Genomic DNA, 57,671 nt, shown 5'->3' with positions numbered 1-57,671 from the left:
AAGTACCTCTTGGGCAATTCATTTTAATAAAATCTGTCAGGTTTTTGAGATCAGCGCAGAAGAATTAGTTAAAAAAGAATTAGGTATTGCCACTTATGAAAATTTGATGAATACAGAACGTCAAACGGAAATTGCAATGTTGAGCGTTTACAGAAAAATAATAAAGAAATATGAATTGGAAATTGAAGATTTAAAAACAATTATTAGATATTTGAATAAGGACAAAAGCTAAAAAGGCTTCACAATTAAGTGAAGCCTTTTCAAAACATATCTGAATTTTAATAATTACCTTTTTTATCAAGTATTAATTTAGTTCTTTAGTAACAATCTGCATGGTTTCGCGGCTTACTTGTTTCAATAAAACTTCTTTGTTTTCTTCAACCGTTTGTGCAGCATTTTCTGTAAAGTGACGAATCGTATAAAGTGTTACATTTTCGCTGTAATCTACTTTGAATTTTTTAGAAAGAATCGCATTCAATTCATTGAAGTTTCCGAATTTATCTTCTACACAAACAGAAAAACTAATTGCAGAGTTCTGAATCAGGTTTACTTTGATTTTGAATTCGTGGAATAAACCAAAAATCTCACTAATGTTTTCTTCCATAATAAAAGAGAAATCAATAGATGAAAGCGAAATTAAAAGCTGTTCTCTTTTTACAATAAAACAAGGATATTGCGGCTCTAAATCAACACCTTTTGAAACACAAGTTCCTTTTAATAATGGGTTGATAAATGATTTTACGTATAACGGAATTTCTTTTTTCTGTAACGGCTGTAATGTTTTTGGGTGAATAACCGTTGCTCCGTAAAATGCTAATTCGATTGCTTCACGATACGAAATCTGGTTAAGCAAACTTGCATTTTCAAAATAACGCGGGTCAGCATTCATAACTCCCGGAACGTCTTTCCAGATTGTAACACTTTCTGCATTTAAGCAATAAGCAAAAATTCCCGCAGTATAATCAGAACCTTCACGGCCTAGAGTAGTAGTGAAATTATTTTCATCAGCACCTAAAAATCCCTGTGTAATATTTAGTTGTTTTCTTGGTACATTTTTGCTGATGTTTTGTTGTGTAGTTTCCCAGTCAACTTCAGCATCTCTGTAGTTTGCATTTGTTTTAATGAAATTACGAACATCAAGCCATTGCGTTTGAATTCCTCTAAAATTCATATAATGACTTAGAATATTGGTAGAAATCAATTCTCCAAAACTTACAACCTGATCGTAAACGAAATTATAGTTTGGCGATTTATTATGCGCCAAGAAATACTCTAATTCTAAAAACTGCTCATTAACCGCAGCAAAAACTGCATTTTTTTCATCATCAAATAAATCTAATAATATTTGATTGTGATATTTTTTTATTTCTTGTACAGATGAATTCAACTCTGCCGATTTCTCAAAATAATTCTTGATTACAACCTCAAGAGCATTTGTGGTTTTCCCCATTGCCGAAACGACCAAAATCACATCTTCATAACCCACTTTTTGTAAAACGTCGTATACGTTTTTAATTCCTTCAGCATCTTTTACCGATGCACCACCAAATTTAAATACTCTCATTTTTAATTTTAGATTTTTAATTTTAGATTTCAGATTGAATGAAATCTGGTATTCTTTTATTTTTTTGCCACAGATTATTTCAATTAGAAAGGATTTTTAATCTTTTTAATCCTTTAAACTATGGCTGTTTTTTAAATTTCAATTGGATTAGACGCACTGCAATGCGTCTTTTTTTGCCACGAATTACACGAATTTCCACTAATTAATTCGTGCTAATTCGTGTAATTCGTGGCAACCTTGACACAGATTTGAAAATCCTTTTAATCCTAATAATCTGTGGCAAAATAAATTTTTATAATTTTTCTAAGAACGAATTAATTCCTGTTTCATCCATTTGAACAACCTGCCAGCCATCAAGAATTCGCGCGCCAGAATTCTTATAGAAATTAACAGCCGGAGTATTCCAGTCTAAAACATTCCATTCAACTCTTCTAACATTGTCTCTTTTTCCCTGTTTCATTATTTCGGCATAAAGTGCAGATCCTAAACCGGTACCGCGCATTTTTTCCTTTACAATTAAATCCTCAAGGTGTATTGTTTTTCCTTTCCAGGTCGAGTAGCGGTAATAGAACAAGGCAATTCCCACTATTTCTTTTCCTGTTTCAGTTTCGTTTGAATCAATCTCAGCTACAAAAACCTGAAAAAGCGGTTTTTCTCCAAATCCGTCACGTACTAAATCTTCCTCTGTAATGACTACAGCATCAGGTTCTTTTTCGAATATTGCCAGCTCCTGAATTAACCCCAAAACTGATTTCATGTCCTCAGGATTTCCTTTTCTAATATTCATAATTTACTTATTTGCGCTCCATAAAACTGCCTTGCATTTTAAAACTATTCAAAGCAGACTTTCTTTAGAAGCAATTCATTTATTCTTATTATTAACTGCATATTAGCCAAAAAAAAATGTATTTACTGCATTCTTTTTGTCTTTAATTAGCAAATATACAATAGTAGCAAACTAACAAAATAATTTTTAAATCATTCTCACAAAATAAGCGATATTTGTGACTTAAAATTAAAACTATAACGATATAGCAATGGAAGAACGCAATAAAACACTGGGAGAGTTTATTATTGAGAACCAAAAAGCATTTCAGTATTCGTCGGGAGAGCTTTCCCGGATTATCAACTCAATTCGTTTGGCAGCAAAGGTTGTCAATCACAAAGTAAATCAAGCTGGATTGGTGGATATTATTGGCGCCGCAGGCGAGCAGAATATTCAGGGAGAAGACCAGCAAAAATTAGATGTCTATGCAAACGAAGTATTTATCCAGACGTTAATAAACCGTGAGATTGTCTGTGGTATTGCTTCTGAAGAAAACGACGATTTTATAACTGTTCAGGGGAGCGACAACAGTCATAATAATAAGTACGTGATCTTAATGGATCCGCTTGACGGATCTTCAAACATTGATGTGAATGTTTCGGTAGGAACTATTTTTTCTGTTTTTAGAAGAATTACACCAATAGGAACTCCGGTAACAATCGAAGATTTTTTACAGCCGGGAGTTAATCAGGTTGCGGCAGGTTATGTAATTTACGGAACTTCGACAATGCTGGTTTATACAACCGGTTATGGCGTAAACGGATTTACATTAAATCCTGCAATTGGTACATTTTACCTTTCGCATCCTAATATGAAATTTCCAAAAGACGGAAGTATCTATTCGGTAAACGAAGGAAACTATATCCATTTTCCACAGGGAGTAAAAAACTACATCAAATATTGTCAGCGTGAAGAAGAAGACCGACCTTATACTTCAAGATATATAGGAAGTTTAGTGGCCGATTTTCATCGAAATATGATTAAAGGCGGAATTTATCTTTATCCAACAAGTTCAAAAGCACCAAAAGGGAAATTACGTTTATTATATGAATGTAATCCAATGGCATTTTTGGCAGAACAAGCAGGAGGAAAAGCAACAGACGGTTTTGGAAGAATTATGGAAATCCAGCCGACAGAATTGCACCAAAGAGTTCCGTTTTTCTGCGGAAGCTATAATATGGTAGAAAAAGCGGAGGAGTTTATGGCGACTGCTGAGTAAGTTTTCAGTTTTCAGTCGCAGTTTTCAGATATAGCAAACCCGACAGGTTTTTAAAACCTGTCGGGTTTATAATTTTTCGTATTCTCACATGTCAAACCGGACTAAAGTCCGGCCCTACAATATGGATCGAGCCAAAGGCTCTTTTAAAGTTCCGAAGGACCGAATTATATTGTAGGGCTGGACTTCAGTCCAGTTGAATGAAATAATATATAACATTAATCATTTCGAGATTAAGCAAAACCAAATTTGCATTTACAAGTATGTTTTTGGCTAAAAAAAGCAAACCGACAGATTTTCAAAACCTGTCGGGTTTAAAATTTTTCGCATTCTCACATATCAAACCGGACTAAAGTCCGGCCCTACAATATGGATCGAGCCAAAGGCTCATCTAAAGTTCCGAAGGAACGAATTATATTGTAGGGCTGGACTTCAGTCCAGTTGAATGAAGAAATATATAACATTAATCATTTCGAAATTAAGCAAAACCAAATTTGCATTTACAGGTATGCTTTTGACTAAAAAAGCAAACCCGACAGATTTTCAAAATCTGTCGGGTTTATAATTTGATATAAATTTGAAGTTTCAACAGAAACAGCAAACTAAATACTATTTATGCATGTGCTGCATTTCGTATACAAAAGTATCAGCATCTACTTTTTTATCAACTAAAGACAATGCTTTAGCAATAATATAATTTACGTTACTTGGCGTGAAACCTAAAGCAATTCCTAATTTTCTTAGCATTACTTCTTGTTGATCTTCTAAATGGTGATCTACGTGCACCATCCTCGTTAAATCGTATAAACGCTCTAAACGCTGTACGTGCAAGTAAGGAGGATTGATTGGATATTTTAAAGGATCGTTTAAAATTTCTTCGTACTCTGACTCTGAAATTTCTAAACGCGAAGCTAATTTATCCAAGAAACTTTTTTCTTCAGGGTGAACTATTCCGTCTGCTAATGCTACACGAACAATAGCTGAAAAATGACCTTTGTTTCTTTGCTTGAATTCGCTATCGAATAAATCTGAAAATGACATAATTATAAAGTTTTTTATCACGCAAAGATAAATCTTATTTTAATTTGACAATTTTAAATTTCTCATAAATTTAACTTATTTTTACTTGTTGTTTTAAGAATCCGCATCGTAAATTCTTCAAAATAAATCGTAAGTTTACAACCCCTAATCATTTAATAGTATTACCCGTATGTCGCAATTTTGGATTTATTTTCAAATAGGATTAAAGCATGTATTAGATATCAACGCTTACGATCACGTTCTTTTTTTAATTGCATTAACTGTTCCGTATTCCTTTAAAGACTGGAAACGTATTTTGCTTTTGGTTTCCGTTTTCACAATCGGTCACACTTTAGCCCTTATACTTTCTGTTTTCGGAATAATTGCCATAAAAGTAAATATCGTTGAATTTTTAATCCCAATTACGATTTTAATCACGGCATTGTACCATCTTTTTACTGCAGGAAAAGCAACTAAAAATGACGGCGTAAATGTGGTATTTTTTGTGACTTTGTTCTTTGGAATTATACACGGACTAGGATTCTCAAACTATTTTAAAACAATTTTAGGAGGATCGGCAAGTTCAAAATTATTGCCTTTAGGAGAATTTGCTTTAGGAATTGAAGCCGCGCAGCTGGTAGTTGTTTTTGTAGTTTTGGTAATCTCCTATATTGTACAAACAGTATTTCGTTTTTCAAAACGCGATTGGGCACTGGTAATGTCAGCTTTTATTATTGGAGTTGTAATTCCGATGATTATTGAAAGTCCAATTTGGAACAGATAAAATAAATGGAAGTAAAAAAATTAAATAAATACGATAAAGCTTATTTGCGAATCGCTAAAGAATGGAGTTTATTATCCTACTGCAAGCGTAAACAAGTTGGAGCGATTATCGTAAAAGACAGAATGATCATTTCTGATGGCTACAACGGAACGCCGTCCGGATTTGAAAATTGCTGCGAAGATGAAGAAGGGTTAACACGATGGGATGTTTTGCACGCCGAGGCAAATGCAATCCTAAAAGTAGCCAGATCAACGCAGTCATGCGAAGGTGCAACCTTATATATTACACTTTCGCCTTGCAAAGAATGCAGTAAATTAATACACCAATCCGGAATAAAAAGAGTGGTGTACCAAGATGGATACCGCGATGACTCGGGAATTCAGTTTTTAATAAAAGCAGGTGTCGAAGTCGAACATATTCCTGTTTTAGAAGAATAATGAAATTTAATCCAAAATATCTGCCAATGATTATCGGGGCGACACTTGCCACCGGAATCGTAATCGGAAGTTTAACAAACTCTTCCGCAGATGATCAGCTTTTGGCTAAAAATTACTCGAAAACCAAGCTGAATAAACTGATTGATTTTATCAATACTGAATATGTTGACAGCGTCAACACAGATTCGATTGTAAACCTTACAGTCGATAATATACTCTCAAAATTAGATCCACATTCTGTTTATATTCCGCCAAGCGAACAAGCCGAAGTTGCTGAAAGCATGAAAGGGGATTTCGTGGGAATCGGAATCAATTTCTATATGTACAAAGATTCTGTTGCGATTATAAAACCAGTCGAAAACGGGCCTTCTGCGAAAGCAGGATTAAAATCGGGCGATAGGATTTTATATGCCGGAAAAACCAAATTGTACGGAAGAAGATTGCCATCTGATAGTTTATTTTCTAAATTAAAAGGAATCAAAGGTTCTGAAATCGAATTGACCGTTTTTAGAAAATCAGAACAAAAGAAACTGAAGTTTAAAATCAAAAGAGATGTTATTCCGATAAAAAGTGTCGATGCATCTTTATTAATTGGAAATAATACAGGTTACATCAAAATCAATCGTTTTGCCGAAACTACTTTTAACGAATTCAAAACCGGTTTAACACGTTTAAAACAAAAAGGCATTCAGTCTCTTGTAATTGACCTTCGCGATAATGGCGGCGGTTATATGGAAGAAGCGATTGCAATTGCCGATGAATTTTTAAAAGACAAACAGTTAATTGTTTTTACCAAAAATAAAAACGGAACAACTGAAAAAACATACGCCACAAAAGCCGGAAGTTTTGAAACCGGAAAAGTGTATGTTTTAATTAATGAGAACAGTGCTTCTGCGAGTGAAATTCTGGCCGGAGCAATTCAGGACAGCGACCGCGGAACAATTGTTGGTCGTCGTTCTTTCGGGAAAGGTTTAGTACAGCGTGAAATGGATTTTAACGACGGATCTGCCGTTCGTTTAACCGTTGCGAGATATTACACGCCAACGGGAAGATCAATTCAAAAACCGTATAAAAAAGGAAATGAAGAATATTTTAAAGAATCTGAATCAAGAATAAATTCTGGCGAATTGTATGCAAAAGACAGCATAAAAGTGGCGGATTCTTTAAAATTTAAAACGCCAAAAGGTAAAATCGTTTACGGCGGCGGCGGAATCGTTCCGGATGTTTTTGTTCCGATGGAAGCAGAGCACGGAAACGAAAATGTAGCTTATCTACTTCAAACCGGAATCGTAGGTCATTTTGTTTTTGAAGAATTAGATAAAAACCGAAATGCTTTTGCAGGACTTAAGTTCAATGAGTTTTTGGAGAAAATGAAAAGCTCTGATGCTTATTTTAAAAAGTTTAAAAACTATATTTTACTGACAGGTTTAGATCTTAAATTAGATAAAACCAAAGCATTGGTAAACCGATACATTACGGCTGAATTTGCCCGCCAGTTATATGGCGAAATGTATTATTATGATGTTATTTTAAAAGATGACGCCATGATCAAAACAATTTTGAATCCGAAGAAATAATCTTTAAAATTCTAATTTGATGAAAATAGATCTAATAGTAAATGCCGAAATCGAACTTTTAACCGCAATTAAAAATGCTGATGTTGCTGTTTTAGAACAAATCCTTCACGACGATTTGCTTTTCAATTTACCAACTGGAGAAACTATCACAAAAGAATTTGATTTGAATTCGTATCGTTCGGGTAAAATGAAAATTGATTCTCTCGAAGCTTCAGACCAAATTATAAATATTATAGGCGATTCTGCTGTAGTTGCCGTTTCTATTTCATTAAAAGGGACTTACGATAATAATCCTATTAATGGCGTTTTCAAATATATCAGAGTCTGGAAACAATTTGATGATAATTTAAAAGTTATTGCCGGAAGCTGCGTTCAGCTGGCATAAATTTTGAAAAGAAATTTAATATTAACTTAAAATATTAGTTAGCGAACCTTGCGTAAATCTTAGCGAGCTTTGCGGTTAAAATAAACATATGAAAAATCTAAAAAGAATAAGTTTCCTTGTCGTTTTAATGACTTTTGTAATCTCTTGTACAACTATGAAAAATGATAAAAATAGTGCTGTTTCAGGAAAAGTAGAATCAATAGAATCTGGAAAAGACGGTTACACAGCAAAAATCAATACAGATACAAAAGAAGTATATTTTGCAACCATCAGCATTGTAAACGTTGGCGGCCCGCAAAATTACAAACAATTAAAAATTGGAGATGTAGTATCGCTAAAAGGAGAAATCTGGAAAACAGACGACGAAAACCATATCAAAGTAACACAGATCGTTTCGGTAAAGTAGTCTGAAACATAAAATATTTTTTTAAACCATATAAGTTATATAAGTTCATATTATACTTTGCGTATAGAATTAAATGAACTTATATAACTTATATGGTTTAATAATTTTATCGAATGCTGTCGTGCGAGTGAGTTTGTGTTCCGTTATTCCATAAAGTTAGAATATCTGTGGCAACAGCAGCGCCGCTTCCTGCAGCAATCGCTAGTTGGCTTCTCCAGCCAGCTAAAGTTCCAATAACATAAATGCCGTCAGCAACTTTATGATCTTCATTTTTAAGCTGAATACGCTGTTTTTCCGGAAGTGCCTTTTTATGCGGTTCAATATATTGTGTCAAACCTTCGATATCAAATGTATTGGCAGAACCAATTCCCACAACGATACTTTTTGTTTGATAAGAGTTTTTGTTAGTAATAACGGTAAACGAAGGGAAAGAACCTTCTACTTTAATTACTTTTTCATTTGCAATCTGTTCGATATGCGGATAAGATGCTGCTAAATCCTGTGTACTTTCTTCCAGTAATTCAGAACCTAATTTACCTGGTGTAATGCCATAAGCATTGTAGAAAATTGCCTCTTGTAAAGAAGAATTTTTCTGATGCGTGAAAATTCCGATTTTTTTGTCGGTAGCAAAAGCTTTGTTTTTAGCAGAACCCAAAACTAAGGCACAAGACATGCCCGATACGCCCCCGCCGATAATTAAAACGTCAAACATATATTATCGACCGTTTGTTTTTTCTTCAATTCTTTTTGAAATTCTAAAAATCAAAAGAATCAACACGGCGCAAAATGAAGCTGCGATTCCAATAAAAGCTACCATACTGTCTCCTTGAAAAGGATTTGTAAAGTCTAATAGCGTAATATTAAACACAATTAAAGCTAATGCTAAAAGCACTAAGATTGAAGTGAAGATTTTCATATTGGTTGTTTTGTTTGTATAAAAATATCAAAGTAAAACTCTAATAAAAAATGACTTAAAGTTGTATTTTATAAATTTAATGGGGGTAAAAGTATAAAAATAAATCTTAGACAAACAAACCTTTAACATTAGCAGCGAATAATTTAACAGCAATTGCTAAAAGTATCACCCCAAATGTCTTGCGGACCACGCCAAGTCCGTTTTCTCCTAGTAAATTTTCGATTTTTTTAGAAGATTTCAAAACCACATAAACCAATATAATATTTAGTAAAATCGCAATGATTATATTAATAGTATGAAATTGAGATCGAAGAGAAAGTAAAGTAGTCATAGTTCCCGCTCCGGCGATTAACGGAAAAGCCAAGGGCACAATAGAAGCAGACCCAGGTTCTTCGTCACGATAAATACGGATTCCTAAAATCATCTCTAAAGCAAGGAAAAACAATACAAAAGAACCGGCAACGGCAAATGAATGAACATCAATACCAATTAAGTTCAATAAACCTTCTCCAACAAAAAGAAAAACAATCATAATCATACCCGCAACTATCGAAGCTTTTTCAGATTCAATGTGTCCCACTTTTGCTCTTAAATTTACGATAATTGGAATGGAACCTACAATATCAATTACGGCAAAAAGTACCATGCTTACTGTAATGATTTCTTTAAAGTCTATATCTAACATATCGCTTTGATTTTAAGGGTTTAAAAAACTGCTGCTAAAGTAGTTAATAAAGTTAGGTGTTTTTTCTGTACAATTCACTTTTGTTATAAAAACATGGTTTTGTGGTTAAAAAAGTGATATTTGTAACAATTATTGTTTTTGCCGCAGAGTATCGCAAAGTTTCCTCGCAAAGATTCACAAAGCTAAAATTGCGAAAAGAGTAAAAACTGAATTATTCTTTGCGAATCTTTGTGAAAGCCTTTGTGAATCTTTGCGGTAAATTTTTTATCCGTTTTCTTTGACTATCTTTGCACTTTATAAATTTAGCGTATTTTATTATCATGTTTCAGTTAGGGAAAACTATTGTTTCAGAGGACATTCTGGAAAAAGAATTTGTGTGCAACTTGTCAGCTTGTAAAGGGGCTTGTTGTGTTGATGGAGATGCGGGCGCGCCTTTGAGTGAAGCAGAAACTAAAATCTTAGAAGAAATTTATCCAAAAGTGAAACCTTTTTTAAGAAAAGAAGGAATTGCTGCAATCGAAGCACAGGGAACTTGGGTAAAAGGAACCGACGGCGATCTTGAAACGCCGCTTATCGATAATAAGGATTGTGCGTATGTTATTTTTGATGGAAAAACCGCGCTTTGCGGAATCGAGCAGGCTTATAATCAAGGAATCGTAGATTGGAAAAAACCGGTTTCTTGTCACCTTTATCCAATTCGTGTAAAAGACTTCACAGAATTTGCTGCGGTAAATTATGACAAATGGGATATTTGTGATGATGCCTGCTCTTTAGGAAAAGAATTAGAAGTTCCGGTTTATAAATTTGTGAAAGAAGCCTTGATTCGTCGTTTTGGTGAAGACTGGTATTTAGAACTTGAAAAGGTAGCTCAGGAACTTAAAAATTCTTAAAAATTAAAGTGTAAAAAATACCTTTTTGCGAAGGCTTATTTTGACTCAAAAAAATAAAGTTTTAACTCAAAAAAAAGTTTTTAAAACAATTTAAAATTTCTTGCTTTTTATATTAAAAAGTCTATATTCTACGGGGCTTCAAGGTATAATTGTTGTATTTAATGCGTTCATTTACAGTAAATTAATTATTGTATGAAAAATGTTTCAAATTTTAGCCTTTGTTAAAAACTACATCAAATTGTGAATAAGTTTGACTTTCATTTTTAGCTATAATTGCCAATCTTTGTAGTCTACTGAATTAGTAAAGTTTCAGTATAAAAATTTAACAAAATTTGTCATGTCACAAGTAGAGCCAATCTTACAAGAAAATAAAAATCGTTTCGTTATTTTTCCTATCAAACATCATGATATTTGGGAATGGTATAAAAAAATGGAAGCTAGTTTTTGGACTGCTGAAGAAATCGATTTGCACCAGGACTTGACAGATTGGAATAATAAACTTAATGATGACGAAAGATATTTCATTAAACACATTTTAGCATTCTTTGCTGCTTCTGACGGCATCGTAAATGAAAACCTTGCTGAGAACTTTGTAAATGAAGTTCAATATGCTGAGGCAAAATTTTTCTACGGTTTTCAAATCATGATGGAGAATATTCATAGTGAGACCTATTCACTATTAATAGATACTTATGTGAAAGATGAAGCAGAAAAAGCAGAGTTGTTTAATGCTTTAGAAGTTTTCCCTGCAATTGCTAAAAAAGCAGAATGGGCTTTAAAATGGATCGAGTCTGATTCATTTGCTGAAAGACTTATTGCTTTTGCTGCTGTTGAAGGAATCTTTTTCTCAGGTGCTTTCTGTTCAATTTATTGGTTGAAAAAACGTGGTTTAATGCCAGGTTTAACTTTTTCTAATGAGTTGATTTCTCGTGACGAAGGTGTACATTGTGATTTTGCAGTTCACTTGCATAATCACCATTTGGTAAACAAAGTACCAAAAGACAGAATCAAAGAAATTATTGTTGATGCACTGGATATCGAAAGACAGTTTGTAACAGAATCTCTTCCGGTAAGTTTAATTGGAATGAATGCAGGTTTAATGACACAGTACCTGGAGTTCGTCGCAGATAGACTTTTGGTTGAATTAGGTTGCGAGCGCGTATATGGATCAGCAAATCCATTCGATTTCATGGACATGATTTCTCTTCAGGGAAAAACTAATTTCTTTGAAAAACGTGTTGCCGAGTATCAAAAATCTGGCGTTATGAACACAGACAGCGATGCTCAAAAAATTTCATTTGACGCAGATTTTTAGAACAACAGCATTTTTTTAATTCGGGATAATTTTATCTAAAGCCCGAATTAATTTTTACAGAACATTTTAGGTTAAATCTCTCATCACCCAAATCGGAGATTTAATAGCAATTTTAACGGCTTTTCGGTTTGATATTCAAATTGGGAAAGGACAACTATTGAGAATCCTGTAATTCTCAAAAAATAATTTAAAAACACGCAATGTTTAAGGACTGGAATTCGTTTTCTAGTTACTTTCATTTATTCAATAACTTTAAATAGTAAGCTTATGTATGTAGTAAAAAGAGATGGACACAGAGAGCCTGTAATGTTTGACAAGATTACAGAAAGAATCAAAAAATTGTGTTACGGCCTGAATGAGCTTGTAGATCCTGTTAAGGTAGCGATGAGAGTTATCGAAGGATTGTATGATGGAGTTTCTACTTCTGAATTGGATAATCTTGCGGCAGAAACTGCGGCATCTATGACGATTGCTCATCCAGATTATGCACAATTAGCAGCTCGTGTGGCGATTTCGAATTTACATTCAAATACAAAAAAATCTTTCTCAGAAACGATGAAAGATATGTATCACTACGTAAATCCAAGAAATGGTCAAGATGCACCATTAATTGCTGATGACGTATTTAAAGTGATTCAGGAAAATGCTGCTTTTTTAGATTCTCATATCATTTATACAAGAGATTTTAATTACGATTACTTTGGTTTCAAAACCTTAGAGCGTTCTTACCTTCTTAAAATAAACGGAAAAATCGTAGAAAGACCACAACATATGTTGATGCGTGTTTCTGTTGGTATTCACTTAGATGATTTAAAATCAGTAATTGAAACTTACGATTTAATGTCTAAAAAGTTCTTCACGCACGCAACGCCAACGTTGTTCAACGCTGGAACTCCAAAACCTCAAATGTCTTCTTGTTTCCTTTTGGCAATGCAGGATGATAGTATTGACGGTATTTATGATACATTAAAACAAACAGCAAAAATTTCGCAGTCAGCGGGAGGAATTGGACTTTCTATTCATAACGTTCGTGCAACAGGATCTTATATTCGCGGTACAAACGGAACTTCAAACGGGATTGTTCCGATGTTGAGAGTATTTAACGATACAGCTCGTTACGTAGATCAAGGTGGAGGAAAACGTAAAGGAAGTTTTGCGATTTACATTGAAACTTGGCATGCTGATATCTTTGATTTCTTAGATTTAAAGAAAAATACAGGAAAAGAAGAAATGCGTGCAAGAGATTTATTCTTCGCGATGTGGACTTCAGATTTATTCATGAAACGTGTTCAGGAAGACACAACTTGGACTTTAATGTGTCCAAACGAATGTCCGGGATTATATGATGTTTACGGAGATGAATTCGAAGCATTATATACTGATTATGAATTTAGAGGAAAAGGAAGAAAAACAATCCGTGCTCGTGAATTATGGGAGAAAATCCTTGAATCACAAATCGAAACCGGAACACCATATATGTTGTACAAAGATGCGGCAAACCGTAAATCGAACCACAAGAATTTAGGAACAATTCGTTCTTCTAACTTGTGTACTGAGATTATGGAATTTACATCTAAAGATGAAATTGCAGTTTGTAACTTGGCTTCCATCTCGTTACCAATGTTTATTGAAAACGGAAAATTTGATCATGAAGCGCTTTACAATGTTACAAAACGTGTAACTCGTAACCTGAACAAAGTAATCGACAGAAACTATTACCCAGTTCAGGAAGCAGAAAACTCAAACATGCGTCATCGTCCGGTAGGTTTAGGTGTGCAAGGTTTAGCAGATGCTTTTATTATGTTGCGTTTACCGTTTACAAGCGATGAAGCTAAAAAATTAAACCAAGAGATTTTCGAAACATTATACTTTGCTGCTGTAACCGCTTCTATGGAAATGGCAAAAGAAGAAGGACCATATTCAACATTTGAAGGTTCACCAATGTCAAAAGGAGAATTCCAATACAATATGTGGGGGATGAAAGATGAAGAATTATCAGGTCGTTGGGACTGGGCTTCATTAAGAAAAGAAGTGGTAGAACATGGAGTTCGTAACTCATTGTTAGTGGCGCCAATGCCAACTGCTTCGACTTCTCAAATTCTTGGAAACAACGAAGCTTTCGAACCATATACATCAAACATTTACACACGTCGCGTATTGTCTGGAGAGTTCATCGTAGTAAACAAACATTTACTAGAAGATTTAGTAAAACTAGGTTTGTGGAACGAAACGTTGAAACAAGAAATTATGCGTCATAACGGATCTGTTCAAAATATTGATGTGATTCCACAAGACTTAAAAGAACTATACAAAACAGTTTGGGAAATGTCGATGAAAGATATTATCGATATGTCTCGTCAAAGAGGATATTTCATTGACCAGTCTCAATCGTTGAACTTGTTCATGCAGGATGCAAACTATTCTAAATTGACGTCAATGCACTTCTATGCTTGGCAGTCTGGTTTAAAAACAGGAATGTATTACCTAAGAACAAAAGCGGCTGTAGATGCGATTAAATTCACATTGAACAACGATAAAAAAGAAGAAACAGCTCCATCTTTAGTAGCAGAAACTGAAGAAATCAGTGTTGAGGATTATAAAGCAATGCTTTTAAAAGCACAAGCCGCAGATCCTGAAGATTGTGAAATGTGCGGATCTTAATTTTTTTTAGAAGAAAGAAAATAGAATAAAGAGAAAAAATTTATTCTGTAGTTAATAGAAAGCAGTTATTGTAATGATAACTGCTTTTTTGATATAAAAAAAACATTAATATGGCAAAAGTAATAATGGAAAGTTGGAGATATGGATTGCAGGTGGTGTCTCTGACTAAATTGCAATATGAAAAGCTTGGTTTGTCTTTGCTTGAATCTAAAACAAATGCTGATATGCTTTTAGAAGATCAGATAATAATTTTAGAAATTGAAGATAAAAATGTGGCTCGAGAGTTTCTTGAAGAAGCGGATAGATTTGGTGTGAATTGTAGACTTTTAAGTTAATTAATTTGATTAAATTTGTAACATTATAATACTAGTAATACTGATAATATGCAAATCAAAAACCTATCTAAGTATAGTAATGCTGAAAAAATTGTTTTAGCAGAGCAGTTGTGGGACAGTGTTTCTAAAGAAGATTTGGAAATTTCTGATGACGTAAAAAAGGAATTAGATATTCGTATACAAAATTTAGAAGAAGGAAAAACAGAATTATATTCTTGGGATGAGGTTAAAGCTCATTTAAAATCTTTGCGATAAGTGTATAGACTTCATTTTGTAAAAGAAGCTTTATTTGATATTGAAGATATTGTTCTTTGGTATGAAGAACAAAGAATTGGTCTTTCTTATGATTTTGAACTTTGTCTGGAAGCAGGAATTGATTCTATTTTAAGAAATCCTGATTTATTTCAAAAGAAGTATAAAAATATAAGAATGCATTTTATTTCAAGATTCCCTTACGGAATTCATTATAGAGTAGAAAAAAATCAAATAATTGTAATTGGTATTTTTCATACTTCACGCTCTCCTAAAAATTGGTCTAAAAGATTAGCACTTTAAAAAATCTCAGAACCTTAGCAACTCAGAATCTTAGCATCTCAAATAACTCATTGTAAATATCTCATTTTAAGCCCATATTTTTATATTATCATACAAATCAGCCTAAATTTGTTAAAAAATCCCTTTTTGTTTCATAAAATGCAATATTTTTTTTGGTGCGGTAAAAATAATTTATACATTCGCAGAGAATTTACAAAATAACACAAACAAAATGGCAAGTAACCGTTTTTATTTTAGCAACAGTTTTTATTTCTTCTTTAGTAGAAGTCAGGATTGTGCTATGGTTATTTGAGAAATATTTCTAAGACAAATAAAACTAATATACAATCCTGATGCAAATCAGGATTTTTTTTTGAATATATGACAACGAAAATTGCAATACAAGGTATTAAAGGATCTTTTCATCATCAGGTTGTGAAGGAGTATTTCTCTGAAAATGTGGATATTGATGAATGTTTGTCTTTTGAAGAATTGATCGACAGCCTTATTGCCGGAAAATCAGATCAGGCGGTTATGGCGATCGAAAATTCAATTGCCGGGCCAATTATTCCGAATTATGCTTTGATCGACAAGAATAATTTACACATTATTGGAGAGCATTATTTAAACATTCAGCAGAATTTAATGGCTTTGAAAGGTCAGAAAATTGAAGATATAAAAGAAGTTCATTCACACCCAATGGCACTTTTGCAATGCATGGATTTCCTGAAACAATATCCAAATATCAAATTGGTTGAGGATAAAGATACAGCTGAAACAGCAAGAAGAATTCAGGAAAAACAATTAACTGGAATCGCAGCAATTGCAAGTGAAACGGCTTCTGAAATGTACGATTTAGATATTATTGCGCCGGCGATTCAAACGATAAAAAACAATATGACACGTTTCGTGATCATCAAAAAGCAAAATTCATTTTTGCCGGAAAACGAAATCAACAGAGCATCTGTCAAATTTGAATTAGATCACAAAAGAGGAAGTTTAGCAGCGGTTTTAAATGTAATGAGTGACTGCAAACTGAATTTGACAAAAATTCAATCACTTCCAAAAATCGAAACACCTTGGAAATATTCATTCTTCGTAGACGTAACATTCGAGAAATACGAAGATTTTGCAAAAGCCAAAGCGTTATTAAACATAATGGCAGAATATTTTAAAGTGTTGGGAGAATATAAAAATACAAGGCCTTAAAAGGAAATTCCAATTTTTGAAATTCCAAATTCCAAAAGGGTTGAAATAATAAATTGTCAGGCTGAGCGAAGTCGAAGCCCGCAAAGTTAGAAAGTCAAAAGTTAAAGAATAAAAGAGTCTAAAGCATACAGCTTAAAGCCTAAAGCAATAAAAAAAATGATTACAACAGCAAAAAGATTAGATACAGTTGAAGAATACTACTTCTCCTCAAAATTGAGAGAAGTTCGTCAGCTGATGTCTGAAGGAAAATCGATCATCAATATGGGAATCGGAAGCCCTGATTTGAGTCCGTCAAAAGCAGTAATTGAAGCAGTCGCTGCAGCAATTCAAGACGAAAACGGACATGGTTATCAAAGCTATCAGGGATTACCGGAAATGAGGCAGGCGATGGCAGATTTTTATAAAGATCAGTTTGGTGTTGAAGTGAATCCGAATAATGAGATTTTACCATTAATGGGGTCAAAAGAAGGAATTATGCACATTTCGTTAGCCTTTTTAAATGAAGGCGATCACGTTTTAATTCCGAATCCGGGTTATCCAACTTATACTTCGGTAACTAATTTGGTTCAGGCAGTTCCGGTTTATTATGATTTGAAAGAAGAAAATGCATGGGAGCCGGATTTTGAAGCTCTTGAAAAATTAGATCTTTCGAAAGTAAAAATTATGTGGCTGGGATATCCGCACATGCCAACAGGAGCGAGAGGAAGTTTAGCGTTATTTGAAAAATTGGTAGCATTTGCTAAAAAACACAATATATTATTGATCAACGACAATCCGTACAGTTTTGTTTTGAATGATAACCCAATGAGTTTATTGCAGGTTGAAGGTGCAAAAGAAGTGGCTTTAGAATTGAATTCATTAAGTAAAACATTCAACATGGCAGGCTGGAGAGTCGGGATGGTTTTAGGAAATCCTGAAATTATCGATGCAGTCCTAAAAGTAAAAAGCAACATGGACAGCGGAATGTTCTACGGAATTCAGAAAGGTGCAATCGCTGCTTTAAATTGCGATAAATCTTGGTTCGAAGACCAAAACAAAATTTACAGACGCCGTAGAGAATTAACTGAAAAACTAGCAGAAAAACTAGGCTGCGAAGTTTATAAAGAAGGAGTCGGCCTTTTTGTTTGGGCAAAACTTCCGGAAGGAATAGCATCAGCAGAGAAGTTCATTGACGAAATATTATACGAGAAACATATTTTCATTACACCGGGAACAATCTTCGGAAGCAATGGTGAAGGATATATCAGATTCTCATTGTGTGTGAAAGAGGAAAAAGTACAAGAAGCGATTGATCGATTTTGAAAATTTTAGATATCAGATTTTAGATTTTGGATTGTCAGGCTGAGCGAAGTCGAAGCCCACGTTCCAATTGGAAAGCCCTTCGACTTCGCTCAGGGTGACACATAAAAAAACCGAGATTTGAAAATTAAAGAAATAGTATGAAAGTATACGTAATAGGAATAGGATTAATAGGCGGTTCGATGGTGCTGGATATCAAAGACCAACATCCTGATTCGACAATTTTTGGAATCGACAGCAACGAAAAGCATTTGCAGGAAGCCATTGATTTAGGAGTTATCGACGAAGCAGGAAGTTTTGAGGATTTAGCTGAAGCTGATTTTGTAATCGTTTCGGTTCCGGTGGATGTGGCACTGACGGTTTTGCCTAAAGTTTTGGATTCGGTTGGAGATAAAACAATTGTTTTTGAAGTGGGTTCGACAAAAAAGCCAATTTGCGAAGCAGTAGCAAGTCATCCGAAAAGAAGAAATTTTATTGCCACACATCCAATAGCGGGAACGGAGTTTTCAGGACCTTCGGCGGCGATAAAAGGTTTGTTTAAAGGAAAAACAAACATTATCTGCGAAGTGGAAAAAACCACTTTTAAATTGCAGGAAAAGGCGTTAAAGCTTTTCAGCGAAATAGGAATGAGGATTCGATATATGGACCCAACTTCGCATGACAAACATATTGCTTACGTTTCGCATTTGTCGCACATTAGTTCGTTTATGCTTGGTAAAACAGTAATGAACAAAGAAAAGGACGAGCAGGATATTTTTGATATGGCGGGAAGTGGATTTGAAAGTACGGTTCGTTTAGCAAAAAGTTCGCCAGCCATGTGGACACCGATTTTTAAGCAAAATAAAGAACACGTTCTGGAAACATTAGAAGAATACATTTCAAATCTCAGTCGGTTTAGGGATTTGTTGAAAGATGAAAATTACAATGCCATTTTTGAAGAAATGGAAAGCACAAATAAAATAAAAGAGATATTAAACGGATTAACAACAACTAAGAAATAAATTAAAATTAAGATGGAAAATAAGAAAGAAATGAGAAAGTGGTTAGAAGATTTCAATTTAAATCACCCACTTGTGATAGCTGGACCATGTAGTGCAGAAACGGAAGATCAAGTATTGAAAATTGCTCACGAATTGAAAGATTCAAAAGTTAGTGTATTCAGAGCAGGAATCTGGAAACCAAGAACACGTCCAGGAGGATTTGAAGGTGTTGGGGAAATTGGATTAAAATGGTTACAAAAAGCTAAAAAAGAAACTGGTTTACTAATGGGAACTGAAGTTGCAACTGCAGCGCATTGTAAACTGGCTTTAGAACATGATATTGACGTTTTATGGGTTGGTGCTCGTACAACTGCAAACCCTTTCGCGGTTCAGGAAATTGCTGATACTTTAAAAGGAACAGATAAAATCGTTTTGGTTAAAAACCCAGTAAACCCGGATTTAGCTTTATGGTTAGGTGGTGTTGAGCGTTTACACATGGCTGGAATCGAGAAATTAGGAGTTATTCACAGAGGTTTCTCTACTTACGAAAAAACAAAATACAGAAATATTCCAGAATGGCAGATTGCTATCGAATTGCAAAATAAATTCCCTGATTTACCATTAATCATCGATCCATCTCACATTACAGGAGATCGTAAAATGATTTTTGAAGTAACGCAAGAGGCTTTAGATTTGAACTATGACGGTATGATTATCGAAACGCACTACGATCCAGACAATGCTTGGTCTGATGCTGCGCAACAAGTTACTCCAGACGCTTTGAAACAAATCATCAAAGATTTGACGATCAGAAAAACAGATGATACTACAGATGAGTACAGCCAAAAAATGACTAAACTAAGAGCTAACATCGACGTACTTGATGCTAACTTATTAGAGTTATTAGGAAAACGTATGAAAGTTGCTGACGAAATTGGTCAGGTGAAAAAAGATGCAAACGTAGCGATTCTTCAAAACAACCGTTGGAACGAAATTTTAGGAAAAATGATTTTAGAAGGTGAGAAAAAAGGTCTTACTGAAGAGTTTGTTTTGAGAATGTTCAAAGCAATTCACCAGGAAAGTATTGGTCACCAAGAGAAGATTTTCAACGCATAATTTTTTCTAAAACCATATAAGTTATATAAGTGTTATAAGTTTTATTTAATTTTTGCAAATCCAATTCTTAGATTTTCTTATATCACTTATATGATAAAATTTTATAATCTCCATTGTCGCAAGACTTTGGAGATTTTTTTTTGAAAATAAGTATTATTCTCCCAACCTTTTGATGTTTTTTGTTCTCTATATCAATATACAACCTTAACTTTCACGTTATGAAATCTAAAACCACTGTTTTTATGCCAACAATGTTTCAAGTGAACTTCAAATTGTTATTTTGTTTTGTACTGTTTTTAGGAACAAAAACTTTTGCACAAAGCCCTGAACTAAATGTTAAAGGTGATGATGCCGAAAAAGTGAGAATGAACAAACTTTTAGTCAATGTAAAAGTTGTTGGGAATATTGCTTACACCACTGCCGAAATGCACTTTTTTAATTCGGGAACTCGTCAGATGGAAGCAGAACTTATTTTTCCGTTACCGGAAAATGTTTCGGTTTCAAGATATGCCATTGATATCAATGGAAAAATGAGAGAAGCCGTTCCGGTAAATAAAAATAAAGGAAAACAGGTTTTTGAAGCTATTGAACATCGTCGTGTTGATCCGGGATTGTTGGAAAAAGTAGATGGAAATAATTTCAGAACCCGAATTTATCCTTTAATTCCAAATGGAGAACGAACCGTAATAATTGGTTACGAAGAAGAACTTTCGGCTTTTGATAAAGATAATCTGGCATATCAATTGGTAAGTCGTTTTCCGAAAAAATTAGATCAGTTTGAAATTAATGTTTCGGTTTTAGGAACTTCAACAGCACCAACCGTTACTGAAAATTCAGGAAACGAAATTGTCTTTTCAAAATGGAATCAAGCTTTTCAGGCTTCTGTTAAAAAAGAAAATTACCAGCCTGCAGAAAAAATTGTACTTAAAATTCCAATACAGCAAAGCATTCCAAGTATTTTGATGCAGGATGTTGGCGGACAACATTACTTTTATGGAAATACTTTTATCGAAGGAAATAAAACAGTTAAAAAAATACCAGCTTCGATTGGTTTAATTTGGGATAATTCTTTGAGCTGTCAAAATAGAGATATAAAGAAAGAATTGAATTTGCTGGATGCGTATTTTCAGAAAATAAAAAACACAAAAGTTACGGTGTACTTTTTGAATTATACTTTTGATAAACAACAAGAATATATTGTTTCTAACGGTAATTGGGATGCTTTAAAAGCAGTTTTAGAGAAAACAAAATACGATGGAGGAACTCGTTTTTCGCAGCTCAACTTTACGGGTCAGGCTGAGTATTTGTTTTTTACTGATGGACTATCTTCTTTGAGTGAAAATCTTCTTCCTAAAACTAAAAAAACAATTTATACTATCACTTCTTCAGTTTCTGCTGATTTTGCTTTTCTGAATTATTCAGCAATGCAGACTGGCGGCAATTTTATCAATTTAAATCAAATCAATACTGAAATCGCTTTGGATAAATTGACAAATACAAATTTGAAATTTTTAGGAATAAAAGAAAATTTAACGATAACTGATTTGTTTCCGATAGAAGGAACTTCGGTTTCAGGAAATTTTAGTTTTTCGGGAATTTCTTTAAATCCAAAAAATGAGATTACATTATTATTTGGATATAATAATGAAGCTGTTTTAGAAAGAAAAATTTCGCTTGATGGTGCGGTTCAAAACACGAACGATGTAAATATTGAAAAACTTTGGGCACAGAAAAAAATAGCAAATCTTGATTTTGAATATGCTAAAAATGCTGACGAAATTGAACTTTTGGGCAAAAAGTACGGTATCATTACTAAAAATACTTCGTTGATTGTTTTAGAAAATATCCGCGATTATATTTCGTATGATATTATTCCACCGGCAGAATTACGTGCAGAATTTGACAGAATTAAAAAACAGGAACACGATACTAATTTGGCTCAGCAAAAAAGTAATTGGGACAATATAGAAAGTTATTTTAATGGATTAGATGTTTGGTGGAAAAAGAATATAAAATATAAAGGACAGAAAATTGCATCTAAGTATAAACACAAAGGACAAGTTTTACCGCCACCGCCTCCACCACCGTCAGGGGCAAGAGGCAGAGATGGGGATATAACAATTGGAAGTGAAACTATAAAAGGAGATCCAGATGCTGTTTTAACAATAGACGAACCGATTGGAGCAGCTCCAGCAGCAATGGTTATTGAGGAAGATAATAATGTATATAATGCTGCTCCTGTATCATCTACACCTCAAGCTAATCAGGTTAAATTTGCCCCACCTGTGGTTGTGAAAAAAGAAGAATTTACGGAAGATATGCCGGTGATTACTGAATTAAAAGATAAAAAAGTTGGAAGTGAAGTAATACAAAGAGAGACAAATGCTGCTAAATTAGAAGAAACAGTTGTAGTAGGATATGGAACTCAAAAAAAATCTGATGTTGTTGGTGCTATTTCAGAAGACATCTCAAAAAATAAATATATTCCACAAGATTCAAATCTAGATCAGGGATATTTAGCCGGAGATTCAAAAAAGCCTTTAATTATAGTTGATGGTCAGTTTTATGAGGGTGAATTCGCCGATTTAAAGTCAGATGATATCGATACCGTAGATGTTTTGAAAGATGCTTCGAGAATTGCTGCTTATGGCAGCAAAGGGGCAAATGGAGTTATTATAATAACAACGAAAAAGCAGTCTTCAAATAGTGGAGTTGTCCAAACAAAAAGTTGGAATCCAGACCGATTGTATTTAAAAGCTTTGGCAAAAGCTCCAAAAGAAAAACAATACGATTTGTATTTAGAATTAAGAAAAGCACAGGAAAGAAACCCAAGTTTTTATTTTGATGTGGCACATTTTTTCTACAATCAGGGAGATGTTAAAAAAGCATTATTGATTATCAGTAATATTGCCGATTTAGGTTTAGAAAACCATCAATTGTATAAAACGCTGACTTATACTTTACGCCAATGGAAAGATTATGATGATGCGGTGTTTACAGCAAAACAAGTTGCAAAATGGAGGGCTCACGAACCGCAAAGTTTAAGAGATTATGCATTGACGCTGGAAGATGCAGGGAAATATCAGCAATCTTTTGATCAATTAGTTAAAGCTTTGGAAGTGAATTATTATGGAGAAATGGACGGCCAGTATGAAGGTGTGGAAGATATTATTTTAATGGATATAAACCGTTTGATGAGAGAACATTCAGGTTTGAAAACAGGAAAACTTGATAAAAAATATCTTGCAAAAATGCCGGTTGATATTCGAATTATCATGAACTGGAACCAAATGGATGTCGATTTAGACTTGCATGTTATTGAACCAACAAACGAAGAATGTTACTACAGCCATACTTCAACACAAATTGGAGGAAGATTTTCTAAAGATTTTACAGAAGGTTATGGCCCGGAACAATATATAATTCGAAATGCGGTGAAAGGGAAATATCAAATTAAAACCAATTATTTTGGAGAAACAGAATTAACTGAAAATGGCCCAGCTACAATTATGGTTGAAATTTATACAACTAAGGCTGGAAAAACATCCAGAACTTTAAAAACAATTCAGCTTGGAAAAGTTAAAGAGAATGAAGTTTTAGCTGAAATCAATTGGTAAGATTCATAAATTCAGATTAGAGATTTTAAATTTAAAAGGCGAAGTTGCGTTGTTCAATTCTAAAAACGTAATTTTGCCTTTTAAAATTTTTAGTTTTAAGAGCAATCTAAAATCTAAAATCAGAAATCTAAAATTTGAATGACAGGAATCGTATATAAATCTACAGGAAGCTGGTACACCGTAAAATCTGAAAAAGGTGATTTTATTGAGTGCCGTATGAAAGGGAAATTCAGAATGAAAGGTATTAAAAGTACCAACCCAATTGCTGTAGGCGATATTGTCGATTATGAATTAGAAGAAACTTCGGATGCCTTAACAGGAACGATTCATAAAATTCACGAAAGAAAAAATTACATCGTTCGTAAATCGGTTAACTTATCTAAACAGATTCATATTATTGCATCAAATATTGATCAGGTTTTTTTACTGATTACTATTGATAATCCACCAACTACAACAAGTTTTATTGATCGTTTTCTAGTTACTGCAGAAGCATACGGAATTGAAGCGGTTTTAATTTTCAATAAAATCGATACGCTAAACGAACAAACTTTAGACGATCAGCTTTACTTACAGCACATTTATACCGAAATTGGATATAAATGCCTTAGAATTTCATCAACAGAAAATAAAGGAGTTGACCAACTTAAAGAAATGATGGTTGGAAAAGTAAGTATGTTTTCCGGACATTCTGGAGTTGGAAAATCGACTTTGGTAAATGCTATGGAACCAAGTCTGCATTTAAAAACAACTGTAATTTCAGAACAAAGTAAACAAGGACAGCATACAACAACTTTTGCCGAAATGTATGATTTATCTTTTGATGCAAGAATCATCGATACACCTGGAATTAAAGGTTTCGGAATCGTCGATATGGAACCATCAGAAATCAGCGGTTATTTTCCGGAATTCTTCAAACTAAAAGATCAGTGCAAGTTTAATAATTGTCTCCATAAAGAAGAACCGCATTGCGCTATAAAAGCAGCTTTAGAAAAAGACGAAATTGCATGGTCACGTTACAATAGTTATCTTAAAATATTAGAAGGCGATGAAGAACATTACCGCACTGATATTTATGGTGATGATCGTGCAGCGAGTGACGAAACGAGAAAATAATTAAATTCCAATTTTTTCAAATTCCAAATTCCAAACAAAAAATCATGACAATATTCAAATGTAGAGATGCACAGCAGTGCATCTAACGCTAGAATTTAAAATCTGTTTAATCCTTTTATCTGTGGCATAAAACCACCTTTTGTAATAATGAAAGTAGTCGTACAAAGAGTTTCCGAGGCATCAGTAACCGTTGATGGCCAAAAAACAGCAGACATTAAAAAAGGATTATTAGTATTAGTTGGAATTGAGGATGCCGATACTCAGGAAGACATTGACTGGCTTGCTGGAAAAATTATAAAAATGAGAATTTTTGGTGACGAAAATGATGTGATGAACTGCTCGGTTCAGGATATCGACGGTGAAATTATTGTTGTCAGCCAATTTACACTTCATGCTTCTACAAAAAAAGGAAACCGTCCATCTTACATAAAAGCTTCCAAACCTGAATTTGCAATTCCTATGTACGAGAACTTTGTAAAAGCTTTAGAAAAAGAGTTTGACAAGAAAGTACAAACCGGAATTTTTGGCGCTGATATGAAAGTCAGTTTATTAAATGACGGCCCTGTAACGATCCTAATCGATAGCAAAAACAGAGAGTAAAAATAAACTCAACAAATGTTAAGAATTTCTAAAAATAATATATATTTGACGAAATTACTGACTAATGAAATCTACCTGTTTTAGGCTTTTTTTTATCTTATTTTCCCTTATTTCTTCTGCTCAGAAGACTAATTATTCTACCCTATTTATTGCTGATAGTCTTAAACAAAGTGCTAATGCCGTTGTTCGATTAGATCAGATGGATATTGTTATTGCTTCACAAAGAAGCATGAATATTAAAACCCAAAGAGTGGTTTCTGTCTTAAATGAAAAAGGTTTAAATGATATTGATGCTTATGCGCATTATGATAAAACTACTTCAATAAAAAATATAGAAGCTATAGTTTATGATGCATTAGGAAATGAAATAAAAAAGATCAGGAAAAAAGATTTTAGAGATCAGAGTGCAGTTAGCGGCAGTACGCTGTTTTCAGATAATAGGGTACTTTATTTAGATTATACTCCCATCTCATATCCTTTTACAGTTGTTTATACTTGTGAAACAGAAACTTCAAATACAGCTTTTATACCACAATGGTATTTCCTGAGCGCTTATAATCTAAGCGTAGAGAAATGTGTTTTGAATGTTACTTTTCCTAAAGAATTGGGATTTAAAAAGAAAGAGTTCAGATTTGATGGTTTCAATATTAAAAAAACGACAGATACAGATACGAATTTAAGTTACATAGCAACAAATATTGTGGCTCAGAAACAAGAAGATTTGAGTCCGTCTTACGGGGAACTTTTTCCTAAAGTCATGATGGGATTAGAAAATTTTCACTTAGAAGGAGTTGACGGAAAAGCTACTACATGGGAAGCATTTGGAAAATGGTACGGAGAGAAAATCTTAAACGGAACTACTGTTTTACCAGATGAAACTAAAGTAAAAATAAAAGCACTTGTTGGAGACGAAAAAGATCCTGTTAAGAAAGCAAAAATTATTTACGATTATGTTCAAAAAAAATCAAGATACGTAAATATTGCAGTTGGTATCGGAGGATGGAAACCCATGTTTGCTAGCGATGTCGATCGTTTAGGATATGGAGATTGTAAAGCATTATCAAATTATACAAAAGCACTTCTGGAGGTTGTAGACGTACCATCTTATAATACTATTTTATACGGAGATCGTTATAAATTAGATATTCAGTCAGATTTCGTTTCGATGCAGGGCAATCATATGATTCTTGCCGTTCCAAATGGAAATAATTATATCTGGTTAGAATGTACAAGTCAGGATGATCCTTTTGGATATCAAGGGATTTTTACAGATGATCGTGATGTTTTAGTAGTAAAACCTGAAGGAGGAGAAATTGTTCGTACTAAAATTTACGATGATAAAGGAAATACGCAGGAAGGAAAAGGAACTTATACAATCGATGAAAACGGAAATTTTTCGGGTGTTTTAAAAATTGCATCTCAAGGAAGTCAATACGCTTCAAAGTCAAGAGTTGAAACCATGCAGCCAAATGAAAAAGAAGAACATTACAAAGAGTATTGGGATAATATCAATAATTTGAAATTAGGCAAAATAACTTTTACAAACGATAAGGAAAATGTTCGTTTTACTGAAGATGCTCAGATTAACGCATCAAATTACGGAACACTTTCGGGAACTAAAATGATGTTTGTGGTTGATGCTTTTAATCAATATACAGGAAGTATAAAACGAATCAGAAACCGTAAAAATCCATTTCAAATTCAGCGCGGATATTTAGACACAGATGAAATCGAGATCAATCTTCCAGCTGGATTTTCAATAGAATTTCTGCCTTCAAACTTTGAATTAAAAGGGAAATTTGGAGAATACAAAACCGAAATTATCAAAAAAGACAACAATAAACTGATTTACAAACGCTCCATGTTTGTCAATAAAGGGAAATATTCAAACAAAGAATATGATGAATATCGTCTTTTTATAGAGCAGGTGTCAAGAAATGACAATGCAAAAATTATATTAAATAAAAACTAACCAAAATCAAAAATAAAATAATGAAAATCAAGATTTTTAGCCTGGCAATTCTATTGTTGTTTATTTCAAAAATAAATGCGCAGGAATTTAAATTAGGAAAAGTTTCTATAGAAGAACTAAAACAAAAACAACATCCAAAAGATACATCAGCAGTCGCAGCAATACTCTTTGAAAAAGGCGAAAATACTTTTGATTATGATGAAGATCATGGTTTTACAACACAGTTAGAAGTATCCGTTAAAATTAAAATTTATAAAAAAGAAGGATATGACTGGGCAACAAAAAAAGTAAGATATTATACAGCGGGCAACGGCACAAAAGAGAAAGTTTTTGTGAATGATGCTGTAACATATAACTTGATTAATGGAAAGGTCGAGAAAACAAAATTAAAAAGTGAGGGTGAATTTGAAAAAGTAATTAATAAATATTGGTCTCAAAAAGTATTTACAATGCCAAATGTTAAGGAAGGTTCTATTGTTGAATTTCGTTATATAATAAAAAACTGTAGTATTGGAAGTCCACGGGATTGGTATTTTCAGAATCAGATCCCTGTGAATTATTCAGAATTTAGAATGAATGTTCCTGAATATTTTGTTTATAATAATAGTTTTAAAGGATTTATCAGTCCAAAAATAAGTGAGGAGAAAATAAATAGATCTATTTCTTACACCTATAGAGAAGGTAAAAACGGAGTTGTTAGTGCAAGTACATCACAAGAGAAATTAGACTTTTTAGAAACAAGAACAACATATATTGCAGAAAATCTACCGGCATTAAAAGATGAAAACTTTATTAATAATATTGATAATTACACTGTCAGTTTGAGCCAGGAATTATCAATGACAAAATATCCGCATAGTCCAATTAAATCATTTTCATCAGATTGGAATTCTGTTGCGAAAACAATTTATGACTATGAAGATTTTGGCCCAGAATTAAATAAAACAGGCTATTTTGAAGATGATTTGAAAAAATTGCTTACAGGTTTAAAAACGCCTGAAGAAAAAATATGGGCTATTTTTAATCATGTGAAATCTAATGTAAAATGGAACGATTATTATGGATATAGCTGTGATAATGGTGTTAAAAAGGCATACAAAGAAAAAACGGGAAACATTGCAGATATAAATCTGATGCTTACTGCAATGTTACGTTATGCGGAGCTAACAGCAAACCCAGTTTTAGTAAGTACACGTGACAATGGAATTCCATTATTTCCTAACAGAACTGCGTTTAATTATGTTATTGCGGCAGTAGAAACTCCAAATGGAAGTGTTTTACTTGACGCTACAGATAAATTTTCAACTCCTAATATCCTTCCATTAAGAACATTAAACTGGAATGGTCGTTTGATTAGAAAAGACGGAAGTTCTGAGCAGATTGATTTAATGCCGCAAAAAGTCTCAGGCGATAACGTATTTATGAATTATGCAATTGATGCAGAAGGAAAAATTACAGGAAAAACCAGAAGACAATATACAGATTATAATGCAATGATTGCTAGAGATAATATTAGTAGTTTCAAGGAAGAAGAATATCTTGAAAAACTTGAAAATCTAAATAATAAAATTGAAATCAGCGAGTATTCTAAAACAAATGAAAAAGACGTTTTATTACCTTTAATTGAAACATATTCTTTTGCAGGAGGAAATTTATGTGAAATTATTGCAGATAAGATTTATGTGAACCCGATGCTCTTTTTTACAGAAGATAAGAACAAATTTACACAAGAAGTTAGAGAATATCCTGTAGATTTTAGTTATCCATTTGCTGACAAATACAATATCACAATTCAAATTCCTGATGGTTTTGCAGTTGAAACTTTACCTGCTCCGGCTGCTATAACTATGGAAGATAACCTTGGTGCTTTTAAATTTAATATAGCTGCTAATGGTAATTTTTTACAATTATCGGTTATACATCAAATCAACGAAGCAATTGTATCTGCTGAAAAATACGAAATGCTAAAAGAATACTACAAAGCAATGGTAGCAAAAGAGACTGAAAAAATAGTTTTAAAAAGAATCTAATATGAAATTTTCAAGTTCAGTATTTATTTTATTTTTCCTTTTTATTGTAAAAGTACAATCTCAAAACTACGAGTTAGGAAAAGTAACTATTGCTGAACTTGAAGAAAAAGTACATCCCAAAGATAGCAGCGCATCCGCTGCTATTTTATTTAAAAAAGGAAGGACTTTTTTTACTCATACCCCGTCAGCAGGTTTTATTTCGAATAATGTTTACGAAATAAAAATCAAAATTTATAAAAAGAATGGTTTAAGCTGGGCAAATCAAAAAGTTCCGTATTATGTGGGTTATGATGGTTTGAATGATGATACAGTTAAATTTTTAGATGCAGTAACATACAATCTTGAAAACGGCGTAATTGCAAAAACACCATTAAAAAGCGAAGGAAGTTTTAAGGCAAAAAAAAATAAATACTGGAACGAAGCGTCCATTACTTTTCCTAATGTAAAAGAAGGCTCAATAATAGAGTTTAAATACATTTTAAAAACAGAAATGTTAGTTCGGCTTCCGGATTTTGATTTTCAGTTTAATATACCAGTTAATTATGCCGAATATAAAACAGAAATCCCGGAGTTTTATATTTACAAAACATTGTTAATAGGATTTAATAAAATAGAAAATGAATCTCATCTCACAGAAAGTAAAGAAATATATGGGATGATTTTTAAAGTAATCAATAATACTTATAAAGCCGATACTATTCCGGCACTCTTTGAAGAAAATTATATCGACAATATAGATAATTATCTCAGCTCCATACATAACGAATTACAAGGGAAAAAACTTCAAAATGTGCCCTTTGTAGAGTCTGCAGATCCTTGGCAGGACGTGGTGAATATCATTTACAAAAGTGAAAGTTTTGGAAAAGAATTAAAAGAAAAAGAATTTCTGGCCGAAGATGTAGAACGTTTAGTTGTAAACGTTGAATCTGAAAAAGAAAAATTAGATATCATTTTTAAATTTCTCCAAAATAAAATGAACTGGAATGGAGAAAAAGGTTACCACACAGATAAAGGTATTATACAAGCCTATAAAGACCAGATTGGGAATGTTGCCGAAATCAATTTTATATTGATAAATATGCTAAAAGTAGCAGGGATAGAAGCAAATCCGGTTTTGGTAAGCACGATTGAAAACGGCATACCTGTTTATCCCACAAAAACAGGTTTTAACTATGTTATTGCTGCTGCTGAAATTGATGGAAAGCAAATTCTTTTAGATGCGTCTCACAAACTCACTTCACCAGATATATTACCACTGAATCTATTAAACTGGAAAGGAAGACTGATCAAAAAAGACGGCACTTCACAGGAAATTGATTTAATACCGCTAAACTTATCTAAAGAATATACCAACGTTCTGGTAAAAATGGATGGTTTAGGAAAAATGAGTGGTAAAACCAGAATTCAGAGAACGAATTATGAAGCATATGTTTTTAGGGTAGAAAATGACAATAAAAATGAAGAAACTTATCTTGAAAAGTTAGAAGAAGAATTAGGAAACCTGCAGATATCAGATTATAAAATAGAAAATAAAAAAACAAATCTTGCAGAACCCGTTTTAGAAAGTTTTTCTTTCACGGCAGAAAATCAATCGGAGATTATCAATGATAAGATATTTTTAAATCCTTTATTGTTTTTAACCAAAACTAAAAATCCATTTAATCAGGAAAAGAGAGTATTGCCCATTTATTTTGGTTATCCTTCAGAGGAGAAAATTATTATAAACTTAGAAATTCCTGTGGGCTATAAAATAGAATCAATGCCCAAACCTATTCAGATTTCATCAGAAAATAAAGAGATCGTTTTTGTTTTAGATATTGTAAATGTCGAAGACAGAATACAAATTAGCTGCTCAAAAATTATCAAGAATAGCGTTTTTGAAGCAGATCAATATGAAGGATTGAAAAATCTTTATCAGAAAATGTTAGCCAATCAAAACGAAAAAATAGTATTAAAAAGAATATAATATGAAGCTGTCAAAATTTTTAATTGCTATAATTTTCTTTGTTTTTATCGCAAAAGTACAATCTCAAAATTATCAATTGGGAAAAGTAACAGTTGCCGAACTTCAGGAAAAAGTGCATCCAATAGACAGCAGCGCCTCTGCAGCCATATTGTTTAAAAAAGGGAGAACGTATTTTAGTTATAATAAAGATGCAGGTTTTACGGCTAACCATGTCTGCGAAGTCAAAATTAAAATTTACAAAAAAGAAGGATTGAAATGGGCAGATCAAAAAGTCCGATTTTATATAGGATATGAAAACCTAAATGAAGACCGCTTAGAGTTTTCGGATGCAATCACATATAACCTCGAGAATGGTGCCATAGTAAAAACCAAACTTGAAAATCAAGGAGCATTTAAGAAAAAAATCAATAATTACTGGAAAGAAAAAGCCATTACACTGCCCAATGTAAAAGTGGGTTCCATTATCGAATATAAATATATTTTGAAGTCTGAGAATATTGTAAAATTCCCAGACTTTGATATTCAATACGATATTCCGGTTAACTACTTTTATTATAAAACAGAAATACCTGAATTCTACATTTACAAACCAATTTTAGTAGGAGGAATTTCGCTGGAAAACGATTCTAAATTCTCTACAGGAAGCCAAACATTCGAAAACGAACACAATCAAACCAATTCATTTTCATATCGACAAATTGAAGCCTATTATTCAGGAAAAAATGTCCCGGCTTTGTATGAGGAACCGTATGTAAATAACATTGAAAATTACAAAGGAACAATTAAGCACGAGCTGGAAAGAGTAAGAATGCCGGAACAACCCGTAAAAGATTATACGATGACTTGGGAAGGTGTGGCAAAAACAATTTTTAAAGACGACAGCTTTGGAAAAGAACTTAATGAAATGAGTTTTTTAGTCGAAGATGTAAAACGCTTAATTGGAAATGTAGAATCTCAAAACGAAAGACTTAATCTGGTTTTTACATACGTTCAGAACAAAATGAACTGGAATGAAAATTATGGTTATTATACAGATAAAGGAATTAAAAAAGCATATACAGATCAAACAGGGAATGTAGCCGAAATTAATTTCATTTTGATCAATATGCTTAGACTTGCAGGAATAGAAGCAGCGCCAGTTTTAGTAAGTACAATCGAAAACGGACAGCCTGTTTATCCTACCAGAACCGGATTTAATTATGTTATTGCTGCTGCAGAAATTGACGGAAAACAATTTCTACTTGACGCGACACACAAATATACTTCTCCAAATATTTTGCCTTTGAATGTTTTGAACTGGAAAGGAAGACTTATAAAAAATGATGGAACTTCATTAGAGATCGATTTAGAACCTTCAAATCCTTCCAAAGAAAGTTTTAATTTGATGGCAAAAATTGCTCAGGATGGAAAAATGAGCGGGCAGGTCAGAATTCTTCGAACAGATTATGATGCCTATCATTTTAGAGTAGAAAACGCAGCTAAAACCCAGGATAATTATCTTGAAAAATTTGAAGCAGAATTAGGAAATTTAAGTATTTCAAATTATAAAATCGAGAATCAAAAATCTAATATAAAAGATCCAATTTTGGAAACGTTTTCTTTTACATCAGGCAGTCAGTCAGATATAATAGGAGGTAAAATTTTCGTAAGTCCATTATTATTTTTTACCAGAACCAAAAACCCATTTAATCAGGAACAAAGAGTTATGCCGGTTTATTTTGGATATAAAAATCAACAAAAATATAATGTCAATATTGAAATTCCAGAAGGCTTTCAAGTAGAGTCTCTGCCACAACCTATTAGAATTGCGACAGAAGATAAAAATATAATCTATTTGCTAAATTTTTCTGCCGAAGGAAATAAAATTCAAATAACCTGTTCAAAAGAAATTAACAGCAGTATTTTTGCAGCAGAACAATATGCCGGACTGAAAAATATGTTTCAAAAAGTTATTGCGAGTCAAAATGAAAAAATAGTCCTTAAAAAAATATAATCATGGATTTGAAAAATGCACAATTAGACGTAGATACCTGGATAAAAGAACACGGAGTTCGTTACTTTAACGAATTAACCAATATGGCACAGCTTACAGAAGAAGTTGGAGAAGTTGCCAGAATTATTGCTCGTCGTTACGGAGAACAATCAGAGAAAGAAAGTGATAAAAACAAAGATTTAGGAGAAGAATTAGCCGATGTTGTTTTTGTAGTTTTATGTTTAGCCAATCAAACCGGAATCGATTTGCAAGCTGCTTTTGATAAAAAAATGGACTTAAAATCGGTTAGAGATAAAGATCGTCACAAAAACAATGATAAATTGAAATAATTGTGAAATATCACTCATAAGTTTTGAATTATGAGTTTTGAATTTTGAATTATGAATGGGGAGTGGTAAATTGCGGGGCTGAATTATGTTTCTAATCATTCATAATTCATAGTTCACAACTTACAATTAAAAAAATGAATTTAAAATTAAGCACGACTCCGCAATTCACAATTGATGATTCGCAACTAAATATCACAGGTTCTAAAAGCGAAACAAACCGCTTATTATTACTAAAAGCCTTATTTCCAAATATTACTTTAGCCAATACTTCAAACTCTGATGACAGTGAAGTAATGCAGAAAGCATTAATTGGTAATGACAAAATTGTAGACATTCACCACGCCGGAACTGCTATGCGTTTCTTAACTGCTTATTTTGCTGTAAGCGAAGGCAGAGAAGTAGTTATGACAGGTTCAAGCAGAATGCAGGAACGTCCAATAAAAATTTTGGTTGAAACATTAGCACAATTAGGAGTTGAGATTTCGTACGAAAAAGAAGTTGGTTATCCGCCAATTCGAATTAAAGGAAAAAAAGTTACTGAATCAAAAGTTACTTTGGCGGCTAATGTAAGCAGTCAGTATATTTCGGCACTTTTATTAGTCGCTTCAAAACTAGAAAATGGTTTAGAGCTGACATTAGAAGGAGAAATTACCTCAGTTCCTTATATCAAAATGACTTTGGCTTTGCTTAATGATTTGGACATCAAAACAAGTTTTGAAGGAAATATAATTAAAGTTTATCCTAAAGAATCTGTTGAATCAAAAGAAATGGTTGTAGAATCTGACTGGAGTTCGGCTTCGTATTTCTTTAGCCTTGTGGCTTTGGCCGATGCTGCAAAAATAACCTTAAGCAGTTATAAAGAAAACAGCCTTCAGGGAGATTCAGAATTAGTTTCTCTTTATGAAAAAATGGGTGTAAAAACGATTTTCCAAAATAACAAAATGACTTTGGAAAAAGTAGCAGGATTTAATTATCAGGATGTAAATTTTGAATTGAATAATACACCAGATATTGCACAAACAATCGTAGTAACTTGTTTAGGTTTAGGAATTGGATGTCATTTAACAGGTCTTCATACTTTAAAAATTAAAGAAACAGACAGATTGGAGGCATTGCGAATTGAACTTACAAAATTGGGAGCTAATATTTCTGTAACAAATGACAGCTTAACTTTGAAACCATCTTCAACTATTAATCACGATATTCATATAGCAACATACAACGATCACCGTATGGCAATGGCGTTTGCACCGCTTGCGATAAAAGTGCCAATTATTATCGACGATGCCGAAGTAGTTTCAAAATCATACCCAGATTTCTGGAACGACTTAAAAGCCTTAAACTTCCAAGTTTCAGAATTGTAAAATTTTTTAAACCATATAAGTTATATAAGTTCATTTAAATAAAGAGCTTAATAAGATTAATTACATAGCCTCTGGTTTCAACCAGAGGTTTTTTTTATGCGCATTACAAAGCAAACCCGACAGATTTTTAAAACCTGTCGGGTTTAAACAGTATGTAAAAATCCAGTTAATATGAACTTATATAACTTATATGGTTCAAAAACGTTAAAATTAATTTAAATAATGTGTTTTAGCTCATCGTAAAACCTCACTAAATCAAGGACTTTTGAAAATAAACGTCAAAACACTTGACAACGCCTATCTCACAATCGTATATTTGCAGGCGATTTAAAATTTTAGATAAAAAAATCTAAGATTGATATTTTAAAATCTAACTTCAAATATGAAATTATCACACTTCAATTTCAATTTACCGAAAGAACTTTTAGCTGAATTCCCGGCAGAAAATAGAGATGAATCTCGTTTAATGGTAATTGACCGTCAAAAACAGACTATAGAACATAAAATGTTTAAAGATGTTATCAACTATTTTGATGACGGAGACGTTTTAATTCTTAACAATACAAAAGTTTTCCCTGCACGTTTGTACGGAAACAAAGAAAAAACTGGAGCAAGAATTGAGGTTTTCTTATTAAGAGAATTAAATTCAGAGCAGCGTCTTTGGGACGTTTTAGTAGATCCGGCTAGAAAAATCCGTATCGGTAATAAACTTTATTTTGGTGACGACGATTCGTTAGTTGCTGAGGTAATCGATAATACAACTTCTCGTGGTAGAACATTACGTTTCTTATACGATGGTTCTTATGAAGAATTCAGAAACAAATTGACAGAACTTGGAGAAACTCCAATTCCTAAATACATCAACAGAGAAGTTACTGCTGAAGATGCTGAAAGATACCAAACTATCTACGCAAAAGAAGAAGGAGCTGTAGCGGCACCAACTGCTGGTTTACACTTTTCAAAACACCTTTTGAAAAAATTAGAAATCAAAGGAGTAAATTTTGCTGAAGTAACTTTACACGTTGGTTTAGGAACTTTCAATCCAGTTGAGGTTGAAGATTTATCTAAACACAAAATGGATTCAGAAGAATTGATTATCAATCAACAAGCTTGTGATATCGTAAACGAAGCAAAAGCAAAGAAAAAACGTATTTGTGCAGTAGGAACAACTTCTATGCGTGCAATTGAAAGTTCTGTTTCTTCTGCAAACACTTTGAATCCTTACGAAGGATGGACAAATAAATTTATTTTCCCTCCTCACGATTTCAGTATTGCAAACTGTATGATTACGAATTTTCACACACCAAAATCAACATTATTAATGATGATTTCTGCTTTCTGTGGACATGATTTAATGAAAAAAGCATACGACGAAGCAATTAAAGAAGGATACAAATTCTATTCTTACGGAGATGCAATGTTAATTCTTTAATTAGAATTTATCTTATAAAGAAACCCGACAAGTTTTTAAAACCTGTCGGGTTTTTTATTTTTTGATAGTTTGTTTCAAGTTTCAGGTTTCATGTTAATATGCTTTGTGTGGTTTAACCGCAAAGTTCGCAAGGATTTTTTATCAAGGCTAACGTTTACAAACGCTAAGTTCGCAAAGCTTTGCGTTCTTTTACATTTGGCAAACACAAACTGAGCAAAAAAACTTGCGAACTTTGCGGTTAAACCACACAAAGCATATTAACATGAAACTTGAAACCTGAAACAAAACAAAACAAACAAAATTTGTTATTTTAGCACACAAAACAAAAACAATGACTTTTCAAAATACACGCGAATTTGCACGAGAGCTAGATTCGAAAGACACACTAAATCATTATCAAGATGAATTCATTTTTCCTAAAGTAAATGACAAACGAGTTATCTATTTCACCGGAAACTCGCTAGGATTACAGCCAAAACGTACAAAAGCCTATATAGACGAAATAATGACCGACTGGGCAGAACTAGCTGTTGAAGGTCATTTTTATGCAGAGAAACCTTGGTGGGATTATCAGGAAAGATTTGCAGAACCGTTGAGTAAAATTGTTGGAGCACTTCCATCAGAAGTTACGGTTATGAATACTTTGACTGTAAACCTTCATTTACTGATGGTTTCTTTTTATCAGCCAAAAGGCAAACGATATAAAATTATCTGCGAAGAAAAAGCATTTCCTTCTGATCAATATATGTTTCAAAGTCAGGTTCATTTTCATGGATACAAACCAGAAGATGCCATTGTAGAAATTAAACGCCGAGAAGGAGAACACAATATTCGCCTGGAAGATGTTTTAGCAAAAATTGAAGAAGTTGGTGATGAACTGGCTTTAGTTTTAATTGGCGGAGTAAATTATTATACCGGACAAGTTTTCGACATTAAAACGATTACGGCTGCTGGACACAAAGCCGGAGCAAAAGTAGGATGGGATTTAGCACACGCCGCTGGAAATATCAAACTGGAACTTCACGACTGGAATGTAGATTTCGCTGCTTGGTGCAGTTATAAATATATGAATTCAGGACCAGGAAATGCTTCTGGGGCTTTTGTTCACGAAAGACATCATAACGATCCGGATTTACCGCGATTTGCAGGCTGGTGGGGACATAACAAAGAACGCCGTTTTAAAATGGAACCTAACTTTGATCCCGTTCACGGAGCAGGCGGATGGCAGATTAGTAATCTTCCGGTTTTATCTTTAGCGCCGTATTTAGCGTCTGTAGAAATGTTTGCTGAGGTTGGAATGGATGCTTTAATTGCAAAACGTGATCATATCACATCTTACTTAGAATTTATTCTACACGAAATTGATAAAGAAGTTGCTGGTAATTTTGAAATTATTACACCTTCAAACCCAATCGAAAGAGCTTCGCAATTATCTGTTTTTCTGCATGGTGAAGGAAGAAGCTTATTCGATTATTTAATGAAAAACGGAGTAATTACAGATTGGCGTGAACCAAATGTAATTCGTTTGGCACCAGTTCCTTTATATTGCTCTTATGAAGACATGTATGATTTCGGACAAATTTTGAAAAAAGGAATTTTAGGGAAGTAAGAGTTCATTAATCTCGCAAAGTCGCAGAGGCGCAAAGTTTTTTTTGCCACAGATTAAGAGGATTAAAAAGATTTTTTTTTCAATTGCCTCCAGCTTTAGCTGGAGGTATTAAAGATGAAATTTGAAAAGGCTTTAGCCAAACGCATAGTTTGGCTAAAGCCTTTTTCTGTTGATCATTTTTTCATCCAGCTGAAGCTGGACGCTATTGAACTTAGAAAGATTAATCCGCTTAATCTGTAAAATCTGCGGGAAAAATTCCCAACACATTTATTGAAATCTTTTTAATCCTTTCAATCTGTGGCAAAAAAACTTTGCGACTCTGCGACTTTGCGAGATTAAAACATTCAGCTTTGAATAAAAACTCTGCGAGCAAAACACCAAATCTTCTAATCATATAACGTTTCTCAAAAATCATGTAATAATCGGTACAGTATATATTCCGTATTTTGTAGTGTATAATTTTAAAAACTATAATCATGAAAGGCTTATATATAATATTAGCGGCAATACTTATCACTTCTTGTCAAAATCAAAGCAAAGAAGATATAAACAAAGCCAAACAAGCCAGTATTGATTCAATGAAAGTTGAGATTAACAAACAGCGTGTTATCGATTCAATGAAGACAGAAATGGCGAAGATAAAAGAAGAGCAGAAAGTTGAATCTCAAAAAGTTGTTGTTGTACATCAAAATGATGGAACAGCGACAGCCGCGCCTGCAAAAAAGAAAGGATGGAGTGCCACTGCTAAAGGTGCTGTAATTGGTGCCGGAGTAGGTGCTGCAACCGGAGCAATTGTCAGTAAGAAAAAAGGTGAAGGTGCCATTATCGGTGGTTTAGCCGGAGCTGCATTAGGAACTGGTACTGGTGCTGTCATTGACAGCAAGAACAAGAAGAAAGAATAGATTTTAACTATATATTAAAAACGCCGATTTAGATTTTCTAAATCGGCGTTTTGTTTTATACTATTCAGGTTTCGGAATCTGGATCGCATTTAATTCTGATTTATAAAAATCGAATTGATTTTTGATTTTTTCTTCCTCGGTTTTAAAATAAAAAGTGGAAGAAAATAGATTCTGATAATATTCGATTCCTTCTAAAATATTCGTTTTAAAAGAATTCCATTTTTTTAGCTGCATTGCGGTTACTTCTCCAGAAATCATTTCAATTTCATTTCTAAAATAATCCACATACATTTTTAATTCCTTCACAAATAAATTCGGGCGATCTGTTCTTAAAACTGATTTTCCCTGATAAATGTGCTGTACCATTTCTTTTAAAGAAACTTCCTGATCAAAATAAGCCAGATTTGGCCCCGGACAAATTACGACGCCTTGTGCCTGACCTTTTACTTTAATATCATTTTCAAGATAAGAAGCATTTGCCAAACCGACACACAAACATGACTTTTCTGTTATTTTGATTTTGTTTTTTTCAAATGCATTGGCAGATAAAGTATTTTTTATACTTTCTAATTCTTCCAGTTTAATATCCTGATATTTTTTAGATGCTGTACAAATTCCATGCGGATCGTATTCTTTACTTAATGCTAAAAATTTCTTTGGGCAGGAACTTCCGGCTTTATTCTCGTGAATTCTTTTTTGTTTTAAAAATTCATTTGTTGTGCCTTTTAAAGTATTAAACGGAACTCCCAAAGGTGAAATATTACTCAAATAAAAATCATCTTCTTTGGCATTCATCAACAAACTTCGAGTTTCCTGATCTACAGAAGTTGCTTCGGGAACTAATAAAAATGGAGATCCCCAACCAACAGAATCTACCTGATATTCTTCTAATAAAAATTCATGTTCTTCTGCGGTTCCAACTCCGCCCTGAACGGTAATTTTTAAGTCTAAAGGGTTTTCTGGAAAAGCTTGATTTTTTAGCTGTAAAGCTTTAATCATTAAATCATGAGCCGATTGTATCAATTGCTCTTTTTTCTGCTTGAATTCCTCTAAAATCGTCCCTAATAACAGTCCGTCAGTTGCAAATGCGTGACCGCCGCAGTTTAATCCGGATTCAATTCGGTATTCAGAAACCCAAAGTCCTTTTTTAGCCAGGAAATTTCCCTGAATCATAGCCGATCTAAAATCACTTACTTTTAGGATAATTTTCTTTTTAAGTCCGTTATTTTCATTTGGGAAAAAATCTTTGAAATTTTCGAAGTAACCGAACAATCTCGGATTCATTCCGGCAGAAAGCACAACAGACGATTCTAAATTACTGTTTGCAAAACCTCTTAAAGCTGCGTGAGCGTCATTAAACTCAATGGGAAGTTGTTCGTTTTTAACGAAATTATCTTTGTCCAGTTTTGTCATAATGTTAACGTCGATTTCACCGGGGAAAAGATTTGTTTCGATATAATTCTGAATGTTTTCTTTAAAAGCAATTCCATCGTCCAATAAATTCTGAAATCCTTTTTTAATGTCAGAAGTATTAGGCAGCATCGACATGAAATTTTCAAGAGCTGTTTTGCTTTCTGTCAATTCAGTTTTGAAATTTCCGAATTTTTCTTTTACGATTTTGTCGACTAAATTTAAGTAAGAAGTGATTCTCTCTGCACGATAGTCATGAAATTTTTGTGTGATTTCTTCGTACGGAATATTGAATTTTGTGCTGTAAAAGTTACGCATCTTCTCAATCAAATCATCATCAGCGAGAGCAATAACAGATGAAATCCCATATTGCGCCACGCGAATTGGGCTGTCAATTGTATATGCAAGACCCATCACCGGAATATGAAAAGTGTGTAAAGGTATTTTTGCCATTTGTTTTCAGATTAAAATAAAGGCAAATATTGAAAAAAGGATTTTTTTAAAAGCTGATAATTGTCAGGTTTGTGGGTTGGTTGCCACGAATTACACGAATTACACGAATTACACGAATTACACGAATTACACGAATTTTTATTCGCAAGATTTTAAAATTAATTCGTGAAAATTCGTGTAATTCGTGGCGAAAAAAATACGAATCAAAAATAACATAGCCCGTGGTTTCAACCACGGGGAACGTATTGTAAGAATGCGTTATGGGATTTCTTTGCGGAAATGCCTTGTGTTGCTGCGGTTGAAACCGCAGGCTATATTGACGAGGTGCATTTATATCAAAATCTTCTTCAAAGACTCAGCAATACTTCTCCATAAAAAGTTATAGAATGATTTTTCCTGAATTCTTTCAATTTCGACATCGGCGGTTTTGGCTTTGTCTTTTGAGTCATTTTTGACAAGCAAATTAGCGATTGCAGATTTTAGTTTGGCTTCTTTTTCGGGATTTTTCTTTTTATATAATTTCACTTTAAGATCGTCATAATCTAAAGAAGCATTTCCTTTTGAAATATTGTCATTTCCGTAGAAATTAAAACGGTATTTATTAAAAACTCCAGTGAAAGAAGCATTCATATACGGTTTGCTGAATTGTCCCATCGCTCTTACATCAAAATTGGAAATTACACCCTGAATATGAAAACCGTCATTTTTATCCAGAACATTAAAACTCCAGTCAACATCAAGAGGCGAAGTTTTCATGAAAATACATTTCACTTTGATTTTGACATCATCGGTTTTTTTGAGACCAAAACCACTTCGCAGATTTGTTGCCTGCAAATTGAATTTATCAAAATTTAAAACTCCGGGACCTTTGGAAAAATCAATTTCTTCTTCGTAAACCAATTTAGATTTCAGAACCTGTAAAGTATCAATTTGAAGTGGGAATTTTATATTTCGTAATAAATGATTGTACAGATATTTTTTACTCAAATCGTCTTTCGGCATTTTTCCACGATAAATATTGGCATCAAAATGATTGATAACAAGTGAATTTGCTTTAAAGAAAAAACGATCATTTTTAAAACCCCAATCCATTTTTGAAACTTGAGCCGAATCAAATTTCAGCGTATAAATATCTTTTTCTTTATCTAGATGCTTAATAAAATTCGGTCGGTTAAATTGCGGAAGATTAGAGAAATTATTAATTTTTAAAAAGTTTTTCTCGGTACTTATTTTTCCAATGTTGATATGATAAAAAGCACTTGGTCTATAAAATAAACTATCAATAACTAAGGCATAACTTTTATACTGTAGAGGAATTTTTTCTTTTAAAGTAGCATCTGTAAGCAGAATTCCTTCTAATTTCAGAATGATTTTTTTGATGCTGAAAATAGGTTTTTGAGTATCTAAAGAAACAACATCAATTGTTCCGTCATTTAAGTAAATATTCGAAACGGCTACAATTTTACGGAAAGGTTCAAAGATTTCGCTTTTAATGCTTTTACTGTTGTTCAATAATTTTTCGCCCTTTTTGTATAAAATCACTCTGGGTTTATTGATGATAATACTTTCGGCCTGGATAATATCGCGGAAAGCCAAATCCCAAATATTAAAATGTTTGATTGTAATAGATTCAATTTTAGAGAAGAGCCCATTTTTGCTGTCTTTCGGCTGATTCTTCGGACTTACTAATAATGTCTCTGCGTAGATATTTCGGGAAAAAAGAGAAACTTCAATTTTTTCGTAATTGATATTATAAACGGTTTTATTTTTTTCGTGAATAATAATCGGAAGCTGTTTTTTAATCCAGTAATTCAGCCCAATGTTAGCCAAAATCACAAGCAGGAAAAGAGAAATTACACCGATTGCTATTTTTTTATATATTGACATTTATAAGATTGATTTTAAATACATAAATTTAGGCTTTAAAAAAGGAGGATTATTACATTATTCTTCTTTTTGGTTACATCATTTTACAAACATCACGGTTTATACTTTTGCAAAATATGAGAAGATTTAAAAAATTTCTGTTGGTTTTGGTACTGCTTATTGTTGTGCTTGGAATAGGTTTATGTGCTTATATTTTTCATTTGAAACCCAAGTATGAAGGCGAGATAGAATTGAAAAATCTTGAAAAGGAAACCACAGTATATTTTGATGAATACGGTGTTCCTCATATTTATGCCGATTCTGAAAAAGATGCCATGACGGCACTTGGATATGTTCACGCGCAGGAAAGATTATGGCAGATGGAATTGCTTCGCAGAATTGCGCCGGGAAAATTATCAGAAATCTTCGGATCTGTTGCGCTTAAAAATGATAAGTTTTTTGCGGGAATTGGTATTGAAGAAGCTTCGGCGAAAGCCATTGCTAAATTGGACAAAAACAGTGAAAGTTATAAATTGACACAAGCGTATCTGGACGGAATAAATCAATATTTAGAAGAAGGAACGACGCCGGTTGAGTTTACATTGGTTGGAGTGAAAAAAGAAAAATTCACCATAAAAGATGTTTACAATATCTTCGGATATATGTCTTTTAGTTTTGCAATGGCTCAAAAAACAGATCCTTTATTGACTGATATTCGAAATAAATACGGAATTGAATATTTAAAAGATTTAGGAATTGAAGGCGAATTCAATAATACGCAAATCAAAAGTTCAAAAGAAAATATTGAAGATTATACCGCTGTTTCGAAATCAATTACGGCGCTGTTGGACAAATCGCCAATTCCGCCATTTATAGGAAGTAACAGCTGGGTTGCGGGACCGCATAAAACAAAAAGCGGAAAAGTAATTTTTGCCAATGATCCGCATATTGGGTTTTCGCAGCCTGCGACTTGGTACGAAGCACATATTGTAACTCCGAAACATGAATTGTACGGCTGTTATTTGGCTGGAACTCCGTTTCCGTTATTGGCGCACAATCGTGATTATGCTTATGGTTTAACGATGTTTGAAAATGATGACATTGATTTTTATCAGGAAAAAAGCAAAGAGGGAGATTCGAATCAATATCAAACTCCAACGGGTTTTTCGAATTACGAAATCAGAAAAAAAACAATTAAAGTAAAAGATACTTCGGATGTTGTGCTGACAATTAAGTCAAGCCCACACGGGCCAATTATGAATGATTTACTGGAACGATTGGATCGTAAACATCCAATTGCAATGTTGTGGACATATACGCATCAGCCTATTCAAATTCTGGATGCTGCTTATGGTCTTTCGCATGCTAAAAACAAAGACGATTTTAAAAAGGCTGCCAGCTTAATTGCTGCGCCGGGATTAAATGTGATGTACGGCGATGCCAAAGGAAATGTGGCTTGGTGGGCGACAGGAAAATTATATAAACATAACAAAGGCGTAAATACTCATTTAATTTTAGACGGTTCAAGCGGGAAAGATGATATTGTAGAATATTTAGATTTTTCGAAAAATCCATCGGCTGAAAATCCGAAATGGGGTTATGTATATTCGGCCAATAATCAGCCAGAACCAATCGATGGATTTTTATATCCGGGATATTACCTGCCAGAAGATCGTGCGAAAAGAATTTCGGGTTTAATGGATGCAAAATCAGATTGGGATAAAGAAGCGATCAGTAAAATGATTTATGATAATACATCAGAAGTTGCAGTTGGAACGGTTCAAAACCTAATTTCAAATATTGATCTTAATTCGATTTCTAAAGAAGAAAAAGAAGCGGTAAAAGTTTTAAAATCCTGGAAGGGAACAACAAATCTGGAAGATGTTGCGCCAACGATTTACAATAAATGGATTTATCTTTATTTGAAAAATACTTTTGAAGACGAAATGGGCGAGGACAATTTTAATATGTTTTTAGGCCTTTCTGTCGGGAAACAAGTTATTGCCAATCAAGTTAAGAATGAAAATTCGGTTTGGTGGGATAATATAAAGACCAAGAATATAAAAGAAACGAGAAAAGACATTGTTTCAAAATCATTTCATGAAGCTATTTCAGATCTTCAAAAACAATTAGGAACTACAATTGCTGATTGGAAATGGGGAGAAGTGCATACTGTTGAACACGAACATCCGTTAGGAAAAGTCGCTGCACTTCGCGGATTATTCAATGTTGGTCCTTTTGCTTCGCCGGGTTCAAATGAAGTAATTAATAATTTATTCTTTGGTTTAAATAATGAAGGAAAGTATTATGTAAAAGGCGGCCCTTCAACCAGAAGAATCGTAGATTTCTCTGATATTGAAAACAGCTGGAGTATTCTGCCAACAGGACAATCAGGAAATCCGTTCAGTAAACATTACAGCGACCAGGCCGAAATGTACAATGCCGGAAAGTTCAGAAAAATGAAATTGAATAAAGAAGAAATTATAAAAACATCGACGAAACTGGTTTTGAAACCAAAAGGGTAGTTTGTTTTGTTTCAAGTTTCAGGTTTCAAGTTTTGGATTACGAAATCTTTGTCAAAGGTTCAAACTTTGACAAAGATGTTGAGACTTAAAAACCTTTGAGCCTTTGTTACTTTGTCCCTTTGAACCTAAACTTAGAACCTTAGCATCTCAGAACCTTAGAACCTTTATTTAGAAATATACTTCCCCTTCACAATATCATTTGCAAAAATATTCAGGTTATTAGTAAGGACTTTACTCGTCGTCATAATATTTTGACTTTGATACGCTGTATCTTTCTCGTATGCTTTTAGCAAAGTTTCCAGTTCAACTTCATCATACACAACAAAAAGATTGTAGATCGCATCTCTAAAGTTTTTGTAATTAATGCTTTCTGTAATTTCCATTGCTTTTTGTTCGTTCCAGCCTTCTTTTGCCGAAGCTTCATTTATTTTAGAAAGGCAATAATCAATTACATAATTTTTGTAATGGGCCGCTTCGACGATTTTATCAATTATGATTTTATTTTGCTGTGAGGGCATTTTTGCAGATGGAGAATTTGTCTGCGAAATACAAATAGTTGGAATTAAAAGGCATAGAAATAAAGCCAGAAAAGCGTGCTTTTTTAGATTTTTCATAGGTTATTTTAGTTGTTTTGGGTACGGCTAAAATAATATTTTTTATGATAAATCATAAAGTTTGAATGTTACAAGTTATAACAAAAAGAACTCCGATAAAAAAGATTTTGAATCGATTTTATCGGAGTTTATTTTAAGAGATTTTCTAAAAATTATTTCGCTTTATTTTTTGAAAGTTCTTCTAGTACTTTTTTACCATTTTCGTTTGAAGGATCCAATTCAACTGATTTTGAATAATTGGCAAAAGCCAGTTTTTTATCGCCATCGGCTAAATAAGCTTCGCCTAAACTATCATAAACATTTCCTGATTTTGGAAAAGCTTCTACATTAATTTTAAAAACTTCAATTGCTTCTTTCTTTTTTCCGGCTTGCAATAATTGGTAACCTGCATTATTCATGTCGCCTTCCTTAATACCATAAGTTGAATCGGCTTTTAATTTCTTATAAGTATCTATACCTGCAGCAGTACCTTTGGCTTTAAAAACTTCTAAAAGTTCAAGTGCCATTGATCTTTTAGCTTGATTATAGGGCTGATTGTATAAAATATTACGAATAGCTTCATTCATTTCGCCTAAAACTGTTCCGCCGGTATTGTTCAATAAAAGAACTAAATTTTTATCAGCAGGTACGCGGGAAATGATCGTATTAAATCCGTTAATTCCTCCGCCGTGTTCTATAATTTTATATTGCTTATCACCAATTTTTTCTTCAGATAAAAACCAACCGTATCCATAACCTTCATTTCCAAATGAGATATAGGATTTAAATAAAGATTCCATTGATTTTTCTGAAAGTATTTTATTGCCATAAAGCGCCTGATCCCAAAGATATAAATCTTCTACAGTTGAGTATAAAGAACCAGCTGCATATGGAATACTCATGTCAATATAGGAAGAGTTAACATAGTTTTTGCCTTGTTTTTCATAACCGGCAGCTCTGTTTTTAAGGATAATTTCGCTATGATCAAAACCAGTGTTTACCAGTTTTAAAGGTGTAAGGATAGTTTCCTGTAAATACTGTTCGTATGCTTTGCCCGTAATTTTTTCGATAATATAACCCAGTAAAAAGTAACCAGAATTACTATAGTTGAATTTTTCACCTGGTTTAAATTCTAGCGGAAGACTTGAAAATGTTTTTACAAAGTCTTCAGGAGTACTCGGATTACGGCTTTTTTCTCTAAGGAAGTTTGGTACTGAAGTATAATTCGGAATTCCGGATGTATGCGTTAACAAATGATGAATCGTGATTTTGTCTCCGTTTTCTTTTGGATAATCCGGTAAATAAGTTGTGATTGGAACATCTAGTTTTAGTTTTCCTTCTTCAGCCAGTTTTACAATTAAAAACGCTGTGAATTGCTTGCTGATAGAACCTAATCTAAATTTAGTGTCGGGCTGGTTTGGAATATTCCATTCCATATTAGCTTGGCCAAAACCTTTTTTAAAGATAATTTTTCCATTTTCTGCCACCAATGCCGAACCGTTAAATTGTCCGTATTCAGTGTATTTGCTTAAAAGATCGTCAATTTGTTTGGCTTTATCTTGTGCATAAATGCTTATTGCAGAAAACTGTATCAGTACACAGAGCGCAATTAGTTTGATTGATTTTTTCATGATTGATAATTATGGTTTTAGGGTTAGTGAAATGATTCGTTTTTGATTGATGATTGAAACCTTCTAACAATTAGAGATTCAATAAACGAAATCGAAAGTACGATTTTTTTTACTTGAATAAATCTACGTGCTTAAAATGTTAGACGATTGAATTACAATTTGGTTTCAACATTCATCGATTTTTTTCATTCACTTTACTAAAAAGAATTTGAGCATCAACTAAGGACTAGTTTTTATAAGGTCTATGTTCATAACTCACAATTCGTTTTAATTTCCAATCTGTACCAGTTCTTTCCCAAATATGAACAAATTTCCCGGTTCCTTTTGGAACGCCATCAACATAAAAGGTATGTTCTCCTAATTGTACAGCTCCAAAATCGCCTAATTTATCAATGGTACAGGAATTTAATTTTCTGGTTAATTTTTTCGGACTCTCGCATTTTGAAATCAGAGACTTGATTTCATTTGCCTGAGATATGTTCAATCCAGAGCGGTCATCGTAAAATTCCACATCTTCTGAAATTATTTTTTTAAAGAGTGCCGCATCACATTGATTGAATGCAACATCAAAAAGTAAACTGTCCATTTTAATAATTTCAGTTTTTAGAAGATCCATTTTTAAAACCTCTGAATTGGTTTGCGCAATAGCTTCTCTTCTTAAAAATAACATGAAGAGAACTAATATGTTGATCATTTTTGGCATAACATTAGTCTTTATAATATTGATTTTCAGTGAAATTACTTCGTTTCAATATCGATTAGTTTTTGCCCATTTTCGCCAAGATAATGCAAGAGTAAATCTTTGTATACTTTATAGCCGTCATCAACATTGGTAAAAATAATAAGACCTTGTTTTGTTTTTGGAAGTATAAAAAAGAGAGTTTGAACGCCCTTATCTGCGCCGCCGTGTGATAAAGCATATTCTCCGTTTCCGAAATCATAAATTTCAAAACCCAGACCAAAATATTTATCTTTTTTAGTAGTAATCTGATGCGCGTTCATGTCATCAAATACTTTTTTGCTTAAACCATCGCTGTTTAAAACACTGCAAAGAAATTTTCCGTAATCTTCAATTGTGGTCAATAAATCGTCGGCAGCGTTTGCAGTTTTGTTTTTTGTTGGTTCATATGCATTTCCCTTGTTGTCATAATTAATTGCATATCTCGAAAGATCAATTTTATCATTCCAAACAAGCTGTGAATCATTCATTTTTATCGGCTCAAAAACCAATTCAGCTGCTAATTGTTCTAATGTTTTATGGAATTTTTTCTCTAACGCTTTTCGCAGATATTCAAAACCTTCGCCAGAATATTGATATTTTGTTCCGGGTTTGAATTTAAAATCCAGTTTTCCAGATTCGTTTAAAAATCTCCAGTTTGGGAAACCAGTTTGGTGCGTTAAAACAATTCTCGTTGTAAGCAATTTTAAATACGGATCATTTGCAATATCAGGATCTGTCCAATATTTATAAAGCGGTTCGTCAAGATCCCATTTCCCTGAACTTACTAATTTTAAAGTGGTAATTGCAGTTATAGGTTTTGTTAAAGAAGCGACGTTCCAAATGGTATTATATGGCGCGGTAACACCCTTTTTTAGTTCGCCAAAAACTTTTACCTGTTTTAGTTTTCCATCTGTAATAATGCCGATTCCTAAAGCAGGAACTTTATTTTCTTTCAGCCATTTTTCGGTTAAATCGTCATTATCAAAAAGGCTCGATTTCGTTGATGCTGAACTTACCGTTTCATGATCGTAACTAAGAGATCTTGACAATTTCCAAACCTTGTTTTTTAAAAGCCAAACGTGCGTAAATTTTGCTGTACTTCCAAATTGTTCCGGTTTTCCTGCTGAAGTTTCATAAAAACGATGCGTTCCTATTTGTATCGCCCCATATAAAACACCTTTTTTATACATTGGATAAATTTCTGTGCTTCCGTCAACTAATTCTCTTCGCGATTGGTATGTTGCCGGCGATCCGCATAATCCGTTTTTTAAATTATGCAAAAATCGGGTTCTGTCTGAAATGCTGTCTTTGTCGTGAAAAAACTCAAAATCGTCAGTTAGTAAATCTTCAAATTGTTTGATGTTGCAAGTGTTGAAACCAACATTAAAAAGAAGACTGTCTTTTGACATAATGGTTTTGTACAAAGCCGAGTTTTCGGTTTCCTGAGAAAATCCAATTTGGATTTGAAAAAGTAAAATTCCAACTAAAATAAACTTTAATTGAAAAAAAGTGTGATTGATTTTCATTGTGATTGATTGATGATTAATGATTTGCAAAAATACATCAACCAAAACTTGAAAAATAGTATAAAAGCGAAAACTTACCTTTTCTGCGAAAGAAAATACGAATTGGGATCGAACATCTTGGGTGTTGTTTTCGTTACATCTTTAAACTTTTTTATAAAATGCGATTGATCGAAATATTTATTGTACAGTGCGATATCGGTTAGTTTTAGTTTTTCTAAATCAGAATTTACCATTTGATCGATTGATTTTCTGAACTTCAAAATCTGAATGTATTTTTTAATCGTAAGTCCGGTTGCCGTTTTAAATTTAATCTGCAATAATCGCTGCGATGATTTTAAATCTTTACTGATTTCTGACACCGAAATTTCTTCTTGGTTTTTAATGATTTCGCAGATTCTTTCAATTACATTTTTGTTTGGATGTAAAACCGATAATTCTTCAAAATAAACATTTATCGTATTTAATAAAATTTCAATTTCGGCATCAATTTGAATTTTAAAAGGCAATTCTTCAGGATTAATTTTGAGAATAGAATCTGTAAAATTGCTTAAGTCATATTTAGGAAACATCGAAAGCGTCCACGTATGAAACTGTATTATAGTAACTTTAGTTTTCGGCTGGATATTCACCAAAACTTTATTGGTCATTTGCGAACAAAAGTAAATGCCTTCGTTCATTTCATATTTGTTTTTACTGGTATGAACTTCTATAGCGTTCCCAGTTACAATGGCAAGATTAAAACAGCCGTTTGGTAAAACGAGTTTATTTTCGATCAGGCTTTCGCCGATGCTGTTGTCTAAACACCAAATTTTATTGACGAACCTTTCAGCTTTTTGAGTTACGTAATGTTCTGAGTAGAGGTTCATTTTTGGGTATTAGTTTGAATTGTTTCTCTGAAAATTTATTCAAATGTTACTTTCGCGGCATTAATCTTTATTGAATTTACAAGCTCTTTAAACGAATTAAGATATTTATTAAATTCAGCATGATCTTTTGCTGCTAAAACAGCTGTAATAATGGTAGTTTTAGATTCAATAACCAATAAAGCTTCTTCTTTAAAATTAGGATATATGTAGCTTACAACTTTATAACGTCCGGTTAAAAAGTTATCTTTCTTTAAATTTTCAAAGCTGTAATTTAATTCACCAATCTTTATTTCAGGAATATCATTTTTTAATTCCAAACTATTTCCTTCAATCCATAAATCTAAATCAGGCGGTGATTGATAATCTAATCCATAAACATACATATATGTATCGTCGCTGCTATTTTTATCGTCTGGCCTTATTAAAAAAGGAATTTGATCGTTCTCAGCCTGAACCCAGTTTTTAGGGATTTCCAACCTTATTAAATGTTTAGGGCCGGTTAGCATTTTTGACTGTGCATAAAAATTGAAAGATAACAGAATAAGAAGCGCTGCTAAATAAGTTTTAATTTTCATATGATATAGAAGAGAAGATAGATTTATATCAAGCTAATGTATTGCTTTTTTTGTTAAGGACATGAATTGATTTTTACACAAATTCTTCAAAATAATCCCGTTTAGTATGCTGCCATTCTTCTAAAATTATACTATAATAAACATCGTCTTTACTATTTCCTTCAGAATCGATATAATTATTTCTAAATAAACCTTCTTTTAAAGCTCCCAAATTTTCAATAGCTCTTTGTGATCTTAGATTTTCAAGATCGGCGCTGAATTGTATTCTTTTAAATTGAATATTTTCAAAACCAAAATTTAGTAATTCATATTTACAGGCTTTGTTTAAACCAGTTCCCTGAAAATCTTTTCCGTACCAAGTCCAGCCAATTTCACATTTTTGACTCGCATGATTTAAATAGCCATAACGGGTACTTCCGGCAACTCTGTCTGTAGCTTTGTCAATAATGAGAAATGGATAACAAATTCCGTCAGCTTTTTGTTTTAAGGTACTTTGAATATAATTTTCGAAATCTTGATCGTTGCGAACATACATTCCCATATATTTCCAGATTTCGTCATCAAAAATAATTTCTTTGAGTTCAATGTTTCTTTCGCTTTCAAATGGAATTAATAATACTTTTTCATTTTCTAAAATGATTTCTGATTGTAAAATTTCACTGTTCATTGTGGTTATTTAATTGTAATAGGTTAATAGTTTTTCTGTAGCTAAATTACTTCTTTTGAAAATCTAAATAAATCTATTAAAATGAGATTTTGTTATGAAAACGGCTATACATGCCTAATAAATATTGGTATTTAAGGTTAAATATTTGTTGTAATTTAAAGCTTATGTACAATTATTACTTATTTTTACGATCTTATATATTAGATTTTCCCCGATGCAAACTTCACTAAAAATTGCTGTTGTAGGTTCTGGACTTGTAGGATCGCTGTTGGCAATTTATCTTAAAAAAGCAGGTCACACAGTTCATGTTTATGATCGCAGCCCTGATATTCGAAAAATAAATTTTTCTGGCCGTTCTATTAATCTTGCAATGTCTAATCGTGGATGGAAAGCGCTTGACGGTGTTGGAGTTGGAGATGCAGTTCGGGAAATTGCAATTCCTATGGGAAAACGCGCCATTCATTTGGTTGATAAACTCAATTTTCAGAATTATGGACAGGAAGGTGAATCCATTTATTCGATTTCGAGAGGAAAACTAAATAGGAAAATGATTGATTTAGCCGAAAATGCCGGAGCGGAATTTTATTTTGAGCAAAAAATCTGGGATGTAACCTTAAGTGATGCAACTTTGCACATAGGCGAAAGCGAAAGAGGCGAGTGGGAAGAACGAAAATATGATATGGTTTTTGGTGCCGATGGAGCTTTTTCGAGAATCCGACACAGAATGCAGCGTCAGAGTATGTTTAATTATTCGCAGGAATTTTTAAATATGGGTTACAAAGAATTAAATATTCCGGCAAATGCTGACGGAACTCATAAATTAGACAAAAATTCTTTTCATATTTGGCCGAGAGGCGAGTACATGTTAATTGCGCTTCCTAATCTTGACGGAAGTTTTACCTGTACTTTATTTATGCCTTTTGAAGGTAAAAACTCTTTTGAATCGCTTACAGATCGTAAAATGGTAGAAGATTTCTTTGAGAAAAACTTCCCGGATTCGATTGAAGTGATTCCGGAACTGGCAAATGATTTCTTTAAAAATCCAACAAGTACTTTGGTAACCATGAAATGTTTTCCGTGGACTTACGAAGATAAAATTGCTTTGATTGGAGATGCCTGTCACGCCATTGTTCCGTTTTACGGACAAGGAATGAATGCTGGTTTTGAAGATATTACGGTTCTGAACGAAATGATTGATAAATTTGGAAACGACTGGAAAAAGATTTTCTCTGAATATCAAATCTCTCGCAAACCAAATGCCGATGCAATTGCTGAACTTTCATACCGAAATTTCATGGAAATGAGTACCAAAACGGCAGATGAAAAATTCTTATTACAAAAGAAAATAGAAAAAGTATTTTCAGATAAACACCCCGATAAATGGATTCCGCTTTACAGCCGCGTTACTTTTAGTGACCGTCCGTATGCCGAAGCATTAGCAATTGGAGATTTCCAAAACGGAATTATGGAAGAAGTTTTAAAACTGGAAAACATAGAAAATATCTGGGACTCACCAGAAGTTGAAAATAAAATTCTAGAATTGCTGCAGAAAGCATAAATATTTTACACCATATAAGTTATATAAGTTAATATAATGCTTTGCGTATAGTATAAACCCGACAAGTTTTTAAAACCTGTCGGGTTTGGTATTTAGTGACTTAATATAATTCCACATATAAATTAAATGAACTTATATAACTTATATGGTTTAAAATATTTTTTTACTTTTTTAAGAATTTTGATAAAACCCCAAAAACACCTCTTATAAAGGAAGCGCTTGTTACCACTTTCAGTACAGATTTTGTAACAACCTCAGTAGTGCTAGGTTCTGCTTTTGAAGATTTTGTTGGAGCTTCTTCTTCTCTTTGAGCAGCAGCTTCATTTGCATCGGCTATTTTTTTAGATAAGATTTCAAAGGCACTTTCGCGGTCAATTTCTTCACTGTATTTTTTAACTAGTTTCGATTTGCCATTTATTTCTTCAATTTCTGAAGCCGATAAAATATCCATTCGGCTTTGCGGTGCACGCATCATTGTCGCAACAAGCGGGGTTGGAACTCCTTTTTCATTTAGAGCGGTTACCAAAGCCTCTCCAATTCCTAAACTTGTCAGCAATTCATCGGTTTTATAATATTCAGAAGTTGGGTAATTATCGGCTGTTTTTTTAATCGCCTGACGATCATTTGCTGTAAAAGCTCTAAGGGCATGCTGAATTTTTAATCCTAATTGTGCTAAAACACCACTCGGAACATCCATTGGGTTTTGAGTAACAAAATAAACGCCGACACCTTTTGAACGAATTAATTTTACAATCGTTTCAATTTGCTCTAATAACGCTTTGCTGGCTTCATTAAAAATTAAATGCGCTTCGTCTATAAAGATTACTAATTCTGGCTGTTCTGCATCTCCTTTTTCAGGCATTTTTTGATAAATCTCTGCTAAAAGACTTAACATGAAAGTGGAAAATAATTTTGGTTTATCCTGAATATCCGTCAAGCGGATGATATTTACGTAACCTTTTCCGTTTTCGTCAATTCGCATTAAATCATCCGTTTCAAAAGACAATTCGCCAAAAAACAAATCACCGCCTTGCTGTTCCAGTTCAATAATTTTTCTTAGAATCGTTCCGGTGGTTGCGGTTGAAATTTTACCATAACTGGCTGCGATTTCTTCTTTGCCTTCTTCGGTAATATAATTGATAACCTTTTTAATGTCTTTTAAATCTAACAAAGGCATTTGATTGTCATCACAATACTTAAAGATAACCGCCACAACTCCGGCCTGAGTATCATTTAAATCTAAAATTCTCGAAAATAAAACCGGACCAAATTCTGAAACCGTTGCACGCAGACGAACTCCGTTTTGTTTAGACAGCGACATTAATTCAACCGGAAATGCAGCTACATTATAAGGTACGTTTATTTTAGCATGACGTTCTGTAATAAAACCTTCCTCTTTCCCTTCTTTTGCAATACCGCTAAAATCACCTTTAATATCCATCATTAAAACAGGAATTCCGGCATTTGATAACTGCTCAGAAAAAACCTGAATTGTTTTTGTTTTTCCAGTTCCGGTCGCTCCGGCGATAAGACCGTGGCGGTTTAACGTTTTTAAAGGAATCTTGACGTGAGCCTCAGCAATTGCTTCACCATCTAAAATTGCACCGCCCAAAATGATAGAGTCACCTTTAGCAGAATAACCATTGTTTATGTCCTGAATGAAATTATCTTTTTTATTCATGTTTTTATTTGTAATTTAGATGATTATAAGGGTTTTGTTTGATTTTTTAACAATTTATCTGTCTTTTTTTTAGTAGGAAAATGCTTTTTTTGATTGAAATAAACATAAAAAATAAATTCGCAGCTTTTTAAGAAGATTTCAACGGAATGATTGAATATTTACTAAAACGTTGTAATTTTTCTATTATTCGCCTTTTTTTTTGTTTTATCATAAAAATGATGCCGACAAATTAATGAGATATTTTTTAATTTGACGTTAAATTTCCTTCAATAAAATTAAAAAAAGTTTTTTTATTTAAACTAAACGTATAAATTTGCTACCCTACAAGTTAAATATAACTAAAAAATAAAAATTATTTAAAACTATTAAAATTTAAAAAAATGGCAAACGTTAAAGTTAAAAAAGAAAGCACTTCAAATGGGGGAGGAATGATTTCAGGAATCATTATTGTAGCATGTGTTTTTGTTGGTTGGTTAGTTTGGAAATTTGTTATGGGAGCTGAATCTAACTTTGAAGCAGGAAGTTTCAATACAGAGCACCCACACCCAATCAATACTTTAGGAATGGTGTACATGGGAGGATTTATTGTACCAGTATTATTAGGTATGCTTTTAATGGTTGTTGTTTTTTCTATTGAAAGATTCATTGTTATCGGTAAAGCGGCTGGAAAAGCTAATTTAGATGCATTTATGAAAAATGTTCAAGGAAACATTAAAGAAGGAAACATCGAGGCTGCTATCGCTTCATGTGACAAACAACAAGGTTCAGTTGCAAATGCAATTAAATCTGCTTTGATTAAATATCAAGATGTTAAAAAAGAAGGTTTCAATAGTGAAGAAGCTTCAGAAGTAATCCACAAAGAAATCGAAGAGGCAACTTCATTAGAAATGCCAATGTTAGAGAAAAACTTAACTATTATCTCTACTTTAGTATCATTAGGAACATTAGGAGGATTATTAGGAACTGTATCAGGTATGATTAAAGCGTTTGGTGCGTTAGCTTCTGCTGGAACTCCAGATCAGGCTGCTCTTGCAACAGGTATCTCTGAGGCACTTATCAATACTGCAACAGGTATCTCTACTTCTATCTTAGCTATTATTGCTTATAACTTCTTTACAGGTAAAATTGACGATTTAACTTACTCTATCGATGAGGCTGGTGTTACTATCGTAAATACTTACAGAAAATTCAGAGGAAGTTTGAAACAATAATTAATTTTTGATATTTAATAACTAGAATTAATTATATCAAAATAAAATAAAAGAGAATGGCTAAATTAAAAATGAAAAAAAAGTCGACATCGACAGATATGACTGCGATGTGTGATGTTGCATTCCTTTTGCTTACGTTCTTTATTTTGACTGCTACCGCTAAAGTTCCTGAGGCACTGCCTGTTGATACACCTTCTTCTACAGTACTAACTAAATTGCCAGATTCAGATTTAGCAATTATTACTATTGGTAAAGGAAAAGATGGAATTAGCAAAGTGTTTTTTGACATAAAAGGAAGAGAGCTACGTAAACAAACTCTTACTGGTATGGGAGCAAAATTAGGAGTTCAATTTTCAGACGATGATAAAGAGAAATTTGCATTAATGGATGATTTCGGTGTGCCGTTGGGTAATTTGTCACAAATTATTCAAATGAAAGCTGCAGACAGAACTAAAGCTCCTCAACCTGGAATTCCTACAGATTCTTTAAATAATCAGTTAAAAGACTGGTTGTTAGTTTCTAGAAGAGCAGCGATTGATCTAAGCGGAGGAAAAAATGAATTGCAAATTGCGATAAAAGGTGATGCAAAAGAAGATTATCCACAAATCAAAAAAATTATGGATATTTTGCAAGATCAAAAAATCAATTCCTTTAACTTAGTTACAGGTATGAGAGGAAAAGACTTTTAATTAAAAAATATACACTAAAATGGCTGAATTAAATACCGGCGACAGTGGTGGCGGGAAAGGTGGTAAAGTAAGAAGTAAAAAGCAAAACTCTAAAGTAGATTTAACTGCGATGGTGGATTTGGCTTTCTTATTGATCACATTCTTTATGTTGACCACGACGTTGTCTAAACCTCAGGCGATGCCTTTAGGTTTGCCAGATAAAAATGATGACAAAGACCCTTTGAAAAAAGATCTGAAGGTCGATGAGAAGCGTACTATGACTGTTATGATGGGTGAGAATAATAAACTTATCTATTATATGGGATTGATCGATACTCCTATTGCTGGTCCTAAAGATATTGCTTATGGAAAAGATGGGATTCGTAGAGAATTATTAGCTCGTAAAAAATCAGTAATTGAATATACTGGAGATAAAGCTAAAGGAATTATTGTTATCATCAAGCCAGGTAAGAAATCGAAGTATAAGAATCTAGTGGACATTTTGGATGAAATGGCTATCACAGGAGTTGAAACTTATGCTATTGTTAATGATTTTCTTCCTAAAGAAACAGAATTGTTAGAGAAAAAATAATTTTTTATTTTTTTTATAACCTAATAATCAAGAAAAATGAAAT

At 33.1% G+C, this 57,671-nt stretch carries 50 protein-coding genes (1 of these 50 running past the window's edge); 34 read left to right on the top strand and 16 right to left on the bottom strand.

The features are described 5' to 3' along the window. Positions 1 to 232, top strand: partial view of a helix-turn-helix transcriptional regulator gene (locus B3C18_RS23470; RefSeq protein ID WP_291152581.1) — the 3' portion only. Its footprint begins 122 nt before the window's first position; the window shows 232 of its 354 coding nt (coding positions 123–354); its start codon lies beyond the left edge, outside the window; the stop codon is at positions 230 to 232. 72 nt (positions 233 to 304) lie between these two features. On the opposite strand, the gene B3C18_RS23465 is transcribed toward B3C18_RS23470, so the two are convergent. Together B3C18_RS23465 and B3C18_RS23460 are read right to left on the bottom strand one after the other, a co-directional pair. Beyond that, on the bottom strand, positions 305 to 1,564 hold the full coding sequence (locus tag B3C18_RS23465; protein ID WP_291152580.1) for an aspartate kinase: 1,260 nt from the start codon (positions 1,562 to 1,564) through the stop codon (positions 305 to 307). A gap of 292 nt (positions 1,565 to 1,856) precedes the next feature. Next, on the bottom strand, positions 1,857 to 2,351 hold the full coding sequence (locus B3C18_RS23460) for a GNAT family N-acetyltransferase (RefSeq protein ID WP_291152579.1): 495 nt from the start codon (positions 2,349 to 2,351) through the stop codon (positions 1,857 to 1,859). A 250-nt stretch (positions 2,352 to 2,601) separates the two neighbouring features. Here B3C18_RS23460 and fbp point away from each other — a divergent pair, with 250 nt between their 5' ends. Continuing rightward, the gene (gene fbp / locus B3C18_RS23455) at positions 2,602 to 3,609 is read left to right on the top strand and encodes a class 1 fructose-bisphosphatase (protein WP_291152578.1); all 1,008 of its coding nucleotides are present in this window, start codon (positions 2,602 to 2,604) and stop codon (positions 3,607 to 3,609) included. Between the two features lie 606 nt (positions 3,610 to 4,215). Here fbp and B3C18_RS23450 read toward each other — a convergent pair. Continuing rightward, positions 4,216 to 4,647, bottom strand: a complete 432-nt coding sequence (locus B3C18_RS23450; protein ID WP_073485385.1) for a TerB family tellurite resistance protein — start codon at positions 4,645 to 4,647, stop codon at positions 4,216 to 4,218. A gap of 169 nt (positions 4,648 to 4,816) precedes the next feature. On the opposite strand from B3C18_RS23450, the gene B3C18_RS23445 reads away from it, so the two are divergent. The 5 genes from B3C18_RS23445 (at position 4,817) to B3C18_RS23425 (ending at position 8,215) form a co-directional block, all read left to right on the top strand. Further along, positions 4,817 to 5,410, top strand: coding sequence for a HupE/UreJ family protein (locus B3C18_RS23445; RefSeq protein ID WP_053472502.1), 594 nt, complete (start codon positions 4,817 to 4,819; stop codon positions 5,408 to 5,410). Positions 5,411 to 5,415: 5 nt separating this feature from the next. Next, positions 5,416 to 5,847: a deoxycytidylate deaminase gene (locus tag B3C18_RS23440; protein ID WP_291152575.1), complete on the top strand. Its 432-nt coding sequence runs from the start codon at positions 5,416 to 5,418 to the stop codon at positions 5,845 to 5,847. Beyond that, the gene (locus B3C18_RS23435; RefSeq protein ID WP_291152572.1) at positions 5,847 to 7,424 is read left to right on the top strand and encodes a S41 family peptidase; all 1,578 of its coding nucleotides are present in this window, start codon (positions 5,847 to 5,849) and stop codon (positions 7,422 to 7,424) included. Before B3C18_RS23440 ends, B3C18_RS23435 begins: the two co-directional genes overlap by 1 nt. 19 nt (positions 7,425 to 7,443) lie before the next feature. Further along, on the top strand, positions 7,444 to 7,809 hold the full coding sequence (locus B3C18_RS23430) for a nuclear transport factor 2 family protein (protein WP_291152569.1): 366 nt from the start codon (positions 7,444 to 7,446) through the stop codon (positions 7,807 to 7,809). A gap of 88 nt (positions 7,810 to 7,897) precedes the next feature. Continuing rightward, positions 7,898 to 8,215, top strand: a complete 318-nt coding sequence (locus B3C18_RS23425) for a hypothetical protein (protein WP_053472506.1) — start codon at positions 7,898 to 7,900, stop codon at positions 8,213 to 8,215. A gap of 106 nt (positions 8,216 to 8,321) precedes the next feature. On the opposite strand, the gene B3C18_RS23420 is transcribed toward B3C18_RS23425, so the two are convergent. The 3 genes from B3C18_RS23420 to B3C18_RS23410 all read right to left on the bottom strand — a co-directional run bounded on the left by B3C18_RS23420 (position 8,322) and on the right by B3C18_RS23410 (position 9,816). Next, complete coding sequence (locus B3C18_RS23420) at positions 8,322 to 8,927, bottom strand: FAD-dependent oxidoreductase (RefSeq protein WP_291152567.1); 606 nt, start codon at positions 8,925 to 8,927, stop codon at positions 8,322 to 8,324. A gap of 3 nt (positions 8,928 to 8,930) precedes the next feature. Continuing rightward, entirely contained in the window at positions 8,931 to 9,131 is a 201-nt protein-coding gene (locus B3C18_RS23415; RefSeq protein ID WP_053472508.1) for a hypothetical protein, read from the bottom strand. Positions 9,132 to 9,237: 106 nt separating this feature from the next. Continuing rightward, complete coding sequence (locus tag B3C18_RS23410; protein WP_053472509.1) at positions 9,238 to 9,816, bottom strand: MarC family protein; 579 nt, start codon at positions 9,814 to 9,816, stop codon at positions 9,238 to 9,240. 320 nt (positions 9,817 to 10,136) lie between these two features. Here B3C18_RS23410 and B3C18_RS23405 point away from each other — a divergent pair, with 320 nt between their 5' ends. The 22 genes from B3C18_RS23405 (at position 10,137) to B3C18_RS23300 (ending at position 39,085) form a co-directional block, all read left to right on the top strand. Next, the gene (locus B3C18_RS23405) at positions 10,137 to 10,706 is read left to right on the top strand and encodes a DUF3109 family protein (RefSeq protein WP_291152563.1); all 570 of its coding nucleotides are present in this window, start codon (positions 10,137 to 10,139) and stop codon (positions 10,704 to 10,706) included. Between the two features lie 337 nt (positions 10,707 to 11,043). Continuing rightward, positions 11,044 to 12,021 (top strand): ribonucleotide-diphosphate reductase subunit beta, encoded by a 978-nt coding sequence (locus tag B3C18_RS23400; RefSeq protein ID WP_053472511.1) that lies wholly within the window; start codon positions 11,044 to 11,046, stop codon positions 12,019 to 12,021. 267 nt (positions 12,022 to 12,288) lie between these two features. Beyond that, positions 12,289 to 14,682, top strand: coding sequence for a ribonucleoside-diphosphate reductase subunit alpha (locus tag B3C18_RS23395; RefSeq protein ID WP_291152561.1), 2,394 nt, complete (start codon positions 12,289 to 12,291; stop codon positions 14,680 to 14,682). A 110-nt stretch (positions 14,683 to 14,792) separates the two neighbouring features. Continuing rightward, a complete protein-coding gene (locus B3C18_RS23390) occupies positions 14,793 to 15,017 on the top strand; it encodes a hypothetical protein (RefSeq protein ID WP_291152559.1) in 225 nt (74 codons plus the stop codon). A gap of 48 nt (positions 15,018 to 15,065) precedes the next feature. Next, positions 15,066 to 15,272, top strand: coding sequence for an addiction module protein (locus B3C18_RS23385; protein WP_291152557.1), 207 nt, complete (start codon positions 15,066 to 15,068; stop codon positions 15,270 to 15,272). Next, positions 15,273 to 15,572 carry a type II toxin-antitoxin system RelE/ParE family toxin gene (locus B3C18_RS23380; protein ID WP_291152554.1) on the top strand — a complete coding sequence of 100 codons (300 nt, stop codon included), beginning with the start codon at positions 15,273 to 15,275 and terminating at the stop codon, positions 15,570 to 15,572. A 360-nt stretch (positions 15,573 to 15,932) separates the two neighbouring features. After that, positions 15,933 to 16,760 (top strand): prephenate dehydratase, encoded by an 828-nt coding sequence (locus B3C18_RS23375; protein ID WP_073485364.1) that lies wholly within the window; start codon positions 15,933 to 15,935, stop codon positions 16,758 to 16,760. A 156-nt stretch (positions 16,761 to 16,916) separates the two neighbouring features. Next, a complete protein-coding gene (locus tag B3C18_RS23370; protein ID WP_291152550.1) occupies positions 16,917 to 18,062 on the top strand; it encodes a pyridoxal phosphate-dependent aminotransferase in 1,146 nt (381 codons plus the stop codon). A gap of 137 nt (positions 18,063 to 18,199) precedes the next feature. After that, the gene (locus B3C18_RS23365; RefSeq protein ID WP_291152547.1) at positions 18,200 to 19,060 is read left to right on the top strand and encodes a prephenate dehydrogenase; all 861 of its coding nucleotides are present in this window, start codon (positions 18,200 to 18,202) and stop codon (positions 19,058 to 19,060) included. 12 nt (positions 19,061 to 19,072) lie between these two features. Next, the gene (locus B3C18_RS23360; protein WP_099709674.1) at positions 19,073 to 20,155 is read left to right on the top strand and encodes a bifunctional 3-deoxy-7-phosphoheptulonate synthase/chorismate mutase type II; all 1,083 of its coding nucleotides are present in this window, start codon (positions 19,073 to 19,075) and stop codon (positions 20,153 to 20,155) included. Positions 20,156 to 20,373: 218 nt separating this feature from the next. Continuing rightward, complete coding sequence (locus B3C18_RS23355; protein ID WP_291152541.1) at positions 20,374 to 23,772, top strand: VIT domain-containing protein; 3,399 nt, start codon at positions 20,374 to 20,376, stop codon at positions 23,770 to 23,772. Between the two features lie 138 nt (positions 23,773 to 23,910). Then, positions 23,911 to 24,888 carry a ribosome small subunit-dependent GTPase A gene (gene rsgA / locus B3C18_RS23350; RefSeq protein ID WP_291152538.1) on the top strand — a complete coding sequence of 326 codons (978 nt, stop codon included), beginning with the start codon at positions 23,911 to 23,913 and terminating at the stop codon, positions 24,886 to 24,888. A gap of 147 nt (positions 24,889 to 25,035) precedes the next feature. Continuing rightward, positions 25,036 to 25,488, top strand: coding sequence for a D-aminoacyl-tRNA deacylase (dtd, locus tag B3C18_RS23345; RefSeq protein ID WP_291152534.1), 453 nt, complete (start codon positions 25,036 to 25,038; stop codon positions 25,486 to 25,488). 64 nt (positions 25,489 to 25,552) lie between these two features. Then, on the top strand, positions 25,553 to 27,460 hold the full coding sequence (locus B3C18_RS23340) for a DUF3857 domain-containing protein (protein WP_291152531.1): 1,908 nt from the start codon (positions 25,553 to 25,555) through the stop codon (positions 27,458 to 27,460). Positions 27,461 to 27,480: 20 nt separating this feature from the next. Beyond that, positions 27,481 to 29,490, top strand: a complete 2,010-nt coding sequence (locus tag B3C18_RS23335) for a DUF3857 domain-containing protein (protein WP_291152528.1) — start codon at positions 27,481 to 27,483, stop codon at positions 29,488 to 29,490. Between the two features lies 1 nt (position 29,491). Beyond that, positions 29,492 to 31,456, top strand: a complete 1,965-nt coding sequence (locus tag B3C18_RS23330) for a DUF3857 domain-containing protein (protein WP_291152525.1) — start codon at positions 29,492 to 29,494, stop codon at positions 31,454 to 31,456. A gap of 1 nt (position 31,457) precedes the next feature. Beyond that, the gene (locus B3C18_RS23325) at positions 31,458 to 33,449 is read left to right on the top strand and encodes a DUF3857 domain-containing protein (protein WP_291152522.1); all 1,992 of its coding nucleotides are present in this window, start codon (positions 31,458 to 31,460) and stop codon (positions 33,447 to 33,449) included. A 2-nt stretch (positions 33,450 to 33,451) separates the two neighbouring features. After that, positions 33,452 to 33,778, top strand: coding sequence for a nucleotide pyrophosphohydrolase (locus B3C18_RS23320; protein WP_012022600.1), 327 nt, complete (start codon positions 33,452 to 33,454; stop codon positions 33,776 to 33,778). Between the two features lie 134 nt (positions 33,779 to 33,912). Further along, positions 33,913 to 35,142: a 3-phosphoshikimate 1-carboxyvinyltransferase gene (gene aroA / locus B3C18_RS23315; protein ID WP_291152509.1), complete on the top strand. Its 1,230-nt coding sequence runs from the start codon at positions 33,913 to 33,915 to the stop codon at positions 35,140 to 35,142. 382 nt (positions 35,143 to 35,524) lie between these two features. Then, positions 35,525 to 36,574 carry a tRNA preQ1(34) S-adenosylmethionine ribosyltransferase-isomerase QueA gene (queA, locus tag B3C18_RS23310; RefSeq protein ID WP_053472529.1) on the top strand — a complete coding sequence of 350 codons (1,050 nt, stop codon included), beginning with the start codon at positions 35,525 to 35,527 and terminating at the stop codon, positions 36,572 to 36,574. 331 nt (positions 36,575 to 36,905) lie between these two features. After that, complete coding sequence (kynU, locus tag B3C18_RS23305) at positions 36,906 to 38,183, top strand: kynureninase (protein ID WP_291152506.1); 1,278 nt, start codon at positions 36,906 to 36,908, stop codon at positions 38,181 to 38,183. 476 nt (positions 38,184 to 38,659) lie between these two features. Continuing rightward, the gene (locus B3C18_RS23300; RefSeq protein WP_291152504.1) at positions 38,660 to 39,085 is read left to right on the top strand and encodes a YMGG-like glycine zipper-containing protein; all 426 of its coding nucleotides are present in this window, start codon (positions 38,660 to 38,662) and stop codon (positions 39,083 to 39,085) included. Between the two features lie 60 nt (positions 39,086 to 39,145). On the opposite strand, the gene B3C18_RS23295 is transcribed toward B3C18_RS23300, so the two are convergent. Together B3C18_RS23295 and B3C18_RS23290 are read right to left on the bottom strand one after the other, a co-directional pair. Further along, a complete protein-coding gene (locus B3C18_RS23295; protein ID WP_291152503.1) occupies positions 39,146 to 40,948 on the bottom strand; it encodes a hypothetical protein in 1,803 nt (600 codons plus the stop codon). A gap of 330 nt (positions 40,949 to 41,278) precedes the next feature. Further along, entirely contained in the window at positions 41,279 to 42,835 is a 1,557-nt protein-coding gene (locus B3C18_RS23290; protein ID WP_291152502.1) for a hypothetical protein, read from the bottom strand. Positions 42,836 to 42,951: 116 nt separating this feature from the next. Between B3C18_RS23290 and B3C18_RS23285 the strand changes: the two genes are divergently transcribed. After that, entirely contained in the window at positions 42,952 to 45,339 is a 2,388-nt protein-coding gene (locus B3C18_RS23285; protein ID WP_291152500.1) for a penicillin acylase family protein, read from the top strand. A 164-nt stretch (positions 45,340 to 45,503) separates the two neighbouring features. Here the strand turns inward: B3C18_RS23285 and B3C18_RS23280 are convergent, their stop codons facing one another. From B3C18_RS23280 to B3C18_RS23250, 7 genes are all read right to left on the bottom strand, one after another. Continuing rightward, the gene (locus tag B3C18_RS23280; protein WP_291152495.1) at positions 45,504 to 45,953 is read right to left on the bottom strand and encodes a hypothetical protein; all 450 of its coding nucleotides are present in this window, start codon (positions 45,951 to 45,953) and stop codon (positions 45,504 to 45,506) included. A 152-nt stretch (positions 45,954 to 46,105) separates the two neighbouring features. Further along, entirely contained in the window at positions 46,106 to 47,563 is a 1,458-nt protein-coding gene (locus tag B3C18_RS23275; protein ID WP_291152491.1) for a serine hydrolase, read from the bottom strand. A 226-nt stretch (positions 47,564 to 47,789) separates the two neighbouring features. Continuing rightward, positions 47,790 to 48,257: a nuclear transport factor 2 family protein gene (locus B3C18_RS23270; RefSeq protein ID WP_291152488.1), complete on the bottom strand. Its 468-nt coding sequence runs from the start codon at positions 48,255 to 48,257 to the stop codon at positions 47,790 to 47,792. A gap of 44 nt (positions 48,258 to 48,301) precedes the next feature. After that, complete coding sequence (locus B3C18_RS23265; RefSeq protein WP_291152486.1) at positions 48,302 to 49,810, bottom strand: class A beta-lactamase-related serine hydrolase; 1,509 nt, start codon at positions 49,808 to 49,810, stop codon at positions 48,302 to 48,304. Between the two features lie 74 nt (positions 49,811 to 49,884). Further along, positions 49,885 to 50,676, bottom strand: a complete 792-nt coding sequence (locus tag B3C18_RS23260) for a helix-turn-helix domain-containing protein (protein WP_291152483.1) — start codon at positions 50,674 to 50,676, stop codon at positions 49,885 to 49,887. Positions 50,677 to 50,711: 35 nt separating this feature from the next. Next, the gene (locus tag B3C18_RS23255; protein WP_291152481.1) at positions 50,712 to 51,152 is read right to left on the bottom strand and encodes a hypothetical protein; all 441 of its coding nucleotides are present in this window, start codon (positions 51,150 to 51,152) and stop codon (positions 50,712 to 50,714) included. Between the two features lie 172 nt (positions 51,153 to 51,324). Then, positions 51,325 to 51,918, bottom strand: a complete 594-nt coding sequence (locus tag B3C18_RS23250) for a GNAT family N-acetyltransferase (protein WP_291152479.1) — start codon at positions 51,916 to 51,918, stop codon at positions 51,325 to 51,327. 214 nt (positions 51,919 to 52,132) lie between these two features. Between B3C18_RS23250 and B3C18_RS23245 the strand changes: the two genes are divergently transcribed. Further along, the gene (locus B3C18_RS23245) at positions 52,133 to 53,476 is read left to right on the top strand and encodes an FAD-dependent oxidoreductase (protein WP_291152477.1); all 1,344 of its coding nucleotides are present in this window, start codon (positions 52,133 to 52,135) and stop codon (positions 53,474 to 53,476) included. A 163-nt stretch (positions 53,477 to 53,639) separates the two neighbouring features. Here the strand turns inward: B3C18_RS23245 and B3C18_RS23240 are convergent, their stop codons facing one another. Beyond that, positions 53,640 to 55,157, bottom strand: coding sequence for a helicase HerA-like domain-containing protein (locus B3C18_RS23240; protein WP_291152474.1), 1,518 nt, complete (start codon positions 55,155 to 55,157; stop codon positions 53,640 to 53,642). Positions 55,158 to 55,537: 380 nt separating this feature from the next. Here B3C18_RS23240 and B3C18_RS23235 point away from each other — a divergent pair, with 380 nt between their 5' ends. From B3C18_RS23235 to B3C18_RS23225, 3 genes are read left to right on the top strand one after another with little or no spacing between them, the layout of a single operon-like run. Next, a complete protein-coding gene (locus B3C18_RS23235; protein WP_291152471.1) occupies positions 55,538 to 56,368 on the top strand; it encodes a MotA/TolQ/ExbB proton channel family protein in 831 nt (276 codons plus the stop codon). Between the two features lie 56 nt (positions 56,369 to 56,424). After that, positions 56,425 to 57,057 carry an ExbD/TolR family protein gene (locus tag B3C18_RS23230; protein WP_291152468.1) on the top strand — a complete coding sequence of 211 codons (633 nt, stop codon included), beginning with the start codon at positions 56,425 to 56,427 and terminating at the stop codon, positions 57,055 to 57,057. Between the two features lie 19 nt (positions 57,058 to 57,076). Beyond that, positions 57,077 to 57,628, top strand: a complete 552-nt coding sequence (locus B3C18_RS23225) for an ExbD/TolR family protein (protein WP_291152465.1) — start codon at positions 57,077 to 57,079, stop codon at positions 57,626 to 57,628. The last annotated feature ends 43 nt before the right edge of the window (positions 57,629 to 57,671 follow it).

This window comes from Flavobacterium sp. UBA7680 (genome assembly GCF_002482975.1).
In the GTDB taxonomy this organism is placed as follows: domain Bacteria; phylum Bacteroidota; class Bacteroidia; order Flavobacteriales; family Flavobacteriaceae; genus Flavobacterium.
This window is presented reverse-complemented; position numbering and strand designations above follow the sequence as displayed.

Coding starts and splice junctions, on each gene's coding strand:
- B3C18_RS23245 (WP_291152477.1), top strand. CDS start 52,133: ATGCAAACTTCACTAAAAATTGCTGTTGTAGGTTCTGGACTTGTAGGA.
- B3C18_RS23270 (WP_291152488.1), bottom strand. CDS start 48,257: ATGATCAACATATTAGTTCTCTTCATGTTATTTTTAAGAAGAGAAGCT.
- B3C18_RS23330 (WP_291152525.1), top strand. CDS start 29,492: ATGAAATTTTCAAGTTCAGTATTTATTTTATTTTTCCTTTTTATTGTA.
- dtd (WP_291152534.1), top strand. CDS start 25,036: ATGAAAGTAGTCGTACAAAGAGTTTCCGAGGCATCAGTAACCGTTGAT.
- B3C18_RS23365 (WP_291152547.1), top strand. CDS start 18,200: ATGAAAGTATACGTAATAGGAATAGGATTAATAGGCGGTTCGATGGTG.
- B3C18_RS23250 (WP_291152479.1), bottom strand. CDS start 51,918: ATGAACAGTGAAATTTTACAATCAGAAATCATTTTAGAAAATGAAAAA.
- B3C18_RS23260 (WP_291152483.1), bottom strand. CDS start 50,676: ATGAACCTCTACTCAGAACATTACGTAACTCAAAAAGCTGAAAGGTTC.
- B3C18_RS23340 (WP_291152531.1), top strand. CDS start 25,553: ATGAAATCTACCTGTTTTAGGCTTTTTTTTATCTTATTTTCCCTTATT.
- B3C18_RS23230 (WP_291152468.1), top strand. CDS start 56,425: ATGGCTAAATTAAAAATGAAAAAAAAGTCGACATCGACAGATATGACT.
- B3C18_RS23275 (WP_291152491.1), bottom strand. CDS start 47,563: ATGAAAAAATCAATCAAACTAATTGCGCTCTGTGTACTGATACAGTTT.
- rsgA (WP_291152538.1), top strand. CDS start 23,911: ATGACAGGAATCGTATATAAATCTACAGGAAGCTGGTACACCGTAAAA.
- B3C18_RS23400 (WP_053472511.1), top strand. CDS start 11,044: ATGTCACAAGTAGAGCCAATCTTACAAGAAAATAAAAATCGTTTCGTT.
- B3C18_RS23405 (WP_291152563.1), top strand. CDS start 10,137: ATGTTTCAGTTAGGGAAAACTATTGTTTCAGAGGACATTCTGGAAAAA.
- B3C18_RS23320 (WP_012022600.1), top strand. CDS start 33,452: ATGGATTTGAAAAATGCACAATTAGACGTAGATACCTGGATAAAAGAA.
- B3C18_RS23430 (WP_291152569.1), top strand. CDS start 7,444: ATGAAAATAGATCTAATAGTAAATGCCGAAATCGAACTTTTAACCGCA.
- B3C18_RS23435 (WP_291152572.1), top strand. CDS start 5,847: ATGAAATTTAATCCAAAATATCTGCCAATGATTATCGGGGCGACACTT.
- B3C18_RS23375 (WP_073485364.1), top strand. CDS start 15,933: ATGACAACGAAAATTGCAATACAAGGTATTAAAGGATCTTTTCATCAT.
- queA (WP_053472529.1), top strand. CDS start 35,525: ATGAAATTATCACACTTCAATTTCAATTTACCGAAAGAACTTTTAGCT.
- B3C18_RS23440 (WP_291152575.1), top strand. CDS start 5,416: ATGGAAGTAAAAAAATTAAATAAATACGATAAAGCTTATTTGCGAATC.
- B3C18_RS23265 (WP_291152486.1), bottom strand. CDS start 49,810: ATGAAAATCAATCACACTTTTTTTCAATTAAAGTTTATTTTAGTTGGA.
- B3C18_RS23385 (WP_291152557.1), top strand. CDS start 15,066: ATGCAAATCAAAAACCTATCTAAGTATAGTAATGCTGAAAAAATTGTT.
- B3C18_RS23355 (WP_291152541.1), top strand. CDS start 20,374: ATGAAATCTAAAACCACTGTTTTTATGCCAACAATGTTTCAAGTGAAC.
- B3C18_RS23415 (WP_053472508.1), bottom strand. CDS start 9,131: ATGAAAATCTTCACTTCAATCTTAGTGCTTTTAGCATTAGCTTTAATT.
- B3C18_RS23395 (WP_291152561.1), top strand. CDS start 12,289: ATGTATGTAGTAAAAAGAGATGGACACAGAGAGCCTGTAATGTTTGAC.
- B3C18_RS23280 (WP_291152495.1), bottom strand. CDS start 45,953: ATGAAAAATCTAAAAAAGCACGCTTTTCTGGCTTTATTTCTATGCCTT.
- B3C18_RS23390 (WP_291152559.1), top strand. CDS start 14,793: ATGGCAAAAGTAATAATGGAAAGTTGGAGATATGGATTGCAGGTGGTG.
- kynU (WP_291152506.1), top strand. CDS start 36,906: ATGACTTTTCAAAATACACGCGAATTTGCACGAGAGCTAGATTCGAAA.
- B3C18_RS23410 (WP_053472509.1), bottom strand. CDS start 9,816: ATGTTAGATATAGACTTTAAAGAAATCATTACAGTAAGCATGGTACTT.
- fbp (WP_291152578.1), top strand. CDS start 2,602: ATGGAAGAACGCAATAAAACACTGGGAGAGTTTATTATTGAGAACCAA.
- B3C18_RS23240 (WP_291152474.1), bottom strand. CDS start 55,157: ATGAATAAAAAAGATAATTTCATTCAGGACATAAACAATGGTTATTCT.
- B3C18_RS23290 (WP_291152502.1), bottom strand. CDS start 42,835: ATGTCAATATATAAAAAAATAGCAATCGGTGTAATTTCTCTTTTCCTG.
- B3C18_RS23425 (WP_053472506.1), top strand. CDS start 7,898: ATGAAAAATCTAAAAAGAATAAGTTTCCTTGTCGTTTTAATGACTTTT.
- aroA (WP_291152509.1), top strand. CDS start 33,913: ATGAATTTAAAATTAAGCACGACTCCGCAATTCACAATTGATGATTCG.
- B3C18_RS23420 (WP_291152567.1), bottom strand. CDS start 8,927: ATGTTTGACGTTTTAATTATCGGCGGGGGCGTATCGGGCATGTCTTGT.
- B3C18_RS23235 (WP_291152471.1), top strand. CDS start 55,538: ATGGCAAACGTTAAAGTTAAAAAAGAAAGCACTTCAAATGGGGGAGGA.
- B3C18_RS23465 (WP_291152580.1), bottom strand. CDS start 1,564: ATGAGAGTATTTAAATTTGGTGGTGCATCGGTAAAAGATGCTGAAGGA.
- B3C18_RS23335 (WP_291152528.1), top strand. CDS start 27,481: ATGAAAATCAAGATTTTTAGCCTGGCAATTCTATTGTTGTTTATTTCA.
- B3C18_RS23445 (WP_053472502.1), top strand. CDS start 4,817: ATGTCGCAATTTTGGATTTATTTTCAAATAGGATTAAAGCATGTATTA.
- B3C18_RS23225 (WP_291152465.1), top strand. CDS start 57,077: ATGGCTGAATTAAATACCGGCGACAGTGGTGGCGGGAAAGGTGGTAAA.
- B3C18_RS23370 (WP_291152550.1), top strand. CDS start 16,917: ATGATTACAACAGCAAAAAGATTAGATACAGTTGAAGAATACTACTTC.
- B3C18_RS23300 (WP_291152504.1), top strand. CDS start 38,660: ATGAAAGGCTTATATATAATATTAGCGGCAATACTTATCACTTCTTGT.
- B3C18_RS23460 (WP_291152579.1), bottom strand. CDS start 2,351: ATGAATATTAGAAAAGGAAATCCTGAGGACATGAAATCAGTTTTGGGG.
- B3C18_RS23360 (WP_099709674.1), top strand. CDS start 19,073: ATGGAAAATAAGAAAGAAATGAGAAAGTGGTTAGAAGATTTCAATTTA.
- B3C18_RS23295 (WP_291152503.1), bottom strand. CDS start 40,948: ATGGCAAAAATACCTTTACACACTTTTCATATTCCGGTGATGGGTCTT.
- B3C18_RS23450 (WP_073485385.1), bottom strand. CDS start 4,647: ATGTCATTTTCAGATTTATTCGATAGCGAATTCAAGCAAAGAAACAAA.
- B3C18_RS23285 (WP_291152500.1), top strand. CDS start 42,952: ATGAGAAGATTTAAAAAATTTCTGTTGGTTTTGGTACTGCTTATTGTT.
- B3C18_RS23325 (WP_291152522.1), top strand. CDS start 31,458: ATGAAGCTGTCAAAATTTTTAATTGCTATAATTTTCTTTGTTTTTATC.